The sequence below is a fragment of the Pseudomonas sp. SL4(2022) genome (genome assembly GCF_026625725.1).
GTDB lineage: Bacteria > Pseudomonadota > Gammaproteobacteria > Pseudomonadales > Pseudomonadaceae > Aquipseudomonas.
The window spans coordinates 2999567-3056087 of the sequence record NZ_CP113060.1 but is presented as its reverse complement, the minus strand read 5'-3'; the positions used below and the strand labels follow the sequence as shown (position 1 = coordinate 3056087).

The 56521-nt window shown below is 61.5% G+C and carries 52 protein-coding genes and 2 pseudogenes (2 of these 54 cut by a window edge); 24 read left to right on the top strand and 30 right to left on the bottom strand.

The features are described 5' to 3' along the window. A protein-coding gene (locus tag OU997_RS14405; protein WP_108489708.1) for a hypothetical protein crosses the window boundary here: on the top strand, window positions 1–40 show its final stretch. It extends 572 nt beyond the left edge of the window; the window shows 40 of its 612 coding nt (coding positions 573–612); the start codon falls outside the window, past its left edge; its stop codon occupies window positions 38–40. A 142-nt stretch (window positions 41–182) separates the two neighbouring features. Here the strand turns inward: OU997_RS14405 and OU997_RS14400 are convergent, their stop codons facing one another. Continuing rightward, window positions 183–1961: an acyl-CoA dehydrogenase C-terminal domain-containing protein gene (locus OU997_RS14400; RefSeq protein ID WP_267807212.1), complete on the bottom strand. Its 1779-nt coding sequence runs from the start codon at window positions 1959–1961 to the stop codon at window positions 183–185. A gap of 202 nt (window positions 1962–2163) precedes the next feature. Next, window positions 2164–3117 (bottom strand): MerR family transcriptional regulator, encoded by a 954-nt coding sequence (locus OU997_RS14395; protein ID WP_108489710.1) that lies wholly within the window; start codon window positions 3115–3117, stop codon window positions 2164–2166. Between the two features lie 91 nt (window positions 3118–3208). On the opposite strand from OU997_RS14395, the gene OU997_RS14390 reads away from it, so the two are divergent. Next, window positions 3209–3631 (top strand): thiol-disulfide oxidoreductase DCC family protein, encoded by a 423-nt coding sequence (locus tag OU997_RS14390; protein WP_108489711.1) that lies wholly within the window; start codon window positions 3209–3211, stop codon window positions 3629–3631. Between the two features lie 4 nt (window positions 3632–3635). On the opposite strand, the gene OU997_RS14385 is transcribed toward OU997_RS14390, so the two are convergent. Beyond that, window positions 3636–3932, bottom strand: coding sequence for a hypothetical protein (locus OU997_RS14385; RefSeq protein ID WP_146180653.1), 297 nt, complete (start codon window positions 3930–3932; stop codon window positions 3636–3638). A 262-nt stretch (window positions 3933–4194) separates the two neighbouring features. Between OU997_RS14385 and folM the strand changes: the two genes are divergently transcribed. The 6 genes and pseudogenes from folM to OU997_RS14355 all read left to right on the top strand — a co-directional run bounded on the left by folM (window position 4195) and on the right by OU997_RS14355 (window position 7414). Then, window positions 4195–4905: a dihydromonapterin reductase gene (folM, locus tag OU997_RS14380; protein WP_267807209.1), complete on the top strand. Its 711-nt coding sequence runs from the start codon at window positions 4195–4197 to the stop codon at window positions 4903–4905. 22 nt (window positions 4906–4927) lie between these two features. Continuing rightward, window positions 4928–5488, top strand: coding sequence for a GTP cyclohydrolase I FolE (folE, locus tag OU997_RS14375; protein WP_108489714.1), 561 nt, complete (start codon window positions 4928–4930; stop codon window positions 5486–5488). Beyond that, the gene (gene folX / locus OU997_RS14370; protein WP_108489715.1) at window positions 5488–5859 is read left to right on the top strand and encodes a dihydroneopterin triphosphate 2'-epimerase; all 372 of its coding nucleotides are present in this window, start codon (window positions 5488–5490) and stop codon (window positions 5857–5859) included. Before folE ends, folX begins: the two co-directional genes overlap by 1 nt. 101 nt (window positions 5860–5960) lie before the next feature. Beyond that, window positions 5961–6245 (top strand): annotated as a pseudogene (locus OU997_RS14365) (DUF1244 domain-containing protein); the annotation flags it as partial. 6 nt (window positions 6246–6251) lie between these two features. Continuing rightward, entirely contained in the window at window positions 6252–6596 is a 345-nt protein-coding gene (locus OU997_RS14360) for a HopJ type III effector protein (protein ID WP_108489717.1), read from the top strand. A 230-nt stretch (window positions 6597–6826) separates the two neighbouring features. Continuing rightward, window positions 6827–7414, top strand: a complete 588-nt coding sequence (locus tag OU997_RS14355; protein WP_108489718.1) for a putative glycolipid-binding domain-containing protein — start codon at window positions 6827–6829, stop codon at window positions 7412–7414. Between the two features lie 482 nt (window positions 7415–7896). On the opposite strand, the gene OU997_RS14350 is transcribed toward OU997_RS14355, so the two are convergent. The 3 genes from OU997_RS14350 to trxB all read right to left on the bottom strand — a co-directional run bounded on the left by OU997_RS14350 (window position 7897) and on the right by trxB (window position 10783). Next, window positions 7897–9162, bottom strand: a complete 1266-nt coding sequence (locus OU997_RS14350; RefSeq protein WP_267807208.1) for an OmpP1/FadL family transporter — start codon at window positions 9160–9162, stop codon at window positions 7897–7899. 165 nt (window positions 9163–9327) lie between these two features. Beyond that, window positions 9328–9627, bottom strand: a complete 300-nt coding sequence (locus OU997_RS14345) for an ArsR/SmtB family transcription factor (protein ID WP_108489719.1) — start codon at window positions 9625–9627, stop codon at window positions 9328–9330. Between the two features lie 208 nt (window positions 9628–9835). Further along, entirely contained in the window at window positions 9836–10783 is a 948-nt protein-coding gene (gene trxB / locus OU997_RS14340; RefSeq protein ID WP_267807207.1) for a thioredoxin-disulfide reductase, read from the bottom strand. Window positions 10784–11050: 267 nt separating this feature from the next. Here trxB and cysZ point away from each other — a divergent pair, with 267 nt between their 5' ends. Further along, complete coding sequence (gene cysZ, locus OU997_RS14335; protein ID WP_108489721.1) at window positions 11051–11803, top strand: sulfate transporter CysZ; 753 nt, start codon at window positions 11051–11053, stop codon at window positions 11801–11803. Between the two features lie 16 nt (window positions 11804–11819). On the opposite strand, the gene OU997_RS14330 is transcribed toward cysZ, so the two are convergent. Continuing rightward, window positions 11820–12929 (bottom strand): sterol desaturase/SRPBCC family protein, encoded by a 1110-nt coding sequence (locus OU997_RS14330; RefSeq protein WP_267807206.1) that lies wholly within the window; start codon window positions 12927–12929, stop codon window positions 11820–11822. Between the two features lie 82 nt (window positions 12930–13011). Here OU997_RS14330 and OU997_RS14325 point away from each other — a divergent pair, with 82 nt between their 5' ends. Both OU997_RS14325 and OU997_RS14320 read left to right on the top strand, forming a co-directional pair. Next, on the top strand, window positions 13012–13914 hold the full coding sequence (locus OU997_RS14325) for a LysR family transcriptional regulator (RefSeq protein WP_267807205.1): 903 nt from the start codon (window positions 13012–13014) through the stop codon (window positions 13912–13914). A gap of 58 nt (window positions 13915–13972) precedes the next feature. Next, window positions 13973–15151, top strand: a complete 1179-nt coding sequence (locus OU997_RS14320) for a glycosyltransferase family 4 protein (RefSeq protein ID WP_108489724.1) — start codon at window positions 13973–13975, stop codon at window positions 15149–15151. A gap of 23 nt (window positions 15152–15174) precedes the next feature. Here the strand turns inward: OU997_RS14320 and sfsA are convergent, their stop codons facing one another. Beyond that, entirely contained in the window at window positions 15175–15882 is a 708-nt protein-coding gene (sfsA, locus tag OU997_RS14315; protein WP_267807203.1) for a DNA/RNA nuclease SfsA, read from the bottom strand. Then, entirely contained in the window at window positions 15872–17053 is a 1182-nt protein-coding gene (locus OU997_RS14310; RefSeq protein ID WP_108489726.1) for a pyridoxal phosphate-dependent aminotransferase, read from the bottom strand. Before OU997_RS14310 ends, sfsA begins: the two co-directional genes overlap by 11 nt. 196 nt (window positions 17054–17249) lie before the next feature. On the opposite strand from OU997_RS14310, the gene dksA reads away from it, so the two are divergent. The 3 genes from dksA to OU997_RS14295 all read left to right on the top strand — a co-directional run bounded on the left by dksA (window position 17250) and on the right by OU997_RS14295 (window position 27649). After that, entirely contained in the window at window positions 17250–17693 is a 444-nt protein-coding gene (dksA, locus tag OU997_RS14305; protein WP_090251641.1) for an RNA polymerase-binding protein DksA, read from the top strand. Between the two features lie 222 nt (window positions 17694–17915). After that, entirely contained in the window at window positions 17916–18803 is an 888-nt protein-coding gene (gene gluQRS / locus OU997_RS14300; protein WP_267807199.1) for a tRNA glutamyl-Q(34) synthetase GluQRS, read from the top strand. Between the two features lie 341 nt (window positions 18804–19144). Further along, window positions 19145–27649: a GH36-type glycosyl hydrolase domain-containing protein gene (locus OU997_RS14295; RefSeq protein WP_267807197.1), complete on the top strand. Its 8505-nt coding sequence runs from the start codon at window positions 19145–19147 to the stop codon at window positions 27647–27649. Here the strand turns inward: OU997_RS14295 and OU997_RS14290 are convergent. The 3 genes from OU997_RS14290 to pgm form a co-directional block, all read right to left on the bottom strand. After that, complete coding sequence (locus tag OU997_RS14290) at window positions 27644–28009, bottom strand: winged helix-turn-helix domain-containing protein (protein ID WP_267807195.1); 366 nt, start codon at window positions 28007–28009, stop codon at window positions 27644–27646. The genes OU997_RS14295 and OU997_RS14290 overlap by 6 nt on opposite strands. 108 nt (window positions 28010–28117) lie before the next feature. Next, window positions 28118–28276, bottom strand: coding sequence for a DUF3309 family protein (locus OU997_RS14285; RefSeq protein ID WP_108489730.1), 159 nt, complete (start codon window positions 28274–28276; stop codon window positions 28118–28120). A 125-nt stretch (window positions 28277–28401) separates the two neighbouring features. Beyond that, window positions 28402–30054 (bottom strand): phosphoglucomutase (alpha-D-glucose-1,6-bisphosphate-dependent), encoded by a 1653-nt coding sequence (pgm, locus tag OU997_RS14280; protein WP_267807193.1) that lies wholly within the window; start codon window positions 30052–30054, stop codon window positions 28402–28404. Between the two features lie 253 nt (window positions 30055–30307). On the opposite strand from pgm, the gene OU997_RS14275 reads away from it, so the two are divergent. Further along, complete coding sequence (locus tag OU997_RS14275) at window positions 30308–30604, top strand: hypothetical protein (protein WP_108489732.1); 297 nt, start codon at window positions 30308–30310, stop codon at window positions 30602–30604. Between the two features lie 58 nt (window positions 30605–30662). Next, complete coding sequence (locus tag OU997_RS14270) at window positions 30663–32777, top strand: putative bifunctional diguanylate cyclase/phosphodiesterase (RefSeq protein WP_267807191.1); 2115 nt, start codon at window positions 30663–30665, stop codon at window positions 32775–32777. Here the strand turns inward: OU997_RS14270 and OU997_RS14265 are convergent. Together OU997_RS14265 and OU997_RS14260 are read right to left on the bottom strand one after the other, a co-directional pair. Continuing rightward, window positions 32774–33478, bottom strand: coding sequence for a Crp/Fnr family transcriptional regulator (locus OU997_RS14265; protein ID WP_267807190.1), 705 nt, complete (start codon window positions 33476–33478; stop codon window positions 32774–32776). The genes OU997_RS14270 and OU997_RS14265 overlap by 4 nt on opposite strands. A 150-nt stretch (window positions 33479–33628) precedes the next feature. Further along, window positions 33629–34357: a Crp/Fnr family transcriptional regulator gene (locus OU997_RS14260; protein WP_108489736.1), complete on the bottom strand. Its 729-nt coding sequence runs from the start codon at window positions 34355–34357 to the stop codon at window positions 33629–33631. Between the two features lie 237 nt (window positions 34358–34594). Between OU997_RS14260 and OU997_RS14255 the strand changes: the two genes are divergently transcribed. Next, a complete protein-coding gene (locus OU997_RS14255) occupies window positions 34595–35128 on the top strand; it encodes a hypothetical protein (protein ID WP_108487125.1) in 534 nt (177 codons plus the stop codon). Window positions 35129–35160: 32 nt separating this feature from the next. Here the strand turns inward: OU997_RS14255 and OU997_RS14250 are convergent, their stop codons facing one another. The 3 genes from OU997_RS14250 to OU997_RS14240 are packed head-to-tail and all read right to left on the bottom strand — an operon-like array spanning window position 35161 to window position 37120. Continuing rightward, window positions 35161–35394 carry an anti-sigma factor family protein gene (locus OU997_RS14250; protein WP_108487124.1) on the bottom strand — a complete coding sequence of 78 codons (234 nt, stop codon included), beginning with the start codon at window positions 35392–35394 and terminating at the stop codon, window positions 35161–35163. Next, a complete protein-coding gene (locus OU997_RS14245) occupies window positions 35388–35999 on the bottom strand; it encodes an RNA polymerase sigma factor (protein WP_108487123.1) in 612 nt (203 codons plus the stop codon). Before OU997_RS14245 ends, OU997_RS14250 begins: the two co-directional genes overlap by 7 nt. Further along, entirely contained in the window at window positions 35999–37120 is a 1122-nt protein-coding gene (locus OU997_RS14240; protein WP_108487134.1) for a beta-ketoacyl-ACP synthase III, read from the bottom strand. Before OU997_RS14240 ends, OU997_RS14245 begins: the two co-directional genes overlap by 1 nt. A 490-nt stretch (window positions 37121–37610) precedes the next feature. Between OU997_RS14240 and OU997_RS14235 the strand changes: the two genes are divergently transcribed. The 4 genes from OU997_RS14235 to OU997_RS14220 all read left to right on the top strand — a co-directional run bounded on the left by OU997_RS14235 (window position 37611) and on the right by OU997_RS14220 (window position 40866). Further along, on the top strand, window positions 37611–38222 hold the full coding sequence (locus OU997_RS14235; RefSeq protein ID WP_267807187.1) for a LysE family translocator: 612 nt from the start codon (window positions 37611–37613) through the stop codon (window positions 38220–38222). A 29-nt stretch (window positions 38223–38251) separates the two neighbouring features. Then, window positions 38252–38980 carry a substrate-binding periplasmic protein gene (locus tag OU997_RS14230; RefSeq protein ID WP_267807185.1) on the top strand — a complete coding sequence of 243 codons (729 nt, stop codon included), beginning with the start codon at window positions 38252–38254 and terminating at the stop codon, window positions 38978–38980. 91 nt (window positions 38981–39071) lie between these two features. Further along, window positions 39072–39497: a MarR family winged helix-turn-helix transcriptional regulator gene (locus OU997_RS14225; RefSeq protein ID WP_218276594.1), complete on the top strand. Its 426-nt coding sequence runs from the start codon at window positions 39072–39074 to the stop codon at window positions 39495–39497. Window positions 39498–39531: 34 nt separating this feature from the next. After that, the gene (locus OU997_RS14220) at window positions 39532–40866 is read left to right on the top strand and encodes an MATE family efflux transporter (RefSeq protein ID WP_267807183.1); all 1335 of its coding nucleotides are present in this window, start codon (window positions 39532–39534) and stop codon (window positions 40864–40866) included. Between the two features lie 129 nt (window positions 40867–40995). Here OU997_RS14220 and OU997_RS14215 read toward each other — a convergent pair whose 3' ends face one another. The 3 genes from OU997_RS14215 to OU997_RS14205 all read right to left on the bottom strand — a co-directional run bounded on the left by OU997_RS14215 (window position 40996) and on the right by OU997_RS14205 (window position 45591). Then, the gene (locus tag OU997_RS14215) at window positions 40996–43338 is read right to left on the bottom strand and encodes a M48 family metallopeptidase (RefSeq protein WP_267807181.1); all 2343 of its coding nucleotides are present in this window, start codon (window positions 43336–43338) and stop codon (window positions 40996–40998) included. Window positions 43339–43415: 77 nt separating this feature from the next. Further along, on the bottom strand, window positions 43416–44750 hold the full coding sequence (locus OU997_RS14210) for an FAD-dependent oxidoreductase (RefSeq protein WP_267807179.1): 1335 nt from the start codon (window positions 44748–44750) through the stop codon (window positions 43416–43418). Window positions 44751–44832: 82 nt separating this feature from the next. After that, window positions 44833–45591, bottom strand: coding sequence for an SDR family NAD(P)-dependent oxidoreductase (locus tag OU997_RS14205; RefSeq protein WP_267807177.1), 759 nt, complete (start codon window positions 45589–45591; stop codon window positions 44833–44835). A 141-nt stretch (window positions 45592–45732) separates the two neighbouring features. Between OU997_RS14205 and OU997_RS14200 the strand changes: the two genes are divergently transcribed. Further along, a complete protein-coding gene (locus OU997_RS14200; protein WP_267807175.1) occupies window positions 45733–46635 on the top strand; it encodes a LysR family transcriptional regulator in 903 nt (300 codons plus the stop codon). Between the two features lie 25 nt (window positions 46636–46660). Here the strand turns inward: OU997_RS14200 and OU997_RS14195 are convergent, their stop codons facing one another. Both OU997_RS14195 and OU997_RS14190 read right to left on the bottom strand, forming a co-directional pair. Then, window positions 46661–47086 carry a 3-isopropylmalate dehydratase gene (locus tag OU997_RS14195; RefSeq protein ID WP_108487116.1) on the bottom strand — a complete coding sequence of 142 codons (426 nt, stop codon included), beginning with the start codon at window positions 47084–47086 and terminating at the stop codon, window positions 46661–46663. A 93-nt stretch (window positions 47087–47179) separates the two neighbouring features. Continuing rightward, complete coding sequence (locus OU997_RS14190) at window positions 47180–47617, bottom strand: HIT family protein (protein ID WP_108487115.1); 438 nt, start codon at window positions 47615–47617, stop codon at window positions 47180–47182. Between the two features lie 135 nt (window positions 47618–47752). On the opposite strand from OU997_RS14190, the gene OU997_RS14185 reads away from it, so the two are divergent. Beyond that, a complete protein-coding gene (locus tag OU997_RS14185) occupies window positions 47753–48457 on the top strand; it encodes a glutathione S-transferase N-terminal domain-containing protein (protein WP_267807172.1) in 705 nt (234 codons plus the stop codon). Window positions 48458–48512: 55 nt separating this feature from the next. Here the strand turns inward: OU997_RS14185 and OU997_RS14180 are convergent, their stop codons facing one another. The 3 genes from OU997_RS14180 to OU997_RS14170 all read right to left on the bottom strand — a co-directional run bounded on the left by OU997_RS14180 (window position 48513) and on the right by OU997_RS14170 (window position 50304). Further along, complete coding sequence (locus OU997_RS14180) at window positions 48513–49004, bottom strand: hypothetical protein (RefSeq protein WP_267807170.1); 492 nt, start codon at window positions 49002–49004, stop codon at window positions 48513–48515. Between the two features lie 216 nt (window positions 49005–49220). Then, complete coding sequence (locus OU997_RS14175) at window positions 49221–49916, bottom strand: tRNA (adenine(22)-N(1))-methyltransferase (RefSeq protein ID WP_324288895.1); 696 nt, start codon at window positions 49914–49916, stop codon at window positions 49221–49223. Window positions 49917–50058: 142 nt separating this feature from the next. Then, window positions 50059–50304, bottom strand: coding sequence for a cyclophilin-like fold protein (locus tag OU997_RS14170; protein ID WP_267807169.1), 246 nt, complete (start codon window positions 50302–50304; stop codon window positions 50059–50061). Window positions 50305–50328: 24 nt separating this feature from the next. Here OU997_RS14170 and OU997_RS14165 point away from each other — a divergent pair. Beyond that, window positions 50329–50718: pseudogene (locus OU997_RS14165) on the top strand (phosphoadenosine phosphosulfate reductase family protein); the annotation flags it as partial. Between the two features lie 369 nt (window positions 50719–51087). On the opposite strand, the gene OU997_RS14160 reads toward OU997_RS14165, so the two are convergent. The 5 genes from OU997_RS14160 to dsbD form a co-directional block, all read right to left on the bottom strand. After that, window positions 51088–52518, bottom strand: a complete 1431-nt coding sequence (locus OU997_RS14160) for an IS1182 family transposase (protein ID WP_267807159.1) — start codon at window positions 52516–52518, stop codon at window positions 51088–51090. A 150-nt stretch (window positions 52519–52668) separates the two neighbouring features. Beyond that, on the bottom strand, window positions 52669–53418 hold the full coding sequence (locus OU997_RS14155) for a 3-oxoacyl-ACP reductase family protein (protein WP_267807167.1): 750 nt from the start codon (window positions 53416–53418) through the stop codon (window positions 52669–52671). Window positions 53419–53536: 118 nt separating this feature from the next. Continuing rightward, complete coding sequence (gene dsbG, locus OU997_RS14150) at window positions 53537–54280, bottom strand: thiol:disulfide interchange protein DsbG (RefSeq protein WP_267809914.1); 744 nt, start codon at window positions 54278–54280, stop codon at window positions 53537–53539. A gap of 29 nt (window positions 54281–54309) precedes the next feature. Next, a complete protein-coding gene (locus OU997_RS14145) occupies window positions 54310–55119 on the bottom strand; it encodes a TlpA disulfide reductase family protein (protein WP_267807166.1) in 810 nt (269 codons plus the stop codon). After that, a protein-coding gene (dsbD, locus tag OU997_RS14140) for a protein-disulfide reductase DsbD (RefSeq protein ID WP_267807165.1) crosses the window boundary here: on the bottom strand, window positions 55119–56521 show its 3' portion. The gene runs 358 nt beyond the window's last position; the window shows 1403 of its 1761 coding nt (coding positions 359–1761); its start codon lies beyond the right edge, outside the window; it ends in the stop codon at window positions 55119–55121. Before dsbD ends, OU997_RS14145 begins: the two co-directional genes overlap by 1 nt.

Genomic DNA, 56521 nt, shown 5'->3' with positions numbered 1-56521 from the left:
CCTGCAGCAGGAACAACGCCAGCAGGCCCGGAACGGCTAAACGCCCAAAGCAGAATGGCAGGCAAAAAAAGACCCGCAATCAGCGCGGGCCTAAGGTGCAGGCGAAGCGCCTGCAGCAGGGATAAAAAAATCCGATAACCGAAAATGGGCGGAACTGATGGCTACCGGATTGCGCAGTCGATTCAGGCAGCAAACTCCTCATCACTGAAGGCCATCAGGGTGGCTTTGCCGGCCTTGACCTCAGCCAACAGGCTGTCGGTTTCAGTCAGGATGCGGGCCATAAAGAAGTCAGCGGATTTAAGCTTGGCGCCGTAGAACAGGGTTTCAGTGCTGCCGGCCGCCAACCTGGCCTTGGCCACCGCAGCCATGCGCGCCCACATCCAGGCCAGGCTGGTCAGGGCAAACAGACGCAGATAAGGCGTGGCCGCTGCACCGGCCTGCTCGGGGTCTTTCATGCCTTCGCTGGCAATCCACAGCGTGGCTTGTTGCAATTGTTTAAGCGCTGCACCCACGGCAGACACATGCTCTGCCTCGGCATTGGCCTTGAGCCAGCCTTCAATCAGGGCAAAGTAATTACGCACGGCACGGCCGCCCCCTAGCCCCAGCTTGCGGCCAACCAGGTCAAGCGCCTGAATACCATTGGTGCCTTCATAGATGCGGGTAATCCGTGAATCGCGCACCAGTTGCTCAATGCCCCAGTCTTCAGTGAAGCCGGAACCACCCAGCACCTGCAGGCCTTCGTTGGCGCAGTTGAAGCCTTCGTCAGTCAGGAAGGCCTTGACCACCGGCGTCAGCAACTGCACCAGATCATCCGCCTGCTGGCGTACCGCAGGGTCTTCGTGATCATGGCCAACGTCTTCATGCAAGCCGGTGAAATAAGCCAGCGCGCGACAACCTTCGATCATCACTTTCTGGCGCAGCAGCATGCGCCGCACATCGGGGTGCACGATGATCGGATCGGCGGGTTTGTCCGCCGCTTTCGGGCCAGACAGTGAGCGACTCTGCAAGCGTTCCTTGGCGAAACCGAGACTGACCTGATAGGCAGTTTCAGCAATGCCGAGGCCCTGCATGCCAACCATCAGACGCGCCGAGTTCATCATGGTGAACATGCATTTGAGCCCCTTGTTCGGCTCGCCGATCAACCAGCCTTGAGCGCCCTCGAAGTTCATCACACACGTGGCCGAACCCTTGATGCCCATCTTATGTTCCAGGCCACCACAGAACGCCGGATTACGGCTGCCGTCTGCAAGGAACTTGGGCACCAGAAACAGCGAAATACCTTTCACGCTGTCCGGTGCATCAGGCAGTTTGGCCAGTACCAAGTGCAAGATGTTGTCGGCCAGATCATGTTCACCGCCAGTAATCCAGATTTTGGTGCCGCTGATGGCATAGCTGCCGTCCGCCTGCGGTACAGCACGGGTACGAATCAAGCCCAGATCGGTGCCGCACTGCGGCTCTGTCAGGCACATGGTGCCGGTCCACTCGCCACTGATCAGTTTCGGCAGATAGCGCTCCTGCAGGTCGCGCGCGCCGTGAGCGGTCAGCGCATTGATCGCACCGTGGGTCAGCCCTGGGTACATGCCCAGCGAGAGATTGGCCGAGCAGACCATCTCTTCAACCATCATGTTCAGCACGTGGGGCAAGCCCTGGCCGCCAAACTCCGGGGTACACGCCAGCGCGGTCCAGCCACCTTCGGCAAACTGCTGATAGGCCGCCCGAAAACCCTCTGGGGTTTTTACTGATTTACTCTGCGGATCATATGCGCAGCCTTGCTTGTCACCTGAGCCATTCAATGGGGCCAGCACGTTCTCCGCCAATTTGGCGGCTTCTTCCAGAATGGCGCCACCGAGGTCGTTTCCGAACTCGCGCTGACTAGGCAGCGACTGCAAGGTGGCATAAGCGTCGAGCACCTCGTCAAAAACGAAACGCATGTCACGAAGGGGTGCGCGGTATTGGGTCATGTCGCTGAGTCCTCAAGCTGTACAAGTGGATGCAAGCTATACACAAACAAACAATGTATAGCTTTTGTACAGACAAAAATCTCAAGCAGCAAGCTTTTCTTGTACAAGATGTACAAGTATAAAATTTCCGCGACCGGCAGTACGCACAGCGAGGCACAACCGTAAAGGCTGCGGCTGGGGTTTCAGAGCATTGACGAAGGGTTCAGGTATCCAGGTGACCCGCCAGGAATTGCTGCAGGCGCCGCTGCATCAGACGACCTTCATTGCCCAGACATGCAATCGGGGAACCCCTCAGGCTTTCCTCGGCCAGATCGGCGCCGTCACCCGCCATCACCAGTGGACAAGCCAGCGCCAGCGCCAGACGTGACAATACTTTGGGCAAGTCATCGCTGGGCGGTTGATTGGAGAACAGCACCAAGGCCTGGGGCTGCATTTTCTCGCAGATCAGGGTCAGCTCCTCCAGCGGCTGACCAAGACCCAGCACGCTGACGGCCGTATCAGCATTACTCAGCAGCAAGCCGGCGACCAGTAACTCCAGTTCACGACAGTGTCCGGGCAAGGCCGCGAGCAATACGCGATCTTCAACCTGGGTACGCAGTGCCTGCAAACGTTGCAGTGCACGTGCCCGAAGAAATGTGTCGAGAAACAGCCATTCGCTGGCCTGACCGTATTCATCCTGACGTAACAGCAACTCCTGCCAGAGCGGCATCAGGATGTCCTGAAACACCACTGGCAGCGGGTAACTGGAAAAAATCTGCCCGTACAGACGATCCAGGCGCAGCTCATCGAAGGCACTGATGGCTCGGCGCAACTGGGTCTGCCACTCCCCCCACTCGCCGGCGCTGACTTCTTCATAGATCGGCGAACTGGCAGCCTTGATAGGAGCGCTTTTGGCCAAAATCTTGCCAACTTTACTGACCGCCACACCGCGCTCAATCCACGCCAGAATATTGCGCACGGCTTCAATTTCAGCCTGGGAATAAAGACGATGACCGCTGTCAGTGCGGGTTGGCTGAATCAGACCATAGCGCCGCTCCCAGGCCCGCAGGGTCACCGGGTTGACGCCCGTAAGGCGCGCCACTTCGCGTATGGGAAAGAGCTCCTCCTGCTTGAGGGCACTCGAAACGAGAGACGACGCACCAACGAGATCGGACATGGGCGGAGGTTTCATAGGAAAAAGGGTGCGCGCATTGTAACTCAGCTATTTACGGCATACTTTGTACAAAACCTATACAAAGGCCTAGACAATGAACAAGCAACCGGTGTGGCCACTGACCCTTTACTACGACGGCGACTGTCCGCTCTGCGCACGTGAAATCCACATGCTGCGCCAACACGCCTGCGTAGAGCGCCTTTGCCTGGTCGACATCAGCCTGGCCGATTTCCACCCCGAAACCATCGGGCAAACTCGATCAGCCCTGCAAAACCGTCTGCACGCACGCTTCGCCGACGGCCACTGGGTCACAGGTCTGGATGCCACGCTATGGAGTTGGCGCGCCGCCGGCCTTGGCCGCTGGGCCACGCCCCTGACCTGGCCAGCATTACGCCCCCTTCTGGAACTGGCCTATCGACTGTTCTGCCAACTGCGCCCCCACCTCGGCTGGCTGCCACACCCCGACGGCAGCCAACGCTGCCGTAAGCAACAGTGCGACAGCACATCCACGCGCTGACGGGCTAGCGCAGGCGTAACCAAAGCCCAGGATCGGCCTCAAGCAATACAGGGCGACCGATGATTTCATCGTGACTTTCCGGCTGGAATAACAATACCTGACGCACCCCGCACCGCCGTAAACGCATCTTGAGTAGCGCCAGGTTGGGCCACAGCGACCGTCCAACGGCGTAATCCAGCATGCGTGCAGACCCGGCCCGACTGACGACACGCACCTGATAGCCACAGCAACGTAGCGTCAACACTTCAACATGCCGCACGCGTCCGCAGATCAGCGCCACACTCAGTTGCCAAGACTTCATCACCCACATACCTGTACAAGAAAACCAATCTTGTACACGATAAAAACAATTTTATTGAGCCTACCCCCGAAAAAAATATCGATACAACCCAATGAATTAGGGTGGAAAGCCATAAACAGCCAGTACCCTCACTCCCCACATGGTTGTACAAAGCCTATTGCTGGTATAACTTTACTCTTGGTTCAGTCGAGGCCGCGCCCTACTGGTCAGGTAACCCGGCGCAGCGTCGCTGGACCCACCCCTTATTTCCGTCGAGTCGATCATGAGCGCCAGCGCCGCCCCTATTCTGATAACCGGAGCCAGCCAGCGCATTGGTCTGTATTGCGCCGAACGCCTGCTGGATGACGGTCATGCAGTGATCATCACCTACCGCAACGAGCGCGACAGCCTCCAAGCACTAAGGCAGCGTGGCGCCTTGACCCTGCAGGCAGACTTTGCCAGCGAAGCCGGCATACTGGCATTTATCGAACGACTCAAGCGCCACACCGACAGCCTGCGCGCCATCGTGCACAACGCCTCCGACTGGCTGATTGAAACACCGGGAGAAGAAGCAGCCGCCTTCCAGCAGCTGTTCAGTGTGCACATGCTTGCGCCGTACCTGATCAACCTGCACTGCGCAACATTGCTGCACCACTCGACGCCCGCCGATATCGTGCATATCAGTGATGACGTGGCGCGCAAGGGCAGCGCCAACAGGCCGGCCTACTGCGCCAGCAAGGCCGGACTGGACAGTTTGACCCTATCGTTTGCTGCGCGTTTTGCCCCGCAGATCAAGGTCAACGGCATTGCCCCAGCACTGATCATGTTCAATCCGGACGATACCCCCGACTACCGCAGTAAAACCCTGAGCAAATCGGCATTGGGCATCGAACCCGGGCCACAGGTGATCTACCAAAGCTTGCGCTACCTGCTTGATAACCCCTACGTAACCGGCACAACTCTTACTGTCAACGGCGGCCGCCATCTCAAATGAACCCGGCCGCGAGGACCTTGCAATGACCCCTGAACTGCCCGATCACTACCGTGAAATTCTTCTTGGCGTCGGTGAAAACCCAGAACGCGAAGGCCTGCTGGACACGCCGAAACGTGCCGCTAAGGCCATGCAATACCTGTGCAACGGTTACCACAAGAGCCTGGACGAAGTGGTCAACGGCGCACTGTTCGAGTCCGATAACGATGAGATGGTGATCGTTCGCGATATCGAGCTGTACTCATTGTGCGAGCACCATATGCTGCCGTTTATCGGTAAGGCTCACGTCGCCTACATTCCTACCGGCAAGGTGCTCGGCCTGTCCAAAGTAGCGCGCATTGTCGACATGTACGCGCGGCGCCTGCAGATTCAGGAAAACCTCACCAAGCAGATCGCCGACGCGATCCAGCAGGTGACCAACGCTGCTGGCGTAGCCGTGGTGGTAGAAGCCAAGCACATGTGCATGATGATGCGCGGCGTGGAAAAGCAGAACTCGGTGATGACCTCCTCGGTGATGCTTGGAGCCTTCCGCGAATCCTGCAACACTCGCCACGAATTCCTGCAACTGATCGGACGGAGCAAGTAATGCCGAGACTGGAACCTGGGATGGCGCGCATCCGCGTCAAGGATCTGCGCCTGCGCACCTACATCGGCATCAAGGAAGAGGAAATCAACAACAAGCAGGACGTGTTGATCAACCTCACCATCCTCTACCCTGCCGCTGACGCCGTGCGTGACAACGATATCGACCACGCGCTGAACTATCGCACCATCACCAAGGCGGTGATTCGCCACGTTGAAGAAAACCGTTTCGCCCTGCTGGAGCGTATGACCCAGGAAATTCTCGACCTGGTCATGACCAATCCCGACGTGCGCTACGCCGAGGTGGAAGTGGACAAACTGCACGCCCTGCGCTTTGCCGAATCGGTGTCGATCACCCTCGCCGGCCACCGCTAGCCGATTCCCGGCGCGTCCTGCGCCGGGGCCGTTGCCGCCAGACGGGCATGCTTCTATCATCGCCGCCAACGTCTCCTCGCCTGCAATCAGAGAGCATCGCCATGACCGAGCAAGAACGTCTCGAACTTGAAGCCGCCGCCTTTCGCAGCCTGGTGCAACACCTGCGTTCCCGCCCCGATGTACAGAACATCGACATGATGAACCTTGCCGGCTTCTGCCGTAACTGCCTGTCCAAGTGGTTCAAAGCCGCAGCCGACGACATCGGCGTTGCCATCACCCCGGATGAAGCCCGTGAAGAGGTTTATGGCATGCCCTATGCCGAGTGGAAAGCCAAATACCAGAAGGAAGCCAGCGCCGAGCAGCAAGCCGCCTTCGATAAAGGAAAAACCCGCATGAGCCGTCTGATCGAGTTTCGCGCCAAGCTGCGCAATGAACACTTTACCTTCGCTGAAACCCTGGCATTTATTGCCGAGCACTACCAGTACCAACCAAGCGCATTCAGCAACGGTGATGTACACAACGCAGCCGGACAAAACGAAGGGTCATGCAAGACACTGGGGCTGGCGATCCTTGAAAACCTGAGCCTGGAAGAAGCCCTGCTGTGCTTCGGCGAGCATTACCGCAGCGTGCTGGCCACGCCAAGCGGCAACGACCATGGCAATATCCGCGCACTGATGAGCACAGGCCTGCCAGGCGTGCGTTTCGAACACGCCTCTCTGCGCCACAAGGCAGTATAAATATCTGCCCCATAGTAGCCAGAAGCCATCTTCTGCCGTCATACAGCATCTGCAAGCCATTGCCGGGTCATAAAACGTGCAATTGTCGGCAAAGGCTGACAGACACCACACGTGAATCACTCTAAGCTGCGCGCCATGAGACGAACGAGAACACCAGGGAAGGTGGTCCGTATAGTGTTATGGCCGCTCTTCCCAGGTTCACGCCCCTTACCTGGCTTGGAGTCGCTTTTATGCAGCAGACCCTGGTATGGAAACCCTGGTACAACCCTGGCGTGGAGAATCTGCGCCTGAACATTGATGAGCATGGCATCAACGCCACCAGCCATCTGATGCAAAGCCTGCGCGGCAATAGCATCGCCGCTACCTATGTCATCAACTGCGACCCGCGCTGGCGCTTTCGTCACCTGTGGCTGAAAGTGGACAACCATGGTCAACGCAGCCTCAATCTGAGGCGTGATATTCGAGGCAACTGGTTTCACAACGGCGAACCTCGCCCCGATCTCAGTGAATGTCAGCAAATCATGCTGTCCGACTCGCCCTTTACCCACACCCCAGCCCTGCAACGCTGCGCGCTGGAAACCGGCCAGAGTGAATCGTTACAGGTGGCCTATATCGACTTGCTGACCCTCAAGGTGGAAGCCCGCAGCCAGCGCTACCAGCGCCTGCGCGAAGAAGGCGGAAGAACCCTGTATCGTTGCGAAGCACAGGGCAGCAAGAGCCAGGAGCTGACCGTTGACGAGCACGCGCTATTGGTCAAAGCCAGCGATCAGTTTTTGCGGCTGAGTTCGCGGGACTTGAAGCTGAACACCTGGGTATAAGCCGAACGCAGAATGGAAAAGCCTCGAACCCATCGAGGCTTTGGATCGTGGACAATCACTATCCATACACTGAAAACACCATACCCAAGCACTCAGACCCTCACGTCAGCGCGCCAAGGGTCCTGGCTCCCGCCAGACTCCAATCCAGGCTGGCGTCCAACACTCACGCTGACTGATCAAAAAGACCCTCTGCCCTGTTCTGGCACGTCGCCCCCTCGGACGCGACCTGCATGAGACCCCGCGTATGGCTCCCGACTGCTCGGTAAATCCCGCTCATCATGCGTTCCTAGGGCTCAACCCGCACTGTCGGCGCTGACGCATACAGCAACACCAAGACGCAGCAATGCGCATCACCCAGATCCTGGACAATGGTATGCAGCAACGAGTGGTCGTCGTAGGCTTTCCAGGTGGCGTAATTCAACGGGTCAGATGCACCACCCGTACGTGCGTTGGCACGCTGGGCACGGGGGAGTGAATGGTGATCAGAGCTTCCAGGCGTAAGCGACACCCAGAATGTTCTGACTCATTTTCAGGTTGGCTTCACCGCCGCCAAAGGCTGCCGGAATGGAGCCATTGCCGTTGACCGCTTCCTCGAAACCGTGGGTGTAGGCCAGGCTCAGTTCTCCGTCCGCAGACGGCGCCCAGGTCAGGCCGACACTTAGGTGATCCTGAATGACGCCCGGAGCAAGAATGTTGAGGAACGTCTGATCTTTCTGCACTGGCTGACTGGCATGACTGATACCGCCGCGCAGGGTCAACTCGGGACTCAGGGCATAACTGGCTGCCAGTTTGTACACGGTGACGTCCTGCCAGCCAAAACCCGGACCATTCTTCGCGCCGAAGTTGTTACCGACAAATACCGACTGGATATCAAACTCGCTGGTCACGGAGCGCACGCTACCGTATTTGATTTCCTGCACGTCAGCGGCAAGCGTCAATGCCGGCGTGACCTTGTATGCCAACCCAACACCGTAGTTTTCCGGAATATCAAAACTGCCGCCATCGGCAAACAGCCCGGCATAGCGGTCGAACGCCTGGGCCTTGATCTTCGATGACCAGGCCAAGCCCAGTGTCAGGTCGTCGCTCAGTTGCCCTTGCCATCCCAGGCGCAACCCCCAGCCCGTGGACGTTTCATGATCACGTTCATTGAGGTTCCCGGCATCACTGGAGAAAAACGGATTGGCAAATGCACTCAGGCCCTTGGCGGCAAAGCGCTGATACACAAAGTTGACACCCACACCGATGGATTGATGCTCGGTGAACTTGTAAGCCAGCGATGGCGTGATGAACAACTGCGCAAGATCGACCCCGGCACTGCCAGTGCTGCCAAATGCACCATAAGGGTTCTTCTTGTAATCGGTGTTCATCCCGCCATTGCCGTATACCGCAACGCCAACACCCAATCGGTCATTCAGCTGTTTGCTATAGCCAGCCTCCGGCAAGAGGAAATACTTCTTCTCGTTACCGTCATATTTGCCGTTGGCACCAAAGCCGTTGCCTTCAATCTCGGCACTGCGGTCTGGCGAAAACAACGTTGCACCAAAATCCAGTCGATCCCCCACCCAAACTGTGCCAGCCGGGTTGTTGGCCGCCGCCAGCGCATCCTGCGGCTGTGCAATACTAACGCCCGCCTGCCCCTGCGCCTTGATGCCATAACCGTGCACAAAGTAACCGTTGGTCGCGCCTGCCTGAGTGCTGACTGCGCCACCCAACGCAACCAGTGAGGCGAGTAAAACCTTGTTTTTCATTATTCCTGCTCCCAATGCCAAGGCCGGGCTGGCCTGCCAGGAAGCAACTATTAAACAAAATACATATTGTTTAATAATAATAAAAACCAATATATTTATACGAACAAGGAATAACAACCTAGACGCAGTCAATCTGCAGCCTGGGCGTTGCGTGAAAAGCGTGGATCAGGGTTTTGGGCAGTAAAGCTCGTAAAGGGTGCCCAGTAGCTGCATAACTTTCATGTCTTTGACGGAGTAGAAGATCCGCTTGCCCTCGCGACGGGTATCAACCAACCCTTCGGAACGCAACACCCCCAGTTGCTGGGAGAGATTAGGCTGCTGAATCCCGAGCAGCTCTTCCAACTCACCAACTGAGCGCTCGCCTTGACTCAACTGACAGAGCAGCATTAATCGGTCCGGATGGCTCAGAGAGCGCAAAGTACTTGCAGCCTCAGTGGCTGCCGAGCGCATCAACTGAATATCCATTGGTACGTGAGCTTCTCGCTGATCAGGTTGGGGGACAGTATAAGAAAATTAACTTCTTTTCTAAAAAATCATCGTCACAACACGCAGGCGTGCACGGCGGTCACGAACCTGCGCGATTTTCCATGACTGGCCCCGTCGGGGCCAGCAGCAGAATGGCGTTCTCGTGCATTAATTGTATCCGGTCACAATCTGTTGCCTTACTCGTCATTTACTGACCGTCGAGATAACGCTCCACATCCAGCGCCGCCATGCAGCCGGCACCGGCCGAGGTGATGGCCTGGCGGTAAACGTGGTCAGCCACATCACCGGCAGCAAACACGCCGGGAATGCTGGTAGCAGTGGCATTGCCTTCGCGACCGCCGTTGACCACCAGATAGCCATCCTTGAGCGCCAGCTGCCCCTCGAACAACGAGGTGTTCGGCGTGTGGCCAATGGCGACGAACAGACCATCGACGCTCAGCTCATCGAAGCTGCCATCGTTGTTCTTCACCCGCACCCCCGTCACGCCCATGCTGTTGCCGAGCACTTCATCCACCTCGGCGTTGAGCTTGAGCACGATCTTGCCTTCGGCGACCCGCGCCAGCAGCTTGTCCTGCAAGATCTTCTCGGCGCGGAAGGTTTCGCGGCGGTGCACCAGGGTTACCTTGCTGGCGATATTGGCCAGGTACAGCGCCTCCTCCACCGCCGTATTGCCGCCACCGACCACCGCGACTTCACGGTTGCGGTAGAAGAAACCATCGCACGTGGCGCATGCGGAGACACCCTTGCCCATAAAACTTTCTTCGCAGGGCAAGCCCAGGTAACGGGCGCTGGCACCGGTAGCGATGATCAACGCATCACAGCTGTAGGTGCCGCTGTCGCCGACCAGGGTGAACGGCTTGCCGGCCAGGTCCACAGCATTGATATGGTCATAGACGATCTCCGTCTCGAAACGCTCGGCATGCTCCTGCATACGTTGCATCAGCGCAGGCCCGGTCAGGCCATGCACATCACCGGGCCAGTTATCCACCTCGGTGGTCGTGGTCAGTTGGCCGCCGGCCTGCAGGCCGGTAATCAGCAAGGGCTTGAGATTCGCACGCGCGGCATAAACCGCCGCACTGTAGCCGGCAGGGCCGGAGCCCAGAATGATTACGCGGGCATGACGATCAGCAGACATCAACAGCTCCTCCCGGCAATGCCGGCAGCAATAAAAAGGGACTTTCGCGAGGACCTAGGGGAAGGCAGTAAGGTCGAAAGCCCCACAAAGGGATGCCGCGCAGCCTATGCCTGCCCGACGCACGGCGGAAATATGCTTTGCCAATACCTTGTATAGGCAAGCGCTATGACACCGACAGACAATCGTTAGCGCCCGTTGCAGAGGCTTTCACCTGCCACACAAAGCCGGTAAGGTCGGCGCGACTTCAACCTCCTGGAGACGCCTCCCATGCACGCGCCCGTGCTGACCGGCCCGCAATACCTCAGCGAAGGCCTGAAACTGGTCCTTAGCCCCGGCCTGCGGCTGTTTGTGCTGCTGCCGCTGACGATCAACCTGATCCTGTTTACTGCGCTGATTGTGGTTTCCATGCAGCAGTTCAGTGGCTGGGTCGAGACCTTTATGCCCAGCCTGCCGAGTTGGCTGAGCTTTCTTGAATACGTGCTGTGGCCATTGTTTGTGGTGCTGGTACTGCTGATGGTGTTTTTCACCTTCACCCTGCTGGCCAATATCATTGCCGCGCCGTTTAACGGTTTTCTCGCTGAGAAGGTCGAAGTCGTAGTGCGCGGCCAGGATGATTTTCCGCCCTTCAGCCTGGCTGAACTGACCGCCATGGTGCCGCGCACCCTGAGCCGCGAGATGCGCAAGCTGGGCTACTTTCTGCCGCGCGCCATTGGCCTGCTAATCCTGAGTTTTATCCCGGTGGTCAACCTGATCGCCGCGCCACTGTGGCTGCTGTTTGGCGTGTGGATGATGGCGATTCAGTACATCGACTACCCGGCGGACAACAACAAGATGAGCTGGGACGACATGCTCGCCTGGCTGCGGGAGAAGCGCTGGCAGAGCCTGGGCTTTGGCGGCATCACCTACGCCGCCCTGCTGGTGCCGGGGCTGAATATCCTGATGATGCCGGCAGCCGTGGCCGGCGCCACGGTGTTCTGGGTGCGTGAGCGTCAGGAACAGGCGCTGACGCCCGCCCCCTGAGTCATCACCCCGCAGGTTAGCTGCGCTCCAGCACCACGCGCAGCGCCTGCATTGAGGCCTGGGATTCGCGCTCAATGCGCCGGCTTAGCAGCAGACGATTGGCCAAACGCATCAGCACACCGTCGAAGCCGTATTCCAGAGTGCGGACAAACTCGCAACCGCCCTCTACCTCCACACATTCATAAGTCAGCAGCAGCGCCAGACCGTGATCACCACGAGCGCTGGCCTGCCAGCGACGCGCCGGCTGGTAGTCGAGTACATCCCAGCGCAGATGCCCGGCGCGGCCACCGGCGTGAATGTCTTCCTCAAATACCTCACCGGCGAGCAATGCACCCTCTCGACCATAGATGCGCAGTGAGGATGGATGCCATTCGGGCCAATGCACCGGCGCAGCGGCATAACTCAGCACGTCATCCGCCGGGCGGGTGAGGCGAATGCGATGCTGCTGGCGGTTCTGCTGGTACGTCGGCTCTGGTTCCCAGTGCAGGGTGCCGTACAACCAGTCCATCAATGGATGGACGATGCCAAAGTTGCGCGCATGCATCAGCTCACGGCGATGGTGCAGCGCATGCAGGCGGCGCATCTGGCGAATCCACGGCAACCGCGCGACGGGGTGCTCGGCCGGTAGATGCTCGCAGGCGTGCACCACTTCATAGCTCATATACCCCAGCAGCATGCTGCCGGCGAACAGCGCCGCCAGGTTGCCGTCGAGGTGCGCCAGCACCCACCAGATACCCAGCAGCGGCAGGCTGTAGAGCACGATCAGCCAGGCCGGAAAGAGGATCACCCGCCAATCACGCGGTGTCTCGTAGCGCATCTGGCCTTCGACGAAAAAGCTGTGGTGATCACCCGTGTGACGCTTGTAGAACAGCTGGCCGAAGCGCGTCTTGTTGTGCCCCAGGCGCTTGTGCACCTGATACTCGCCCCAGCTGAAGAACACCAGAGTCAGCGGTACCAGCAGCCACTGCCAGGGCGCCACTGCGTCCAGCGTGCGCCACAGCAGGCCGATGCAGGTCAGGCCGTAGGCCAGCACAAAGGCGGCATGCAGCCAGGGGTTGTACAGCGGGTGGATGGCATCCCGATAACGTGTGCGGAAAGCCTGGGCATTGTCATTGTTATAGGCCACGGCATAACTCCTGTGCAGATTGACAGCAGTCTAGGCGCGGCCAGATCATTCCGATAATGGATATTCAGAAAGAGCATTATTCTTGATAACGAATTTGCGTCAGCTCGACCTCAATCTGCTGCTGGTTTTCGATGCCCTGATGCAGGAAGGCAACCTGACCCGCGCCGCCGAACGCCTGCACCTGAGCCAGTCGACGGTGAGCAACGCCCTCGCCCGCCTGCGCCAGCAACTCGGCGAAGAGCTGTTTCTGCGCACCGCCCGGGGCCTGACGCCCACCGCCCGCGCCCAGGCTTTGTATCTGCCGGTACGTCAGGCTTTGCGCCTGCTGCAGACCGGCCTGGGCCCGGCCGAGCCGTTTGATCCACAAACGCCACACGCCTTCAGCCTATCCCTGAATGACTACGCACAAGCTGCGCTGCTGCCCATGTTGCAGGCACACCTGGCACGTCACGCCGCGCAGGTCGAGCTTTTGGTGCAAGCCGATGATGCCGACAGCCTGGTACAACGTCTGGAAAGCGGTGCGCTGGACCTGGCTATCGATTACCTGCACTTCGACTCACCCGACCTGCATTACGCGCCGCTGCGCGAAGAACCGCTGGTGGCCATCGGCCGCGCCGGCCACCCGGCCTTTATCGGCGGGCTGAGCCTGGAGGATTACCAGCAGGCGCGACATATCACGGTAACGCCGCGCGCCGGACGTGGCTCGCCGCTGGAGATCGTCCTCGGCTCGGCCAGGGTGCGCCGGCAGGCGGCGCTGCATTTGCCCAACTACCTGCCGATCCCGGCCATCGTTGCCCAGACCGACCTGCTCGGCACCGTGCCCGCGCGTCTGGCCGAAGCCTTCGCTCCGGTGCATGCGCTGGAAATCGCGCCGCTGCCCTTCGATATGCCACCGGTGCAGGTCAGCCTGATCTGGCATCAGCAACAGCACCTCGACCCGGCGCACGCCTGGCTGCGCCAACAGCTGATCGAACTGCTCGACTGAAATACAAACGCAACCAAAGCGTCACAGTCATTACATAGCGGCAGCGGACACTGCTGCCATGAGCACAGCTTCCCTGCATATCGCGCTGATCAGCGAAACCTTCCCGCCGGAAATCAACGGCGTGGCCAACACCCTCGGGCGCCTGGTCGACGGCTTGCGTGGCCGTGGCCATCGCGTGCAACTGGTGCGTCCGCGGCAGAACGTCGACCCACGCGGCGCGGCCGATCAGGACCTGCTGCTGACCCGTGGCTGGCCGCTGCCCGGCTATCCCGGTTTGCAGTGGGGCCAGTCGTCGGTGCACAAGCTGCTGCGCAACTGGCAACGACAGCGCCCGGATGTGCTGTATATCGCCACCGAAGGGCCGCTGGGCCTGTCCGCCTTGCGCGCAGCGCGGCGCTTGCGGATCCCGGTAGTCAGCGGTTTTCACACCAACTTCCAGCAGTACACCGGGCATTACGGCTTTGGTCTGTTAACCCGCCTTTTGACCAATTACCTGCGCTGGTTCCACAACCGCTCGCAGATGACCCTGGTGCCCAGCGTCAGTCAGCAAATCGAGCTGCACCGCCGTGGTTTCGACAACCTGGAACTGCTTTCGCGGGGCGTCGACAGCCAGCTGTTCCACCCGGCCAAACGCTGCGCAACCCTGCGCGAGCGCTGGGGCCTGGCAGAACAGGACATCGCCATCCTGCATGTCGGCCGCCTGGCGGTGGAAAAGAACCTGGCCTTGCTCAGCAAGAGCTTTCAAGCGCTGCAACAGGCGCACCCGCAGCGGCGGCTGAAACTGATTGTGGTCGGCGATGGCCCACAACGCGCCAACCTGCAGCAACTGCTGCCGGATGCGGTGTTCTGCGGCCTGCAGCGCGGCGAAGCGCTGGCCGCGCATTACGCCTCGGGCGATCTGTTCGTGTTTCCCAGCCTCTCGGAAACCTTCGGCAATGTGGTGCTCGAAGCCCTGGCTTCAGGCCTTGGCGTGGTGGCGTTTGATCAAGCGGCGGCCGCACAGCATATCCGCCACGGGCATAACGGCGCGTTGGCGGTGGCCGAGGACGAACAAGGCTTTATCGACGCCGCCAGCTGGTTGCTGACCGACCACGAAGGCCTGCGCCGGGTGCGCCTGAATGCGCGACTGCATGCCTCTCGCCAGGGCTGGCCGGCGATTGTCGAGCTGTTCGAGCAGCAGCTGCGCAGCGCCATGCAACCTGTGCAAGCGTTACCAGCCGGCAGAACGCAACATTAAAAGAGGAACGGAAAGCCCCGATCCTACAACCGCACATCCAGACGCGTGATCAGCTGCACACCCTGCGCGCTGATCGCCGCGCCGTAAGCCAGTACTTCAACACCGGCGCTCACCGCCTCACGCAAAGCAGCGGCGTAGGCCGGGTCGATTTCCTCGGCCGGGCGCACCGCATCAATGTCCGTCAGGTTCACGCAATACAGCTGCACCGCGCGAATGCCCTCACGGGCCAGTGCCGCCAGCTCACGCAGGTGTTTGCTGCCACGCTCGGTGCGCGCATCAGGAAAGGCGGCGACGCGGCTGTCGGCGAACCCCAGGGTGACGCTCTTAACTTCGACGAACGCCGCACCTGCCGGGTAGTCCAAGCGAAAGTCGATACGGCTGCGTTCCTGACCGTAAGGCACTTCGCGCTTGAGGCTGGTAAAGCCGTTCAGCTCGGCGATCAGCCCGGCACGCAGCGCTTCTTCCACCAGGGCATTAGCGCGCCCGGTGTTGATCACCGCCAGACGACCGTGCGGCGTTTCACCGATCTCCCAGGTGCCCGGCAGTTTGCGCTTGGGGTCGTGACTGCGACTGAACCAGATGCGCGCGCCCTCGCTCATGCAGTTGAGCATCGAGCCCGTATTGGCGCAGTGGATGGTCAGCCGCTCGCCGCTGACGGTCTCGATATCGGCGAGAAAGCGCTTGTAGCGACGCAGCAGGCGCCCTTCTTCCAGTGGTGGCTCAAACAGCATGGGGCTTCCAGCTGTTCAAGCCACGTTTGATGCGATCCACCGCCTGCTGCAGACGCGGCAGGTCCTGGGTGTAGGCAAAACGCACATGCTGCGTCGCCTGGTAGCGGCCAAAATCCAGGCCGGGGGTAAAGGCCACATGCTCGGTTTCCAGAAAGTGCTGGCAGAAGGCAAAGGCATCACCGCCGAAGGCGCTGATGTCGGCATATAAATAGAAGGCGCCCTCCGGCTCCACAGCGATCTTGAAGCCCAGCTCACGCAGCGCCGGCAGGAGGAAATCGCGGCGGCGCTGAAATGCGTGACGGCGCTGTTCGAGGATCTCCAGGGTCTGCGGCTGAAAGCAGGCCAACGCGGCGTGCTGGGCCATGCTCGGCGCGCTGATATAGAGGTTCTGCGCCAATTTCTCCAGTTCCGGCACGGCGGCCGGTGGTGCCACCAGCCAGCCAAGGCGCCAGCCAGTCATGCCGAAATACTTGGAAAAACTGTTGAGCACAAAGGCTTCGTCGTCCACTTCCAGCACGCTGGCGGCGTCTACACCGTAGGTCAGGCCGTGGTAGATCTCATCCACCACCAGATGCCCGCCACGCGCCTTCAACGCCTGAGACAACCCGCCCAGCTCGTCGCGGCTGAGCAAAGTGCCGGTCGGATTGGCCGGGGAAGCCACCAGTGCGCCGACGCTGTGCTGATCCCAATGACGCTCGATCAGCTCAGGCGTCAGCTGATAACGCACCTCCGGGCCAACCGGCACCAGCTGCGCCGCACCTTCGACCAGGCGCAGAAAATGCCGGTTGCAGGGGTAACCGGGGTCAGCCAGCAGCCAGTGCTTGCCGGGGTCGACCAGCAGGCTGGTGGCCAGCAGCAAGGCACCCGAGCCGCCGGGGGTGATTAGAATGCGCTGCGGGTCGATATCCAGACCGTAACGTTGGCCATAGAAACTGGAAATCGCCTCGCGTAGGGCCGGCAGGCCGCGCGCGGCGGTGTAACGGGTGTGCCCATCGGCCAGCGCCGCCTGCCCGGCGGCGACAATCGGCGCGGCGGTGGTGAAGTCCGGCTCACCGATTTCCAGATGGATCACATCATGGCCGTCGGCCTGCAGCTGATTGGCACGGGCCAGCAGCGCCATCACGTGAAAAGGTTCTATGGCGCGGCTGCGCGCACTGTAGGACGGGACCATGGGACTGCCTGCCTGGGAGATAAGGCGCGGATTCTAAAGCATACCCGGCGCAGCTTCGACAACCGGGAGTGGCGCAGGCTGAGTTGTTCTGGTAAGTTCGCCCGCTTGCAGCCGCAGGGCCGGTTCTACGCGACGTGGAATCGGCAAGGGACACCGTCCTGCGCAGTGGATTAGAGAGAGTGAGAGGCGGTCATCCATGCCCACCAAAGCAAAAGCAAAAAGCAGCCAACTGACTCGCGGTTTCGAGCCCTATAAAGAAACAAAGGGCGAGGAATACATGGGTGAGCCGATGCGCGCCCACTTCACCGGCATCCTTAACAAGTGGAAGCTGGAGCTGATGCAGGAAGTTGATCGTACTGTGCACCACATGCAGGACGAAGCAGCCAACTTCCCCGATCCAGCGGACCGTGCCAGCCAGGAAGAAGAATTCAGCCTGGAACTGCGTGCCCGTGATCGCGAGCGCAAGCTGATCAAGAAGATCGACGAAACCCTGCAGCTGATCGAAGACAACGACTACGGCTGGTGCGATTCTTGCGGCGTAGAAATCGGCATCCGCCGTCTGGAAGCCCGCCCTACCGCCACCCTGTGCATCGATTGCAAGACGCTGGCGGAAATCAAGGAAAAGCAGATCGGTTCCTGATCTGACCCAGAGGGTGCTTCGGCACCCTCTGTTGTTTCTGTCTCTGCATATGTATGCGCAACAGGTTTTGAAACGTAGGCGAGGCAGGCGAGACAAGGCAGAAATGACCGAGAAAGCGGAGTTTACTGACGTAAATGAGCATTTCGAGACGCCGCGTCCCAGATCATTTCTAACGCAGTATCGACCACGCAGGTCGTTTTCAAAGCCTGTTGACCCGCACGTATGAACACAGCTGCTTATATCGGCCGCTTCGCCCCCACCCCAAGCGGCTACCTGCACTTCGGCTCACTGGTCGCAGCTCTTGCGTCCTACCTTGACGCGCGCGCGGTCAATGGCCGCTGGCTGCTGCGCATGGAAGACCTCGACCCGCCACGCGAAGTCGTCGGCGCTCAGGCCGCCATTCTCAGCACCCTGGAAAGCTACGGCTTCGAGTGGGACGGCGAACTGGTACGCCAGAGTGAGCGCCACGCCGAATACGCCGCACTGGTCGATCGCCTGCTCAGCCAGGGCCTGGCCTACGCCTGCACCTGCTCACGCAAACAACTGGAAGGTACTCAGGGCATCTACCCCGGCACCTGCCGTAATGCCGGCCACGGCTTTGTCGATGCGGCGATTCGTCTGCGCGTGCCGGAGCTGAACTACCACTTTGTCGACCGCGTACAGGGTGATTACCGCCAGCACCTGGGCCGCGAGGTCGGCGACTTCGTGATTCGCCGCCGCGATGGCCTGTATGCCTACCAGCTGGCGGTGGTGCTCGACGATGCCTGGCAGGGTGTGACCGATGTGGTGCGCGGCGCCGACCTGCTCGACTCCACCCCACGCCAGCTGTACCTGCAAGAGCTGCTCGGCCTGGCGCAGCCACGCTACCTGCATGTGCCGCTGATCATCCAACCGGATGGCCACAAACTGGGCAAATCCTACCGCTCGCCGCCGCTGCCGGCCGATCAGGCCACGCCACTGCTGATCCGTGCCCTGCGTGCGCTGGGCCAGCCGTTGCCGGACGCCGCCCACGACGGCCAGCCGGCCGAACTGCTGCGCTGGGCCAGCATGCATTGGGATGCCTCACGTATACCGCGCAGCCTGACCCTGGCTGAAGCGCAGCTGCGCTAGATTTTCGCGAAACCGGCACTCGCAGAGTCACCCCCGCACAACGCTCCATTGCCCGCTATGTCCGCTAGCGAACAGACCCTGGCAGCAGCGGTGCTGTAGGGTGACGACAATGCTGCGACAGCATTCTTCCCGATGGGGCAGGTTTACCTCGCCATCGCGGTACCCGGGTCTTGGGTGTTGACCGGACACGCCAGCGTCTGCGGCCAATATGCAAAATCAGCACGGCGAAGCAACAGGGGCACGGCAATCGTGACTTCGTAGGTCCGCTGTCGCGGTTTCTCAGATGGGCCTCGCACCTCGACGCCCATCGCGCATGCCGATGATGGCTGGAACCGCGCCCTATGACCTCCGTCTTTACTGCTCTATTCGGCCATGCCGCTGCACCCTCGCCATGGCTTGATCACGCGCCGGTACGCGAAGAACTGTTCGGCATCGAACGCCTCGAACAACATGCCTACACCCTGGCCGCTGCCCAACCGATCAGCAGTAAGCCGCCCGCCGTGCTGTCCTTGCATCGCCGGCTGAACGACAACGCCAAGGTATTGCTTGCGGCCTACCGCGCCAGTGCTGCGGAACTGGCCAACGGCCGTGGCGTGGTGCCGGCGGCCGAGTGGCTGCTGGACAACTATCACCTGGTCGAGGAGCAGATTCGCGAGATTCGCGATGACCTGCCGCCAGGCTATTACCGCCAGCTGCCGAAACTCGCCAGCGGTCCTTTTGCCGGGTATCCACGGGTGCTGGGCCTGGCCTGGGCATTTATTGCCCACACCGACAGCCACGTCGACCCGGACATCCTGCAGCGCTTTATCGTCGCCTATCAGCAAGTGCAACCGTTGACCATCGGCGAACTGTGGGCCGTGGCCATCACCCTGCGCATCGTGCTGATCGAAAACCTGCGCCGCCTGGCCGACCAGATGACCGCCGGGCGCAGCGCCCGGGCAGATGCCGATGCCCTGGCCAGCCGCCTGCTGGGTAAAAACGCCCCCTACACGGCGCTCGACAGGGAGTTGCACGAGCGCGCCCGCAGCGCGTTGAGCGAGCCATTTGCCGCACAACTGGCCAAGCGCTTGCGTGACCATGACCCGCTCACCACGCCGGCGCTGGGCTGGCTGGAAGAGCGCCTCGGCGCGCAGGGCAGCAGCAGCGATGAAGTGGTGCAGCACGCGCAGCAGCGCCAGGGCGCGTCCAACCTCACGGTGCGCAACATCATCAACAGCATGCGCCTGATTTCCTCCATCGACTGGGCACAGCTGTTCGAAAACGTCAGCCTGGTGGATGCCCGCCTGGGCGCCCGCAGCGACTTTGCCGCGATGGATTTTGCTACCCGCAACCAGTACCGCAGCGCCATCGAGCAACTCGCCCGTGGCAGCACCTGCAGCGAACTGGAGGTTGCCGAACAGGCCCTGCAGGCCAGCCAACTGGCCGGCACAACCGAGCATGCCGACCCACGCACCCGCGACCCCGGCTACCACCTGATCGCCGAAGGCCGGCTGGCGCTGGAGCAGCGCATCAATTTTCGCCCGCCGCTGCGTCTGCGCATCAGCCGTGGCCATATGCGCCTCGGCATGCCCGGCTATGTCGGCGCCATCATTGGCCTGGCCAGTCTGCTGCTGGGCCTGGCGCTGTTCAGCCTGGCCGGCCAGGGCGTGACGGCCGGCTGGCTGCTGGCGCTGGGGGTGCTGGGCTTTCTGCCGGCCAGCGAAGTGGCCACCGCGCTGGTCAACCGCGCCGTCAGTAACAGCTTCGGCGCCATGGGCCTGCCGGGCCTGGAGCTCAGCGAAGGGGTGCCCAGCAGTCTGCGCACGCTGATTGCCGTGCCGACCCTGCTTGGCAGCGAGGCTGATCTGCTGGAGCAGATCGAGCGTCTGGAAGTGCATCACCTGGCCGGGCATGGCGGCGATCTGACCTTCGCCCTGCTCACCGATGGCTTGGATGCTCAGCAGGAAGACCTGGCCAGCGATGCCGCATTACTGCAGCTGGCCAGCGCCGCCATCGACCAGCTCAACCAGCGTTACGGGCCAGGTATCGCCGGCAGCCGCTTTCTCCTGTTGCACCGCCGGCGACAGTTCAACCCTAGTGAAAACGTCTGGATGGGCTGGGAGCGCAAACGCGGCAAGCTGCATGAACTCAATCGCTTGCTGCGCGGTGCCGATGACACCAGCTTTACCCCGGTGCCAGGGCTTATCCAGCGCGTGCCGGACGCGGTGCGCTACGTCATCACCCTGGACGCCGACACCCGCCTGCCGCGCGATGCCGCGCTGCGCCTGGTCGGCAAAATGGCCCATCCGCTGAACCACCCGCGATTCAACAGCGCGCTGCAACGGGTGGTCGGCGGCTACGCGATTCTGCAGCCACGAGTGACCCCGTCACTGCCGTTGCAGCGCGAGGGCTCGCTGTACCAGAAGGTCTTCTCCAGCCCCGGCGGCATGGACCCTTACGCGGCGGCTGTGTCCGATGTGTACCAGGACCTGTTCGGCGAAGGCTCCTTTACCGGCAAGGGCATCTACGACATCGACGCCTTCGAGGCCGCGCTGGCCGGCCGAGTCAGGGAAAACAGCCTGCTCAGCCACGATCTGTTCGAAGGGGTTTTCGCCCGCGCAGGCCTGGCTTCGGATGTGGAAGTGGTTGAGGAATTCCCCTCACGCTACGACGTCGCCGGCAAGCGTCAGCACCGCTGGACGCGGGGCGACTGGCAGCTGCTGCCGTGGATTTTCGGGCCGCTACGCGGCAAACAGGCGCTGCCGAACATCGGCCGCTGGAAGATGCTCGACAACCTACGCCGCTCCCTGCTGGCCCCGGCCACCCTGGCGGCGCTGGGCCTGAGCTGGCTGCTGCCGTTGCCGGCAGCGCTCTGCGCCAGCGTGTTGCTGCTGGCCAGCCTGCTGATTCCAACCTTGCTGCCACTGTGCTTCGGCCTGCTGCCGGCACGTGCCGGTATTCGCTGGCGCAGCCACCTCGGCAAGCTGCGTGATGACCTGCTGCTGGCCCTGCTGCAAAGCGCGCTGAACCTGACATTCCTCGCAGACCAGAGCTGGCGCATGCTCGATGCGATCAGCCGTACCCTGACCCGCCTGCTGATCACCCGGCGCAACCTGCTGGAATGGACCACCGCCGCGCAGGCGGCGATCAGCCCACGCTTGAAACTGCTGGGTTTCTACCGCGGCATGGCCGGCGGCACCACGCTCGGCCTGCTGCTGTGCGCTCTAGCCCTGTTCTGGTCACCGACCAGCTGGCCGCTGGTACTGCCCTTCGCCTTGCTCTGGCTTAGCGCACCGGCCATTGCCCTGCTGGTCAGCCGTTCGCCACGCGTGGCCAAACGCTTGCTGATCGACCCGACGCAACGCAACGAGCTACGCCTGATCGCCCGGCGCACCTGGCGCTTCTTCGAAACCTTCGTCACCCCAGCCGACAACCAGCTGCCACCGGATAACTTTCAGGAAGATCCCAAGCCGGTTATCGCCCACCGCACCTCACCCACCAACATGGGCCTGTACCTGCTCTGCGCCATTGCCGCCCGCGATTTCGGCTGGGCCGGCACCCAGGGCACCCTCGCCCGCCTGCAGGCCACACTGGCAGTCATGGCGCAGTTGCAGCGCCATCGCGGGCACTTCTTCAACTGGTACGACACCGAGGATTTACGCCCGCTGGCGCCGGCCTATGTGTCATCAGTGGACAGCGGCAATCTGGCCGGCCATCTGCTGGTGGTGGCCAATGCCTGCGAGGAATGGCTGAACGCCCCCGTGAGTGCGGACGCCCGTCAGGGCATCGACGACAACCTGCAACTGGCCCGCGCCGCGCTGGCGGTAATGCCGGCTGCCGGCAGCGAACGCAGCCAACAACTGCACCAATTACTGCAACAGATCGACGCAGGCCTGAATGGCGCGCAGCCGCTGTTTAGCCTGCTGCCAACCTTGCTGCGCCTGAGTGACAAGGCCACACAACTGGCCGGCGGCATCGCCCCACTCGACACGGACAACCAGGCCGGCGACCTGCTGTTCTGGCTGCAGGCACTGGCCCAGGCCCTGAACGATCTGCAGCAGGATGCGGAGCTGACAGAGAGCCAACGCACAACCTTGCACGACGCGCTGCGCAGCGTCGCCGAGCAGGCACGCAACATGGCCCTGGGCATGGATTTCGCCTTCCTCCTGGAGCCGGAACGCAAGCTGCTGTCGATTGGTTTTTGTCTGGCTGACAACAGCCTGGACAGCAGCTGCTACGACCTACTCGCCTCGGAAGCGCGCCTGGCCAGCCTGTTCGCCATCGCCAAGGGCGATGTCAGCACCCGCCACTGGTTCCGCCTGGGCCGCACCGCCACGCCACTGGGCAGCGGCTCGGCGCTGATTTCCTGGTCCGGCTCGATGTTCGAATACCTGATGCCCTCGCTGGTCATGCGCGCCCCAGCCGGCAGCCTGCTGGAGCAGACCAACCGCCTGGTGGTCGCGCGCCAGGCCGCCTATGGCAATGATCTGGGCATCCCCTGGGGGATTTCCGAGTCGGCCTACAACGCCCGCGACATGGAGCAGACCTACCAGTATTCCAACTTCGGCGTACCGGGCCTGGGCCTCAAGCGCGGCTTGTCCGCCAACCGGGTGATTGCCCCCTACGCCACCGGTCTGGCGACCATGGTCGACCCGCAAGGCGCACTGGCCAACTACCGCCGCCTGAGTGAGATGGGCGCATTGGGCCGCTATGGTTTCTATGAAGCACTGGACTTCACCCACACGCGCCTGCCGGATGAGCAGCCCTTTGCCATCGTCCGCAATTTTATGGCCCACCATCAGGGCATGAGCATCGTCGCCATTGCCAACACCCTGCATGACGGCCAGATGCGTGCACGCTTCCACCGCGAACCCATGATCCAGGCCTGCGAACTGCTGTTGCAGGAGCGTATGCCACGCAATGTCGCAGTCGCCCATCCGCGTGCCGAAGAGGTCAGCGCCTGCGCCGCAGAAGCCGACTGCACGCTGCACAACGAACGCCGATTGAACCACTTCAACGGCAATCCGCCGGTTACCCACCTGCTCAGCAACGGCCGTTACAGCGTGATGCTCACCGCCAGCGGCGCGGGTTACAGCCGCTGGCGCGACATCGCCATCACCCGCTGGCAAGAAGACAGCACCCGCGACCCGCACGGTTCATTCATCTTTCTCTGGGACACTCGCAACGGCACGCACTGGTCACTGGGCGCACAGCCGAGCAGCGGCAACCCCTATGACGAAGTGGTGTTCGCCGAGGACTACGCCAGCTACAGCCGCCACGACGGCAACCTCAGCACCAACCTGGAAGTGCTGGTCTCCGGCGAAGACGATGGTGAAGTGCGCCGCGTCTCGCTGACCAACAGCGGCCGCGTGGCGCGGGAGATCGAACTGACCTCCTACGCCGAACTGGTGCTGGCCAGCGCCGCCAGCGACAACGCCCACCCGGCGTTCTCCAAGCTGTTTGTGGTCACCGAGTACCTGCCCGCCTTCGCTGCGTTGATTGCTACACGCCGTCCGCGCAGTGCCAGCGAACCGTCGCTGTGGGCCGCGCACTTTGCCGTGATTGAAGGTGACGTGAGTGCCGAGCCGCAGTACGAGTCCGACCGCGCGCAGTTTCTCGGACGCAGTTGTGCGCTGCATGCAGCCGCGGTAATCCGCCAGGGCCAGCGCCTATCGAATACCGTCGGCACGGTGCTGGACCCGATCTTCTCGCTGCGCCAGCGTCTGCTGATCGAACCCGGCAAGATTGCCCGTGTGGCGTTCTGGACGGTGGTGGCGCCTACCCGTGAGGCACTGCTCGACCTGATCGACAAGCACCACGACCGCAGCGCCTTCGAGCGCGCAAAAACCCTGGCCTGGACCCAGGCCCAGGTGCAATTGCGCCACCTCGACATGCTCGCCGCCGAAGCCGCCGACTTTCAGCGCCTGGCGGCACCGATCCTGTATGCCGACTCGCGTTTTCGCGCACCGCAAGCCAGTCTGCTGCGCGGCCTCGGTAGCCAGTCAGGGCTGTGGTCCCAAGGGATTTCCGGCGACCTGCCGATCGTTCTGCTGCGCATCAGTGACGCCGAAGACATTGCCCAGGTGCGGCAACTGCTGCGCGCCCACGAATACTGGCGGATGAAGCGCTTGGCCGTGGACCTGGTGATCGTCAACGAGCATGCCTCCTCCTACCTGCAGGACCTGCAGGTGGCCATTGAAACTGCCGTGCGCAGCAGCCAATCACGCCCCCGCTTTACCGCCGAACTGGCGCAGGGCGCGGTATTCGTGCTGCGCGCTGACCTGCTCAGCGGTGAATACCGCGAACGTCTGCAGGCCGTCGCCAGGGTGCTGCTGGTGGCGCATCGCGGACCCATTGCCGAACAACTGGCACGTATCCCGGCCTGCCCCAGCCCCGTGCCGGCAAGCGCCAGCAACCACAGCGCGCAACCCCTGCCGGTATTCCACGCAGCGCCGCCAAGCCCGCTGGAATGTGCCAATGGCCTGGGCGGCTTCGATCTGGATGGCCGCGAGTACGTGGTGCGCCTGGACGCCTGGAGCAACACCCCGGCACCGTGGATCAACGTGATCGCCAATCCGCAGTTCGGCTTTCAGGTCTCGGCCGAAGGCAGCGGCTACACCTGGGCCGACAACAGCCGGGAAAACCAGCTCACGCCCTGGTCCAACGACCCCGTCAGCGACCCGCCAGGCGAAGCCCTGTATATCCGTGACGAAGACAGCCTGGCGCTGTTCAGCCCCACCGCCCAACCGCTGCGCGACAGCGGCCACTATGAAGCGCGGCATGGCTTTGGTTACAGCCGCTTCAGCCATCAGGCCAGCGGCATTGCCATGGAGCTGCTGCAGTTCGTGCCGCTGGACGACCCGATCAAAATCTCCCGCCTGACCCTGCGTAACCTCTCCGGCCGCCCACGCCGCCTCAGCGTGACTGCCTATGCCGAATGGGTGCTGGGCAGCACGCGGGCCGCCAGCGCGCCGTTTATCGTCAGTCAGCAGGACAGCGCCACCGGCGCCGTTCTGGTCCGCAACCCGTGGAGCATCGCCTTTACCGGGCGCAGCGCATTCAGCGACCTGGGCGGCCGGCAAAGCAGCTGGACGGCGGATCGCAGCGAGTTTATCGGGCGTAACGGCAGCCTCACGCAACCCGCCGCCCTGGCCCGCCTGGCAACGCTGAGCGGCAGCCTGGGTGCGGGGCTCGATCCCTGCACGGCGCTGCAATGTCAGCTGGAACTGCAGCCAGGGGAAAGCGTGGAAGTGCTCTGGTTCCTCGGCCAATGCGCCAGCGAACAGCAGGCCAGCAGCTTGGTTACGCAGTACCGCGAGGCCGATCTGGACGCCGTGCTACTCAAGGTGCAGGCGCACTGGCAGCGCGTGCTCGGCGCGGTGCAGGTGCAGACGCCAAGCCGCGCCATGGACATCATGCTCAACGGCTGGCTGCTCTATCAGACCCTGGCCTGCCGCGTCTGGGCGCGCTCGGCGTTCTACCAGGCCAGCGGTGCCTACGGCTTTCGCGACCAGCTGCAGGACGGCATGGCGCTGACCTTTGCCAGCCCATCGATCACCCGCGGGCATATCCTGCGTGCAGCCAGCCGTCAGTTTGTCGAGGGTGATGTACAGCACTGGTGGCTGCCACATTCCGGCCAGGGCGTGCGCACGCGCATCTCCGATGACCGGGTGTGGCTGGCCTACGCCACTGCGCAGTACATCCAGTGCAGCGGCGATGCAGCAATTCTCGATGAGCAATTGGACTTTCTCGAAGGCCCGCTGCTGACCGCTGGCGAACATGACGCGTTCTTCCAGCCGATGCAGGCCGATGCGCCGGATTCGCTGTTCGAGCACTGCGCCCGCGGCCTCGACCAGTGCCTGCAACTGACCGGCGAACTGGGTCTGCCACTGATTGGCGGCGGCGACTGGAACGACGGCATGAACCGCGTCGGCGAGCACGGCAAGGGCGAAAGTGTGTGGCTCGGCTGGTTGCTGCTGCGCACCATCGCGCTGTTTGCGCCCTACGCTGAAACCCATGACAGCGCCCGCGCCGCACACTGGCGAACGCATGCTGCACAACTGCGCGCGGCGCTGGAAGCACACGCCTGGGATGGCCAGTGGTACCGCCGCGCGACCTTCGATGACGGCACCTGGCTCGGCTCGGTGCAAAGCAGCGAATGCCGGATCGACTCGATTGCCCAGTCCTGGGCGGTGCTGTCCGCCAGTGCCGATCCGCGGCGGGCAAACATGGCCATGGCTGCCATGCAGCGCCAGCTGATCCGCGAGGACGACGGCATCGCCCTGCTGTTCACCCCGCCGTTCGACAAAACCCCGCTGGAGCCCGGCTATATCAAGGGTTATCCGCCGGGCTTGCGGGAGAACGGCGGGCAATACAGCCATGCGGCGATGTGGGCGATTCTGGCGTACTGCCAGCTCGGCTCGGCCAAGCAGGCGTTCGACCTGTTTGATCTGGTCAACCCGATCAACCACGGCAACAGCCCTGAAGCCTGCCAACGCTACAAGGTCGAGCCTTATGTGCTGGCCGCCGATGTTTACGCGGTGGTACCGCACAATGGGCGCGGCGGTTGGACCTGGTACACCGGCGCGGCCGGCTGGATGCACCGCGCTGGTGTCGAAGGAATTCTCGGCATTCGCCGCGAGGGTGACTGGCTGTTGCTCAACCCCTGCATCCCTCCCGACTGGCCGGGCTTTAGCGCAGGTATCGCCCTGGCTGGCAGCCACTACCAGATTGAGCTGAGCAACCCGGCGCAACGCAGCCAGGGCATTCGCCAAGCCTGGCTGGACGACCAGCCCATCACTTGCCCGCCAGGGCCATTAAAAGTCGCCCTGGATGGCGCGGTCCATCGCTTGCGGATTGAGTTATAGGTCGCTGTTGGCGGGTGACTCGGCCAGCAGTTCGGCCAGCTCGTCGCAACCACTCTGCACCGCTGCCAGGGCGGCGGCGCAGAGGGCGCGGTAGCGCTGCAGAATCAGCTCGCCGGTGGCGGTGAGCTGGGTGCCACCGCCCTGCTTGCCGCCGGCCAGGGTGCTGACCAACGGCTGCTTGAAACTGCGGTTCATGGTTTCCACCAACAACCAGGCACGCCGATAGGACATGCCCATGGCGCGCGCGGCGGCGCTGATCGAACCGTGCTGGGCGATGGCTGCCAACAGCTCGGCCTTGCCGGGGCCGATGGCAATATCAGCGCCGTTGTGCAGACGGATTTTCAGATCAAGACGGTACATGCGGCGACCACAGCGGAGGATACGTTGCGCAGACTAACGCCTGAATCACTCAGGCGAAAGCGGCAAACCACTGGCTGCGCAGCGGCCGTGGAACAGGTCAGATAGCGGTTAAATTCGGCCCATTAACAGCAGCACCAACAGCACCACCACCACTACGCCCAAACCGCCGGTAGGCCCGTAACCCCAGCTTCTGCTGTGTGGCCAGGCCGGTATGGCACCGATCAATAACAGCACCAGCACGATCAATACAATGCTACCCAGGCTCATGGCGTTCTCCTTGATGAGTTGCAGCACGCCGGAACAACAGGTGCCGGCATGGCACCCAAGCGCTGCTTCATCCTGTACGCCACAGCGGCAGGTGTCGGTGCGCTATCGCACCGACGGCGGCCCTGCTATTCGGCAACCAGTGCCCCATCCACGATCTGCTGCGCCTCGCTGAAGATGCGCTGCAGGTGCGCCGCATCGCGGAAGCTCTCGGCGTAGATTTTGTAGATGTCTTCGGTACCGGATGGCCGCGCGGCGAACCAGCCGCCCTCGCTGATCACCTTGATGCCACCAATCGCCGCGCCATTGCCCGGCGCCTTGTCGAGCACCTGGGTAATGGCATCGCCCGCCAGTTCACGGCTGCTGATCTGCGCCGGCGAGAGTTTGCCCAGCGCTTTTTTCTGCGCCGGTGTAGCCGGCGCATCAACGCGGTCGGCATAGATCGCGCCGAACTCAGCGCTCAGGCCCTGGTACAGCTCGCCAGGGTCACGCCCAGTCACAGCGGTCATCTCGGCGGCCAGCAGGGCCAACGCGATGCCGTCCTTGTCGGTGGTCCAGACCCGACCATCACGGCGCAGGAAGGTCGCCCCGGCGCTCTCCTCGCCGCCAAAGCCCAGCGAGCCGTCGAACAGACCGCCGGCAAACCATTTGAAGCCCACCGGCACTTCCTGCAGCGGTCGGCCCAGGCGTGTGCTGACGCGGTCAATCATCGCGCTGCTGACCAGGGTCTTGCCCACCGCTGCTGTGGCGCTCCACTGCGGACGATGCTGAAACAGGAAATCGATGGCCACACTGAGGAAGTGGTTGGCCGGCAGCAGGCCGACGCTTGGCGCAACGATGCCGTGACGGTCATAGTCGGTGTCGCAGGCAAAGGCGATGTCGTAGCCATTTTTCAGGCCGATCAGGCGCTGCATGGCATGGCTGGAGGATGGGTCCATGCGGATCTGTCCGTCCCAGTCCAGGCTCATAAAGGCGAACTGCGGGTCGATAATCTCGCTCACCACGTCCAGATTGAGGCCGTACTGCTCGGCGATGCGGCCCCAGTAATGCACGCCGGCACCGCCCAACGGGTCGACACCCAGGCGCAGGCCCGCCGCGCGGATCGGCGCGAAGTCGATGACATTGCCCAGGTCACTTACATAGCTGCCGAGGTAATCGTATTCCTGCACATTGGCCGCCTGTCGCGCCTGCGCCAGGGGCATGCGTTTGACCTCGCGCAGGCCGCCTTCAAGCAACGCATTGGCGCGGTTCTGCACCCAGGTGGTGATATCGCTGTCGGCCGGGCCGCCGTTGGTGGGGTTGTACTTGAAGCCGCCGCTGTCCGGCGGGTTATGCGAGGGGGTGATGACGATGCCATCGGCCAGGCCCGAACTGCGGCCCTGGTTGTGCACCAGGATGGCCTGGCTGATCGCCGGCGTCGGGGTGAACTCGCCGCCGGCGGAGATCATGGTCTGCACACCATTGGCCGCCAGCACTTCAATCGCGCTGTCCAGCGCCGGTTGCGACAGCGCGTGGGTATCGGCACCGATAAACAGCGGGCCACTGATGCCCTGGGCCACCCGGTAATCGCAGATCGCCTGGCTGATCGCCAGCACATGGGCCTGATTGAAGCTGTACGCCAGGGAGCTGCCGCGATGCCCGGAGGTGCCGAATGCCACGCGCTGGCTGGCCACGCTCAGGTCCGGCTGCAGGTCGTAATAGGCCGCCAGCAGCGCAGTGATGTCGGTCAACAGGGACGCAGGTGCCGGCTGACCGGCCAAAGGGTGAATACGCGGGCTCACGGGGGCTCCAGATAATGACAGGACAGCGAAAGGTCGCCAGTTTAGCAGCCCTGCCCGGGAAACCCGACAGCCTTTCGCGGCCGCCGATCTGGGTGCGATAGCGCACCGACAATACCCCTACGATCACCGAATCTAGCGTTGCGCGATCAATACCCAGTGGCGATCGATCGCACAGCACTCACCCTGTCAGGTTACTGATGCAGTCGGGCCAGTTGCTGACACAAGGCCGATGTCCGCAGAGTGGAGAAATGGCATGCACAGGTTCGGTTTTATCCCTACAGCGGCCTGTTATAGCCTGATGGGGCTGTTGTTGCTGAATGCCAGTGTACGGGCCGAGGAACTGTTCGCAGCGGACGCTTTCACCCGCGACGCCGAGCGGCCTGCAGTCCAGCCTTTGCGTAGCCGCCACGAACTGCAACCGGCCGCTTGGCTGGACCGTGACAAGGCCAGCCCGCCCCCCGGGGCCTGGCGTGCCGATCAGTGGCTTGCCCCATTAGCGCCGGCTCTGCCCCCAAACATGCCAGCACAGCCACCCGGTCTGCGCTTCTGACGCCGGGCGGCCGTTCCGCCATCACTTGCGCAGAGCGCGAAAAGGAAGTCTCGGTCATATGGGCAATCGCATCCTGATCATCACCAGCAACAGCCATGACGCGGCCACCCTGGAAGAAGCCCTGCAACGCGCCCAGGACGGTCCTTTCAGCATTGAGTGGGTAACCCGATTGAGCATCGCCATGGAGCGTCTGCGCGCAGACAACGCCGTGACGATCGACGCCATCCTGGTCGATCTGCACTTACCGGACAGCCAGGGACTGGCCACTTTTACAGCCCTGTTTGCCCTGGTGCCGGGTATTCCGATCATGACCCTCAGCGAACTGGATGCCGATCAGCAAACCAGCGAAGCGATTCGCCAGGGTGCCCAGGGCTGCCTGTACAAGGACTATTTCAACAACGCCCTGGTGCCACAGGCGCTGCGCAATATCATTCTGCGCAAGGCGGTTGAAGAAGCGCTGTTTGTCGAGAAGACACGCCTGGCCATCACCCTTAACTCGATCAGCGATGCGGTGATTGGCACCGACCTGCACGGCCAGGTCGACTACCTGAATGCGGCGGCCGAGCGGATGACCGGCTGGCAACTTGCCGACGCACAGAAGCAACCGATCGAGCGCATCATGTGCCTGGTCCACAGCAAGACCCGCGAGCCAGTGGCCAACCCGGTCGTCAAGGTACTGCAGGACAACACCTGCAAGCTACTGGCGGCCGGCACCCTGCTGATCCGCCGCGACGGCAGCGAATCGACGATTGAGGATTCCGCCGCGCCGATCCATGACTCGGCCGGGCGCCTCAAGGGTGCCGTAATGGTGTTTCACGACATAACCGCCGCCCACGCCATGACCGAGAAAATGACCCACCTGGCACAGCACGACAGCCTGACCAACCTGCCCAATCGCGCCCTGCTCAACGACCGCATCGGCCAGGCGATTGCCCTGGCCGAACGGCATAACGGCCAACTGGCCCTGCTGTTCCTCGACCTGGACAACTTCAAACACATCAATGACTCGTTGGGCCACAGTGTTGGCGATCAGCTGCTACAGGCCGTGGCGCTGCGCCTGAGTGACTGCGTGCGCGGTTCCGATACCGTCAGCCGCCTGGGCGGCGACGAGTTCGTCGTCCTGTTGGGGGAAAGTCACTCGGCCGAGGATGCCGCGCGTACAGCCGAGAAAATCCTCGAGGCCCTGGCCAGTACCTATGTAATCGCAGACCAGCAGCTGCATATCAGCGCCAGCATCGGTATCAGCACCTACCCCAATGATGCCGAGAATGCGCCTGATCTGATCCGTACAGCCGACACCGCGATGTACCAGGCCAAGGAAGAAGGCCGTAACAACTACCAGTTCTTTCGCAGTGAAATGAATGTACGCGCAGTAGAACGACAAGTGGTTGAAGCACACCTGCGCAGCGCCCTGGAAAAAGATCAGTTCATCCTTCACTACCAGCCCAAGATCGACCTGCACAGCGGCCGTATTACCAGCGCCGAAGCACTGATCCGCTGGCAGCACCCCAGTTGGGGGATAATCCTGCCGGCTCGTTTCATCCCGGTTGCCGAGGCCTGCGGCCTGATCGTGCCGCTGGGTCGCTGGGTCTTGCAGCAGGCCTGCAAACAGGCCAAGCGCTGGGAAAACTGCGGCTATGTCCTGGATTCGGTGGCAGTGAACATCTCAGCCCTGGAGTTTCGCCGTCAGGACTTTGTCGACAGCGTGCGCGAGGCGTTGCAGAGCAGTGATCTGGACGCCCACAAACTGCAACTGGAAATCACCGAAAGCGTGCTGATGCGTGATGCCCAGGCCAGCGCGACGATCCTGCAGCAACTGAAGAACCTCGGCGTACAGCTGGCGGTGGATGATTTCGGCACAGGCTATTCCAGCCTCAGTTACCTCACCCAGTTCCCCATCGATGTGCTGAAGATTGATCGCACCTTTGTCCAGGCCATCGAGAACAGCAATGGCATCATCGTCAGTGCGGTCATTGCCATGGGCAACAGCCTAAAACAGCGGGTGATTGCCGAAGGCATCGAGGAACCGGCGCAGTTGGAGTTTCTGCGCCACCATCAGTGCGGTGAAGGCCAGGGCTATCTGTTCAGCCATCCAGTCAGCGTGGAGCAGTTCACCCACCTGCTGCGCAGCGGCATCCACTCGCCAATCAATACCCTGGCGAATACCTCCTAGAACTGTGCACGGTAATCAGCCCGCAGCACCGCATAGCACTCACACGCCACCTGCTCCAGGCCATGGCGGTTGAGGATATTGATCTCGCCACGGCTGTAGCTGATCAGGCCGCGCTCCTGCATGGCGGCGGCGGCAATCGACACCCCACTGCGGCGCACCCCGAGCATGTCGGCGAGAAATTCATGGGTCAGGTGAAAATGATCGGCATGCGCGCGGTCGTGGGTCATCAGCAGCCAACGAGCCAGGCGCGGCTCGATCTCGTGAAAATGCATGCAGGCGGCACTCTGCGACAACTGCGCCATCACCACATACAGATAGCGTTTGAGCATACGCAGCAAGGCCGGGCTGTTCAGCAGCTCCTGCTTGAACAGCGTACTGCTGAGACACAAGGCACTGCCGGCACCCTGTACCACGGCGCGCATCGGAGCCTGCGCCACCCCCAGGGCGAGGGTGGCACCGAGCATGCCTTCATTACCTATCAGCCCCATTTCCAGGGGTTGATGCCCCTCTAAGGTGGTGACCAGAGAAACAAACCCGCTCAAAGGGAAGTACACGTGGTGAATCGGTTGGTGGGCCTCGTGCAACACGCTGCCGAAAACCAGGTCCACCTGCTCGCAGCCGTCGAGCAGGTGTTTGCGTGACTTGCTCGGTAGGCTCTCGATCAGCTGGCTGAGGATATGCAGCGGTGCTTTAACAGACATTCACTTGTCCCGAGCACGGCTTGCCAAAGAATGGCGCGACAACGGTGCTTGACGCTCTCGCCGTTGCAGTCTGCCTGAGCATTGAGCACGGCTCTGTGCGCTGCGGCACTCAAGCCAGGCGATTAAATGGCTATCCGCGCGCGTAACCGGTTAGTGCGCCGGATGCGCCACTTTATATGGCAGCAGGCGGTCGGTTTCGCGTTTGACCACGGCATAGCACTCACAGCTCAGGCGCTCGAGCTTGTCCCGATCCAGCACGGTGATTAGCCCACGGCTGTAATCGATAACCCCCAGGCGATGCAGCTTGCCGGCGGCCTCAGTAACGCCTTCGCGGCGTACGCCAAGCATATTGGCAATCAGCTCCTGGGTCATGGCCAGCTGGCTGCCGGAAAGACGATCCAGCGACAGCAATAACCAACGGCACAGCTGCTGATCAATCGAGTGATGGCGGTTGCACACCGCCGTCTGCGCCATCTGGGTAATCAGCGCCTGGCTGTAGCGCAGCATCAGCTGCAGCATGTCGCCATGGCGGTTGAACTCTTCCTTGAAGCGTTTGCCGAGTACCCGGTAAGCGCTACCGGCACTTTGCACAATGGCGCGGCTGGTGGTGCTCTCGCCGCCCATGAACAGCGCCACACCGATGACCCCGTCATTACCCACCACGGAAATCTCCGCCGATGCGCCGCTCTCCATCACATACAGCAGGGAGACAATCGAGTCGGTGGGAAAGTACACATGGCGTAAGGTATCGCCCGATTCATACAGCACCATGCCCAACGGCATGGCCACCAGCTCAAGGTGCGGCAGCAGACGCTCCAGAACCTCATCAGGCAAGGTGGCAAGAAGGTGGTTCTGCTGCGGACTGGGGTTTACGGACATCACTGTCTCCGAATCGAGGATCTGCTGGCTATTCATGCATAAACACAACAGCGCCTGGACTGCACAGGCCAGCATAATCGAATCTGATTATTTATCTGTACGCTAGCGTACAGACAGGCTCGCCGCACTGCGGCGACAAGAACCCACACGGGCCATGCTGCACGCCCACAGGTGCAGCTTCTCCGGTCATTTCCGGCTATCCTTGCCAGCCTCTTTTTATACCCCAGGATGACCGCAATGAAAGCCCAGCTCGAAGAACTGATCAGCAAGATAAGCTCGGGCTGCATGCTGGCCGAAGACGTCGCGCGTATCGCCGATGAAGCCGCCCAGGCTTACGCCGACCCACAGGCATTTCTCGCCGCGAACCCGGACATCAACTACGACGACAGCTTCCCTATCCCTCTGGGTGAATGGGTGGTGGTTGGTAGCCTGCCGGAAACCGTGCTGTTCCAGGCCGATAGCTATGACGCACTGTTCCAGCAGATCACTGAGTCGTTCGGCCCGGAAGTGAGCTTTGTGCTCAAGCCCAAACAACTGGTGAAGGTTGAGCCGCTGAAAGCGCTGAACCGCATTCAGGTGCAACTGGCCAGCCTGTCGCCGGAAACCAAGGGGTATGTCTTGCTGGACTTCAGCGAACCGCTGGATGACGCGCTGCAAGCCGTACTGGTGTACAGCACAGACCTGACGCGGGTGATGGCGCTTGCAGTGGAAGTCGGCATCTACGCCGCACCGGCCTATGAGGCGCTAAAGGCCGCTCAGGAAGCCGAGTAAACGAGAAGTGAGCCAGGCCAACGGCCTGGCGATCAGGAATGCTGGCGGCGTAACTCAGCCAGCTTGGCGGCCAACGCGTCCAGCTCGGCGCTTTGCTCGGGCGGCAGCTGGCGCAGCACCGTCTGGCTCAGGCGCATCTGTTTGATAAACCGCCGACAGTGCTGACACATGGCCAGGTGCAAACGTACCGACATGCGCTGACGCAGGCCTAACTGCCCATCGAGAAACTCGCTGGAGTGGGCCACCAGCTGCTTGCAACTCAACATTGGCCGGTCTCCTCAAAATGCTCCAGGGTGGCGAATACCTTGAGCCGTGCGCGGTGCAACAGCACCCGCACATTGGAGAGCGAAACCTGCAAAAGATTACAGATCTCCTCCAACTCCAACCCTTCACGCTCACGCAGGTGCAACACGCTGCCCTGCAACTCGGACAGGCTGGCCAGGGTTTTCTCCAGGCATTCGCGCAATTCCTCCTCGGTCAGCAGGGCTTCCGGCGAGTCGTGATGCCAGGCATGCGGCGCCAGCAGCCAATGGCCGTCCGCACTGAAACGTTCATCACCAATACTGCCGTGAGGCGCGGGAATATCGTCGAGCAGCACTTCGCGGCGATTGCCCTTCAGGCGGGTTTTCGCGGTGTTGGCGGTGATGGTCAGCAGCCAGGTCTTCAGGCTGGAACGCGCCTGAAAACCGTCGAGGCTGCGCACCACGGCCAGCCAGGCGTCCTGTACCACTTCATCGGCATTGCGGCGGCCAACAATGGCAAAGGCCACCGCGCGCATCGCCCCCTGATAGGTGGCAACCAGCTCGCGGTAGGCCTTCTGTTCGCCTGCACGCAGACGCGTGAGCAGCGCCTGATCGGCCGGGTAATCCATTAGTGCTTACGCAGGATCACGCTACCAATCGAATAACCGGCGCCGAACGAGCTGAGCACGCCCAGGGCACCGCTCGGCAGGTCTTCCTGGTATGTGTGCAGGGCGATCACCGAACCGGCCGAACTGGTGTTGGCGTAGGTGTCGAGAATCACCGGTGCCTCGCCTGGTTCAGCATCGCGACCGAGCAGCTTGCGCGCGATCAGCAGGTTCATGTTGAGGTTGGCTTGGTGCAGCCAGAAGCGCTTCACATCGCCGACGTTCAGCTTGTTCTCGGCCAGGTGCGCGGCAATCAGCTCGGCGACCATCGGGCAGACATCCTTGAACACCTTGCGACCTTCCTGCACAAACAGCTTGTCGCGGGCACCAACGCCCTCTTCCCCACAGCGGTTGAGGAAGCCGAAGTTGTTGCGGATGTTGTTGCTGAACTGGGTGATCAGCTTGGTGCCGACGATATCGAACTGGTAGTTCGACGTGGCCTGGTCGGCACGTTCAATGATCACGGCGGTGGCCGCGTCGCCGAAGATAAAGTGGCTGTCGCGATCACGGAAGTTCAGGTGGCCGGTGCAGATTTCCGGGTTGACCATCAGAATCGCGCGGGCCTGCCCCAGTTGCACACTGTTGGCCGCCGCCTGAATGCCGAAGGTGGCCGAAGAGCAGGCCACGTTCATGTCGTAGCCGAAGCCCTGAATACCCAGCGCAGCCTGCACCTCAATCGCCACCGCCGGATAGGCGCGCTGCAGGTTGGAACACGCGACGATCACCCCGTCGATATCGGCAGCGGTCTTGCCGGCACGGGCCATGGCGTCCTTGGCGGCGCCTACGGCCATTTCGCAGAGGATGCCCCAGTCTTCATTGCTACGCTCCGGGATGCGTGGTGCCATGCGTTTAGGGTCGAGGATGCCGGCCTTGTCCATGACAAAGCGGCTCTTGATGCCGGACGCTTTTTCGATAAAACCGCTGCTCGACTCACTCAGCGCTTCGATTTCACCACTGGCGATGGCCGCCGCGTTGTCGGCATTGAACTGCTGCACGTAGGTGTTGAACGACTCGACCAACTCATCGTTGGAAATACTGTTAGCCGGGGTATAGAGGCCGGTACCACTGATCACGACGTTATACACAGTCATTCCTCTTGTTCTTTGCCGCAGGCAGCGGCCAGTTATGCAATGCGCCCGAGGCTATGCGCCATGGGCAAAAATGGGCTGACAGGCTCAGCAAACTCGATCCATGAAACGTCCTGTTACGAGCCTCGGAGTTTGCCACAGCCGGGGGGCGTTCGTCCGCTCAGCACGTCAGGCCGACTGCAACAAGCTGTCGGCTATTGAGGCAAAGATGCTCATAACGTGGTCCAAGACACATCCCGCCCAGTCTCTTCGGACGGCTGCCAGGCAGCGAGCAAGCGGTATTTCCACCTTTACCGACAAAGCGCTGCGCTCCGCGCCAGCAGATTTTTTGCAGGCCAATCGCTGCCCCTCCTTGCACCGCCCAGGCTTATCATCATGACGACCGTGCGGCTTAAGCCGGCTTGACTATCCACACGCAGCATGAAAAAACAGGGACTCGCAGGGACGTACAAGGCCCTGCACTTCCCTGCGTCTGGATACCTGTCTTATGGCTCTGCATACCTGGCTGCTTTTTGTCACAGCGGTATTTGGCCTGGCGCTGACGCCTGGCCCCAACGGCCTGCTCGCGCTCAGCCATGGCGCCTTGTACGGCCATCGCAAAACCCTGTTTACGGTTAGCGGCGGCGTACTCGGTTTCACCCTGCTGATGGCTTTGTCGATGCTCGGTATCGGCACCTTGCTACAAACCTCGGCGCAGGCCCTGACCCTTCTCAAATGGCTCGGCGGTGCCTACCTGATCTGGCTGGGCATTCAACTCTGGCGCGCACCGCCCCTGCACCTCGCGATGGCAGAGAAGGCCCGCGAGAGCAGCGGCGTCAAGCTGTTTCGCCAGGGCCTGCTATCGGCATTGTCCAACCCCAAGGTGATCCTGTTTTTCGGCGCCTTTCTGCCGCAGTTTCTCGACCCACGCGGTGACCTCTTACTGCAGTTCGCCATCATGGCGCTGACCTTCGCCGTGGTCGAAGGCAGCGTCGAATACCTGCTGGCGCGTATGGCTCATCGTGTGCGGCCCTGGCTGCAACGCAGTGGCAAAGGCTTCAACCGTTGCTGCGGCGGGCTGTTTGCGCTGATGGGCGCAGCCCTGCCGATGACGCGCTGAACCGCCTCGACCAGAAAGGATCCGCCCTGGTGCTCAAGCTGTTGCCCGCACTGCTGTTGCTCACCCTTAGCCACAACGCATACGCCGAAGCGCGGGCGCTGCGTTTCTCGATCAACGACAGCTGGGCCATGCCCATGGTGCGTATCGAAGACGGCAAGGCAGTGGAAGGCATCCTGGTCGACTTGCATCAGCGTCTGGCCGCCAAGGTTGGGCGCAAGGCTGAGATGGTGGTGATGCCGCGTATGCGTGTGCAGCACGCGCTGGATACCGGCGAGATTGATGTGCGCTGCTACGTGAGCCCGAACTGGGTCAATAGTGGCCACCATCGCTATATCTGGAGCCTGCCCTTTATGACCCAGCGTGATGTGCTGGCAGGCGTTACGCCCGAGAAACTGGAGCCCGAGCAACTGCTCAATGAGCGCCTGGGCACCGTCCTCGGCTTCACTTACCCACGCCTGGAGCCGCTGTTCGCCAGCGGCCAGATCCAGCGTGAAGACGCCCGCACCCAGGATCAGGTGCTGCTCAAACTCAGCGCTCGGCGAAACCGCTATGCCATCAGCAATGAACTATCCCTGCACTGGTTTAACCGCCAGCAACCCGCAGAACGTAAACTGCACATCATCAATGAAATAGCCTCCGACCCGATCGCGTGCATCGTCCGCGACGCCCCCGACGTTCCCACCATGGCACTGCTGCGCGCCATGGTGCAGATGAAACAGGCTGGCGAGTTCGACGAATTACTCGCGCGTTACCGCTGACACCAACCCCCACTCACCCGCCACCGATCGTCCACAGCTTGCCACACCCCATTTAGTTAGTTAGCCTAACAAAACATAAAGGGGAGCAAGCATGCCGATCACCGACAGCCTTAAACGCCTGCAATGGCACATGTGGCACCACTGGCGGCATTACGCCCAGCACAGCGGCAGCATGGAGCTGAGCAATAGCGAACTGGACTACCTGTATGCCCTGATGTCCGCCGAAAACGGCCTGCGCCTGACCGAACTGGCCGAGCGCATGAACGTCAGCAAGGCCAGCGCCAGTGCCATGGCCAGCAAGCTGGAAGCACGTGGTTACCTGCAGCGCCTGCCCTGCAGTGAAGACGGCCGCGCCATGCGCCTGCTGGCCACAGCCAAATCCAACGCGCTGGAACAGGAAGAGCGTGATGTCTACCTGCAAACCGCCGCCAGCCTTGAGCAAAACCTCAGCCGGGAAGAAATGCAGCAGCTCAGCCATTTACTGGCCAAAGCCTGCCAGACCTTCGAAATCGGCTGAGACAGCCGCGTAACCCTTTACCCGTGACCCTTTTATGAACAGCCACAGCCTCACCCGTACCTTCTGGCACTACACCATCCCGGCCGTCGCCGCCCTGATGATCAGCGGCCTGTACATGGTCGTCGATGGCATCTTTATCGGCCACGCCATGGGCGCCACCGGGTTGTCGGCGATCAACATGGCCTGGCCGCTGTCCGGAGTGATGCTGGCCATCGGCATGATGATTGGCATGGGCGCCGGCGCTCAATGCTCCCTGGCCCAGGGCGCCGCGCAATGGCCACAAGCACGCAGCTACCTGGCACAGGCTCTCTGGCTGCTGGTTCTCTTGGGTATACCCACAGGCGTGCTGGTGGTGCTTGCCGGCCCGACTTTTATGGCCATGCAAGGCGCCGAGGACAACCTGGCGCAACAGGGTAACGACTACCTGCGGGTGATTGGCTGGGCCGCGCCCTTGGTATTCGGCTCCATCGCCCTGCCCCTGCTGGTCCGCAACCTCGGTGCACCGCGCCTGGCGACTCTGGCCATGCTGGTGGGCGCGCTCGCCAACGTGGCGCTCGACTACCTATTTATCATTGAACTGAAGTGGGGCTTGCACGGCGCAGCCCTGGGCACGGTCATAGGCGAAAGCCTGTCGGTGCTGATCTGCCTGGGTTTTATCTGCAGCCGGCACAACCCGCTGCAAATGCCCCTGACCGCCTGCACACTGAACCTGCGCAGCAGTTTGGACATTCTCACCACCGGTTTCTCCAGCATGCTGATGTACCTCTACATGAGCCTGGTGGTGGTGCTGCACAACCTGTTGTTCATGCACTATGGCAGCCCGGTGCAAGTCGCCGCCTACGCCATCGCCAGCTACCTGATGGCCTTCTACTACATGTTTGCCGAGGGTGTGTGCGGCGGTATGCAGCCGCTGGTCAGTTACTTCTACGGTGCCCGCGAGCCGGACAAAGTGCGCAGGGTGCTACGCCTGGGGCTGCTCACGGCAGTGGGCAGCGGTGTGTTGATGACTGCAGCGCTGTTGATCCTGCCCAGGCTGTTTGCCGGAATTTTCAGCGGCAACGACGAAGCCCTGCTGGACGCCAGCGTGCTGGGCCTGCGCCTGCACCTGTTCGCCATGTTCCTTGAAGGTTTTATCGTCCTGGCTGCCAGCTTCTTCCAGGCCATGGGCCAGGCCCGCAACGCCACCCTGGTGACGGTGGGCAATATGCTGATCCAGCTGCCCTTCCTCGCGGTGATGCCACTGCTGCTGGGGCTTAACGGTGTATGGCTGGCCCTGCCACTGTCCAACGTCTGCCTAAGCCTGGTGGTGATCTGGATGCTGCGGCGCCAGTTGCAGCAGCTAAGAACGCTCGACAGAGCCAGCCTCTGAGCGCAAACCGGCGCAGCCGCTGTAAGTGAGGCACAAGCAAGGGCGTCACTTACAACCTTCAAACCTTGCAGATAACAACCCAACTACAGCGCACGAGAGCGAATGCAGTTGTTATCAAGCACCGCTCGCTCAACCTGGATCGCCAACCTTGAGCACCAGCCGAATGCCACGCAGCCCCTGCTCGCGCTCACGCTGCAAGGCATAGCTGGCCAGGTCGGCCATGGCACGACGGTGCGCATACGCCAGGCTATCAATCAGCGTGGCGCTATTGCGCAAAAAATCGACCGGTTCCCCGGCCTGAGCATTCAAGCGCGGGCAGCGCAGGCGCAGGTAACCGCCCAGAGAGCTGCCATCGAGCAAGGTCTGGGGAATCTGATCGGCCGTCTTGAGCAAGCGCAGGGCCAGATCCTGATAACGCACCAGGGCATCCTGGCTCAAGCGTTCAGTAAGGCTGTCCGGGTTCTGCTGATACCCGTCCAGAAAACGCTCGGCCAGCTCACGGGCCTCCAGCAGGCGCGCGTAATCGACATAGAGTTTGCTTAATTGCAGCGCCAGGCGGGCTGTTTCACGCAGCGCCGTGGTTGCGCCGGCCAGGCTCAATTCCAGACGACGCCGGTATAACGAAGCGGCCTGGAGTAACTGCAGCTGCGCCGGTGTCTTGCATTCATCAATCTGCCGATACAACGGCAAGTGCTTAGCCGGATCAAACGCCTCGCTGTCACTGAGTCGCGAGGTCACCCCGTTGCGCTGCAATTCGCCACACCAGGCCAGCGCCACCCGTTGCTCTTCATGCGCTTCAGCCTGAGTCCAGGCGTGGGTAATCTCGGGAGACAGACGACGTAACTCATCGATCACCGCTTGCCCAGGCAGCTCGGCATGGGCCGCCTGAACCGGCTGGTGCAAGGCCAGCCAGGGTAGATTACGCCACTGCCGGCCGGTCCACTCCCAGAGTTGGTCCAGCGCGTCTTCGCGCTGGGCACTGATCTGGAAAATCTGTTGGCTGTCCTGCAACTGCTGCTCGTCATAGTCCAGCCCCAGCTCCGCGTAATACGCCTGGGTGACACGCTGACAATGCTCGGCGAAGTGCTCGAACAGAACGGCTGCCGGGCGGGCATCAAGCAAATAGCCGGGTGCCTGCAGGGCTTCACTGTGCTGGATACGCGCCAAATCGGCAGGGTGCGTGTGCCAGTAGCGGGTACTGCCCTCATCAAGGCTCTGCTCCATCTGCTGCCGAGTGGCCTGGCTCATGCTGGAGGTCTTCTCAGCAGTGGCGTGCGGCATATCACGCAGCAGACGACGCTCGCGCCAGGTACGGGCATTCTGCTGATCCACTTCACGCCAGGCCCAGGACAGCGCACGCAGCTGCAAGGCACTGCCACGAAATGCCGCACTACCAGCCAGCAAACTCTCGTAGCGGTCGGCGTCGAACTCCATCTGCCGCGAAAGCGAGCGGGACAGGCGAAAGCTCAGCCAGAAACAGCCACGCATCAACAGCCGCGACAACTCGATACCCTGCTGCGCCACCCAGATTGCCAGCTGCAGAATCCACCAGGGATCGTTCTCCTGCCATTCCTGCAGGCGATCATCCCAAGGGTCGCGGCTATTGCTGCGAACTTCCAGCCAGGCATTGACCGAGTTGACCAGGAAGTTACAGCGCATGCCCAGCCGCTGAGCAAAGTGGCCAAACTCGTGCCCCAGTACGCCGACAAACTGCTGCACGCTCATCCCGGCAACCAGTGGCATGCCAATGGTCAGCACCTTGCGGCCAGAGAAGAATCCGCTCCAGCCATTCTCGAAATGCACGCTGGCATTCACTTCATTGGACAACTGCACTGCCACCGGTGGGCGCAGGCCAATCGCCTGACACAACTGGCTGATCACCAACTGCAAACGAGGCTCGCGAGCCAGATCCAGTACCAGCGCTTCATCACCACGCGGACTAGGAAGAAAGAATGGCCGCGCCATAAAGAGCAGCAGAATGCCGCCACTGATCGCGGGTATGCCATAGACGCAAAGCAGCACCCAGATATTACGCAAGCCACCCAGGTACTCGTGGATATGCATCAGATACCAGGTAAGCCCCACGCCCAAGCCAATCACCAACCCCGCATAAAGCGTCGGCACCAGCAGGCAGCAGAGCGTGACCAGAAACAGCTGCAGGGCATAGGCCGGGCTGGGACGGGCACGCTTAAGGCCCTTCTGGGCTAGTTCCTGCAAAACCGTCAGAGGGTCGACCGCCGCAGGCGCAGCAACTTCCTCGACCGCAACAGCCAGGCCCGCCTGCTGCAAACGACTGCACCAGCGCTCAGCACTGGGCTTATCCAGACCACTTTTGACCACCCGCCGTGCTGGCGGCAAAAGGGCCTTTACCTGGGACTCGGAGAACTTCAGCTGCGTCTGTAGATGCTGAGCAATCTGCTCAGGCGTAACCCCGGGCAATGCCCGGCCACTCAGCACAACACGGAACGACACGGCGGTCCCTCGCGACAAATTAAAATGAGCCAGTAGATTAACAAAGCGTGCAGCACTCGCGGCCGGTCACATACGGCTCAGGTCACCGACATCTGCGCAGTATTTGGGGAGGTCGCACGTTCATCTAAACCCCATGCCTCAGGCTGGCCATTCCAGACCTGCAACGGCCGCTCGGCACCCTTCAGTAACCAACCACTGCGCCCACCTACCAGGGTACTGACCGCATGCGCGCGGCCTAGCGGGTTGTGCCGCGCCAGCAACAACACACTGTCGCGCAGCCAGGCCAGGCTGCGGCTGTGGGATTGGAACAGCGGGGTGAGCAAACGGCTGGCTTGGCGGTAATAACGCAGGTGATCACGCCGGCTGCTGGCGTAGGCGGCGAACACCGCTGACCAGTCGCAGTCGTTTGGGGGGCGTTGTGTGGTGATTGCGGCGGACAAGGCGGCCGCATCCACCAGCGCCATATTCGCGCCCTGGCCCAGTTGTGGACTCATGGCGTGAGCGCAGTCGCCGATGGCGATCACCCGCCCGTCGTGCCACTGCTGCATGCGCACATCGGCATACACCGCCTGGCTCAGCTGCTCGGGACATTCGATCAGTTCAACAAAGGGTTCGGCAGCGTTGCCCGCTAGTTGCAGCACCTGGGCTTTCCAAGCCGCTAAACCGGCTTCACGCCAGGCACCGAACTGCGCCACCGGCAGGCTCCAGAACAGACTGCTCAGCGCCTGCTCACGATTCAGGTGGGTACGCCCAGTGGGCATGATACCGAACATCTGCGCGCAGTCGCGGTACCACTGGCGCAGGTCCGTGGCATCCGGTGCATCTGGCGATGCAGCAGGGGTCGGCACAATGCTCCACAACGCGCCCCAGGGGTAAGGCTGCAGCCATTGCTTGACCTGCATCTGGCCGCGCAGGGCCGAGCGCACGCCATCGGCCAGCACCAGGGCGGCGAAATCGCCGAATGGCTGCTCGACGCCCTGTTCGTCCTGGCGATACAGCTGCACATAACGGCCATGCTGGCTGAAGCGGCTGATATGCACGCCGGTTTCAATCTGCACGCCAGCTTGCCGCGCCGCATTAAGCAACGCCGTGAGCAATACGCTGCGATGGATGCCCATGCCGAAACTGCCGGGCTGCCAATGCGCGTAACGGGTATCGAGAATCACCCGGCCATTGGCCGAGGTGCCGTACAAGCGGCTGACCGCAGCGCCCAGGCCGCTGCACTCGGCAAACAACCCCAGTTGCTGCAACACCGCCAACCCGGAGGGCTGCAACAACACCCCGGCACCCACTGGCTGCAGCTCCGCTACACGCTCCAGCAGACGCACGCTAAAACCCTGGCGGGCGAGGAACAGCGCCGTGGCCAACCCCGCCGTACCGGCCCCGACAATGGCAATCGGCAATCCCTTCACGACCCGTCTCCGTTATTAAACCGAGCGGATTCTACGCCTCTGCCAGATAAACGCAGCCAGCCCTATCACAGGACGAACAGTGTCAAAGGAACATACCGCCCGAGGCCTCTATCCGCTGCCCGGTAATCCAGCGGCCGCCATCACTGAGTAGCATGGCAATCGCGCCGCCGATATCGTCCGGCAGGCCGACCCGGCCCAAGGCTGTATTGGCGGCGATAAAGGCGTTGACCTGACTGTTGTCGCGCACCACGCCGCCACCGAAGTCGGTCTCGATCGCACCAGGTGCCAGCACGTTGACGCTGATACCGCGCGGCCCCAGTTCCTTGGCCAGGTAACGTGTCCACACTTCGATACCGCCTTTCATCGCCGCATAGGCGGCGTAACCCGGCAGGCTGAAACGTGCCAGACCGGTGGAGATATTGACGATGCGGCCCTGCTCGGCGATCAGCGGCAGCAGTTGCTGAGTGAGGAAGAACGGTCCCTTGAGCTGGATTTTCACCAGCTGATCGAACTGCGCCTCAGTCGTTTCGGCAAAGCTGGCGTGGATGCCGATACCGGCGTTATTGATCAGAAAATCGAAATCACTGCGGCCAAAGGTGCTCTGCAGCCCCGCCGCCACTGCGCCGGCAAATCCGGCAAAGCTGCTGCTCTGACTGACATCCAGTTGCAGCATCAGCGCACGCGCGCCGAGTTGTTCGATCTCGCTCGCCAGGCTCTGCGCATCCGCCGCCTGACTGTGATAAGTGCCGAGGATGTCGATGCCCTGCGCCGCCAGATGCAGGGCCGTGTTGCGCCCCAGGCCGCGGCTTGCGCCAGTGATCAGTGCGATTTTACGGGTCATGTGCGTGCTCCCTTTGGTTGACTAGCAGTGCCGTGGTTGAAATCCGTGAGCACAGGTTATTGCTCGATTTAAACTGGATAAACTCAGCAAAACTGAAAACACTGATCATCAATCGCGAACAATCCAGTGGAGCTGCTGCCGATGAATACCCTGGAACTGCTGCGCACCTTTGTCCGCGTCAGCGAGCTGGCCAGCTTTACCCAGGCCGCCGACAGCCTTGGCATGCCCAGGTCGAGCGTGTCGCAGCAGGTGCAAAGCCTGGAAGCCTTGCTCGGCACCCGTCTGCTGCACCGCACCACACGCAAGGTGCAACCGACTCAGGACGGCCTGGTGCTGTATGAGCGCAGCAAAGACATGCTGGCCAATATGGATGAGCTGGAAGGTCTGTTCCGTCAGAACGGCACGCAGCTCAGCGGTCGTCTGCGCATCGATATGCCCACTGGCCTGGCGCGGCGCTTGGTAGCACCACGGCTGGGGGAATTTATCGCGCAGCACCCTGGCATCGAACTGGAGATCAGCAGCAGTGATCGGCGCGTCGATTTGGTACGCGAAGGCTTCGACTGCGTGCTACGCATCGGCGTGGTCAACGAGCCCAGCCTGATCGTACGACCGCTCGGCCAATTGCCTATGGTCAACTGCGCCAGTGGCGCCTACCTGGCGCGCCACGGCACGCCGCAGAGCCTTGATGACCTGGCTGAGCATCGGCTGATCCATTACGTGCCGGTGCTCGGCAGCCGCTCATGCGGATTCGAATACCTGGCCGGCGGCGTACTGCAGCAGCTGCCGATGGCGGGGAATGTCACGGTGAATAACGTCGATGCCTATGAAGGCGCGTGCCTGGGCGGCCTGGGGATTATTCAGGCGCCACTGCTTGGCGTCAGCGAGCTGCTGGCCAGTGGGCATCTGCACAGTGTGTTGCCGGATTATCTGCCGCCGCCCATGCCGATCAGCCTGCTCTTCGCCCAGCGCCGTCACCAGTCGCAGCGGGTGCGGGTATTTATGCAGTGGCTGGAAGCGTTGCTGGCCGAGCACACCGGCACCTGACGGGCAGGCACCGGTTTCTTGCGCGTTACTGAGTAACTGGGAGGATGTCGAAACCCTTGCGGTTATCGCTGACGATGCGGAAATTCTGCTGCGAGCCCGGCTCAACCTTCACCGCCAGCTCCCGACGCAGACGGCCCATGCCACACAGGGTGTCGTCCATCTCGTCGATACCAATGCTCAGCACTCGCGTGCCGACTGGCACCTGAAAACGCACCTGCTCACCCACGCCGATGCGGGCAGCCACCTTGCGGTCAACCAGCACCGCCACATAGCAGCCGCCGCCCATGCCACCGAAGTCGCGCTTGACCTGCAACTGGCCGCCCTGCCCCAGCGGCTGCTGATAGCCCAACAATCGATCAGCCGGCACGGGTTTGACATCCTCGGGAGCCGCTTGCCAGGACGAGCAACCGACCAACAGCAACAACGGTAAAACGGCACCAATCATTCGCATGAGAGCCCTCCATGGGCGCAGGGAACAGCAAAGAACACAGGCGTGAGTATTGCCCTAGCCGTAGTCGGCCTCAAGTAATGCGTTACTGCGTGTTTAGCCGGCAATGCGTTTGAGCAGTCGCGCCTGCAAGGCCGCCAGTGCTTGCGGCTCGGCCTTGCCACCGGCATGCACGCTCAGCGCTTCGCCCGTATAGCGCGGCACGATATGCACATGCAGGTGAAACACCGTCTGTCCGGCGGGCGCACCATTGAACTGTGCCACCTGCACCCCGGCAGGCTCCAGCTCGGCCACCAGTACCCCGGTGAGGCGCTGAACCACCGCCATCACCTTGCCCAGGCTGTCGGCATCGATCTCCAGAATATTGCGCGCGGCTGCACGTTTGGGGATGACCAGCGTATGGCCGTAGGACTGCGGGAAGACATCGAGGAAGGCCAGCACATCCTCATCCTCGTAGAGCCTGTAGCAAGGGGCATCGCCGCGGATAATCTGGGCAAAGATATTCTGGCTGTCGTATTCGCCGTGCAGGCTCATCAGTGTTCTCCAGTGGATGGGTGTTGAGATAGCCCCAACCATACCGATTTCTGCGCGCGGGGAAAAACCTGCAACCTGACCAAATGGCCAATCACCGTTATCCTGCGCCTTTCGCCACTTTAACCCGGAGCGTCCATGTCAGATCTTTCCGCTTACCCCATTACGCAAAAATGGCCGGCCCAGCACCCAGAACGCCTGCAGCTCTATTCCCTGCCCACGCCCAACGGCGTGAAAGCCTCGATCATGCTGGAGGAAATCGGCCTGCCCTATGAGCCGCACCTGGTCAGCTTCGACACGAACGATCAGCTCAGCGAAGCATTTCTCTCGCTCAACCCCAACAACAAGATCCCGGCGATCCTCGACCCCAACGGCCCAGGTGGCAAACCGCTGGCGCTGTTCGAGTCCGGAGCGATTCTGATCTACCTGGCAGAGAAAAGCGGCCTGCTATTGGCCCAGGACCCCGCCACACGCTATGAAACCCTGCAGTGGCTGATGTGGCAGATGGGCGGCGTCGGCCCGATGTTCGGCCAGCTGGGTTTCTTCCATAAATTCGCCGGCAAGGACTACCCGGACAAACGCCCGCGCGACCGCTATGTCGCCGAATCCCAGCGCCTGCTCGGCGTGCTCGAACAACGCCTGCAAGGCCGCAGCTGGATCATGGGCGAGGACTACAGCATCGCCGATATCGCCGTGTTCCCCTGGGTACGTAATCTGGTGGGCTTCTACGAGGCCGGCGAACTGGTGGAATTCGAGCGCTTCAGCAATGTGCAGCGGGTGCTGCATGCCTTTGTAGCCCGCCCAGCGGTGATCAAAGGCCTGGCCCTGCCGGCACGCGGCTGACTCAGACGGCACAGGCCGTTAGCCTGAAACCATATGACCTGCAGCAATGCGCCTGCTACAGGCGGGCGTTGCTGCGAGCGTTCTTCTTCTGCAGGATCAGCGAGGCTTCGTTGTAGGCGCTCTGGAACGCATCACTGCCGATCCAGAGCACGGCTGCGTCCTCGTCTTCATCATGGAACATGCCGCGATAGACGATCAGCAGGCCCATCATAAAGTCGGTCGCCGCATCCTCCGCCTCTTCTGCAACCACCAGCTCCAACACCGGGTATTGCAGAAACACCAGGCACATCGCCAACAGGCTGATGCCTTCACCTACCCTCATCGCCTGGAACAGGTCATCGAAATGCGCGGGGTCGAAGCCGTTTTCCTCGATGTCTTTGAAGTCAAAGGTACTCAGGTCGAGTTCAACATCATCGAATGGTTCATTGATCAACGGATTAGCCAGCAGCGGGTGCACCACATTGGCCTTGGGCTTGCCCATGCGGTTCTGCTTGGCCTTGGTTTTGGCACGTTGGGCGCGTTTTTGCTGTTTATCTGGGGAAGCCATGATGCTGAGTTCCTTGTCCGGCGCAGCCACTTTCATGGCCCATAAGGTATTCGGGAGCACATTGTATTCACTCCGCCAGGCTTAGTCGGCAACGCGTTGCAAATCCACAGAGTCACCTGATTAAAGCCCTCGTCAGCAGAGGCCGAGCAACGCCACAAGCGAGGCAATATGCGCTGCAACGACCGGCGCACTCGCCCAACAGCACCAGCATCAAGCTTAGGCCAACAACTCGATAATCCACTGCGTCTGCTGGGTAACCTGCTGAACTTTCGCCTCAGGCCCCCCCTGCCGTGCCCGAGCAAAATCAGCCAGGGTCTGCTGCTTCAAGCGCAGCAGGCGTTGCCACTTGGCCAGGAATGCGGGGCTGCGCGCCTGCATCTGCAGCGGGCCAAAGTACAGCTCCTCGGCGCTGTACAGCACCGGGCCGGAGCGTTCGGCCACGATGATTTCGTAGGCAAAGCGGTTTTCCCGCAGCACCTCCTCGCAGAGGATGCGGTAGCCATTGTCCATCAGCCATTGGCGCAGCGGCTGTTCGCCGCCGTTGGGCTGCAGAATCAAACGCTCCTGGCCTGTCAGGCGTGTCTTGCCGCTGTCGAGAATGTCGCGAATCCGCTCGCCGCCCATCCCGCAGATGCTGATTGCCGTGATGGCATCGCCCGCCTCAATCGCCGCCAAACCATCGGCCAGACGCACACTGATCTGTTGGCTCAGGTCATGCTCGCGCACGCTGCGCTCGGCCGCCTGAAACGGCGTCAGGGCCACCTCCCCCGCCACCGCAGCCTCAATGGCACCACGGCGCATCAAGGCTACCGGCAGATAGGCGTGATCCGAGCCAATATCAGCCAGCCGCGCCCCAGCCGGCACATGCGCCGCCACACGCTCCAGGCGCATCGACAATGTCTGCTCGTTCAACTCCAGCCCCTTTTCAGCGTCGCCCCCGGCCCTTTGACCGAAGCGGAGCGCGATTCTGTCGAGCAACGCCATGCATGGCAAATCCCGGCGACCAACGCTCTGTGCCAGAGGCTAATGCGCGCAAAACCGACGATGGGTTCGTCTAATGCGCAGAGAAATGGACAGTCACATCGTCGCGACCCAGCGCTTCGGCGAGCGTATCGGGTTTATCGACGCGCCCACGTCGGGTGTAGGGATAACTCGATTTGAACGTTCGGTAAAAGATCACCAGCGTATCGGCCCCATACACCATCAGAGCGCCGTTGTAGAGTACTCCGGGCCTCGCTGCGCGGGTTGGTAAGGCCTGTGCGAGCAGGCCGTACGTCTCGTTGGCATTGAGTTCGGTCATGTCCAAGGTCAGCGGTAACCGCTGGGCGAAAGCCAGCGCGTGCTCCCCCTGTCGAACTGGACCGAGCTGGACATCTGGCAGTACATCCACCGGAAAAACATCGACATCGTCGACCTCTACCGCGCCGCACCAAGGCCGGTGGCGGAACTGCACGGCACGCGGATCTGCATCGACGACGAACGCATCCTGCCGCACCTGAGCGCCGAACAGCGCGCCAGCATCGAAACGCGCTGGGTACGCTTCCGCACGCTGGGCTGCTACCCACTGACTGGCGCCGTGGAATCCACCGCCACCGACCTGCCGCAAATCATTCAAGAAATGCTGATGACCCGCACCTCAGAACGCCAAGGCCGAATCATCGACCACGACCAGGACGGCTCCATGGAGAAGAAGAAAATCGAGGGGTATTTCTAGCAAGTGGTTGAAACATCAACTGCGTGGCTATTGCTGGGTTAACGACAGGCTGGGACGTGGAGTCTCAGCCTGCTTGTTTGCAGCGTGTCACCGTGCGGGTGGCGCGATCTGCGAAGTTGCGCGGATTTAACTTGCGAAGTGCGTTCAAGCTGGACGGGGATATTCAGGGGTATCGAGCCAGAAACGGCGTAATGACGAGGGCCAGGTTTCGGTCCAGAGTGTGTAAAAACACTTTCGTAGCTTGGGTGCCGCAGCCCAGCGCTCCTGGACAGGCGATTGCCCAAGTATTTGCCACGATCACCACCGGTAACGTTCCAGAGCGTTTATAAAGCGCGTTAGCGCCTCCTAGCGCAACGAAAGCCGGGGTTTTTACGCCGCCATTGCCTCCAATAAGCCTGCGATGCCGATGATTTTCATCACCCGCTTCAAGTTGTAGGCGAGCACATTCAGGCTCATCTCCGCGCTCACTCCAACCAGCTTGCGAGTCAGAAAATGCGTCGAGCCCATCCATTGTTTGAGCGTCCCGAAGGGATGCTCAACAGTCCGTTTTCGAACTTTCATCATCTCTGGTGCTTGGTTCAACCGGCGCTGCATTTCGTCCAGTACCGCCTCATGCTCCCAGCGTCGCACTCGCCGTTGCTTACTCGGCGTGCACTGCGTTTTCAGCGCGCAGCTCTGGCAATTCGAACTCCAGTAGCAGTGCATGTTTAGGCCTTTCTCTACGCTGGAAAACCGCCAAATAAGCGCCTCGCCAGCCGGGCAGGTGTATTCGTTTTTAACGGCGTCATAAATGAAGGCGTCCTTATTGAAACGCCCATCAGCCTTAGCACCTGAGGTCATCGGCTTGGGTACATAGGTGGTGATGCTGGCGTCGTGACAGGCCAAGATTTCTTCGCTTTTGAAATAGCCTCGATCAGCCACCACAGACAGCGTTTCTGAGGCCATAGCTTCCCGAGCTTGCTTCGCCATCGAGCTGAGCTGGTCACGGTCGGAACCGCTGTTGGTAACCTCGTGAGCAATGATCAAATGGTGCTGCGTGTCGACTGCCGTCTGTACGTTGTAGCCGACGATGCCGTTACCGCGCGTCATCATAGAGCGGGCATCCGGGTCGGTCAGTGAAACCTGTTTGTCTGACGATTTGTTGAGCTGAGATTCGATCCCCTGAAGCTCTTTCATCTGCGCTTTGAGCTTGGCTATTTTCTCTTCCAGGCTCGCAGCGTCTGACTCAGAAGCGCTAGGAACTTGCCGATCAGCAGCATCTAAAGTGGCCAAATAACGATTGATGCTCGACTCAATTTCTTCCATGCGCCGCTTCAGTTTGGCGCTAGTAAAATTACGGTCGCGGTTGTTCACCGCCTTGAATTTGCTGCCGTCGATGGCGACCAGGCTTTCACCGAACAACCCCAACTGCTGGCATAGCAAAACGAACTGGCGGCAAACGCCGCGAATGGCTTTGCTGTTGTCTTTCCGAAAGTTGGCGATGGTCTTGAAATCGGGCATCAAGCGCCCGGTCAGCCACATCAGTTCAACGTTGCGCTGAGCTTCTCGCTCAAGACGGCGACTCGATTGGATGCGGTTCAGGTAACCGTAGATATAGATCTTTAGCAGGACAGCGGGATGGTAAGCAGGTCTGCCGGTTTCGGCTGGAATGACGCCATCAAAACCCAGCGTGGCTAAGTCAAGCTCGTCGACGAAGACATCGACCACGCGCACCGGATTGGTATCGCTGACGTAATCGTCGAGGCTTTCGGGAAGTAAGGTGCTTTGACCTCGGTGTTCACCCTGGATAAACCGTTTCATGGGCGTCCCTTGCGCTGAGATTCTCGGAAATCATAGCAAGAGTTTACCGGTGCGTTTTTACACACTCTGGGCCAAAAGCGGACATTCCAGGCAGCAGAAAAATAGAATCAACAAGGGGCTAGCGGCTAGCTGGCCCCAAGTCGAAACCAGTTAGGCCGAGAAGCCGCCATCAATCATCAAGCTGGCCCCGGTGATGTAACCCGCTTCCGGGCCGGCCAGGTAGGCGACAAAGCCGGCAATTTCTTCTGCCTTACCGAAACGATCCAGCGCCATCAGGCCTTTCAGGAACTCGGCCCCCTCGCCATCGGCTGGGTTCATCTCAGTGTCTACCGGGCCTGGCTGCACATTGTTCACGGTGATGTTGCGTGGGCCCAGGTCGCGGGCCATGCCTTTGGCCAGGCCGACTAGCGCCGATTTGCTCATGGCGTATACCGCGCCGCCGGCCACCGGGATGCGCTCGGCGTTGGTGCTACCGATGTTGATGATGCGTCCGCCATCGGTCATGTGTTTGGCGGCTTCCTGGCTGGCGACGAACACGCTGCGCACGTTGACCGCCAGAGTGTGATCCAGCTGTTCCAGAGTCAGTTCTTCGGTGCTGCCCCAGGCCAGCACGCCGGAGTTGTTGACCAGAATATTCAGGCCGCCGAAGTGCTCGACCGCAGTGCGGATAGCATGTTGCACGGCAGCTGCATCGGCACTGTCAGCTTTGAGGGCGAGTGCCTTGCCACCAGCGGCAGTCACTTCGCTGGCCAGGGCATTGGCCCGCTCGGCGGAGGACACATAGGTGAAGGCCACTGCCGCGCCTTCAGCGGCCAGGCGCTTGACGATGGCTGCGCCGATACCGCGCGAACCGCCCTGGATGAAAGCCACTTTGCCTTGCAGCGTTTGGGTAGTTGTCATGGTGTATCTCCTTTACAAAAAATTAAGTCAGTCGGTCTGACTAAGGTGTGAGCAATCTATTGCCACGCGCCTGGGGCTCGGATTATCGACCGAAGCCGCTCAGCGCGCGATGTTGCGATCAGGAGCGCGGCCCCATGATCTGTTTGAGGACATCGGGACTTGGCGCCCCTCGCTGCTGGCGCAGCTGGCCGCTTTCGTCCGGGTAGAAAATCGCCGGCGTAGCCGCTACGCCCATCTCCGCCATCAGGCCAAGGTTGTTATCGAGCTGCTGCTGGATCGTCACTGGAATCTTCTTCAAACCTTTCAGCTTGCTGGCTTTGCCGGCGGACTCATGCTCATGCAGCGCCGCCTGCTGATCTTTGGCATTGAGCAGGGCTGCGGCCTTCTCGACGCTGTCCTGGCGCAACATGCCGACCATCACGTGGCGGATCTGCACATCACCAGCTTCGACCCAGGGCCGCGCCTGCTTCCAGAACATGTTGCAGTAAGGGCAGTTGGGGTCGGAGAACATATAGATGATGCGCGGTGCCTTGGCGCTGCCGTCGACGATCCAGGTGCTGTTCTCCAGCCTGCTGAGCATTTCCTTGCCCAGCGGCTCGTACACCAGCTTGTCCAACGGCTGGCGCGAGAGGTCTTCACCTTTAGCATTGAGCAGGCTGCCGACCAGCACATGTTGGCCATCCTCCGTCAGGTACAGAGCGACGCCCTGGCCGTTGTAGCGGGCGGCATAGCCTTGCAAGCCGCTCGGAGCATCGAAGCGATCAATGATTTCGGCGCCGCGTGCTTCGACGGCTTTGATCGGCTCGGGCCAATCCTCTGCATGCAACAAGGGCACGGTCAGCATTGTTAATGCTGAAATCATTACGGGGAGATTGATCAGTTTTTTCACGGTTACTGTTCCTTGTTAAATACTTCAAGCGCACGAGCCAGGCTGGCGCGGGAGAGTTCGCCCAGATGGCTGCTAACCTGGCGACCTTCGGCGTCATAGAACAGCGTGCTGGGCAGGGCCATGGAGCCGACGTGCTGGCCCAGGCGGCCGCCGCTGTCGAGCAGTACGTTGTCCAACCCCAGAGCTTCTGCCGCCAGGTACTGGTTAACTACACCCTGGCCTTCGCCCTGGTTGACGAACAGGATGGTCAGCTCCGGGTTATCGCGTTGCGCCTCTGCCAGTACCGGCATTTCGCGGCGGCAAGGCGGGCACCAGGTGGCCCAGAGGTTGACCACCAGTGGTTTGCCGACATAGTCCTCAAGCGCCAAAGTGGCACCGTTACTGTCCCTGAACGAAAGCTCTGGCAAACGCGTGCCTTGCTCCAGGCCGTGTAGGGTCAGACTGCCCAGGCCCCAGCTCACTACGCCGACAGCTAGTGCGCTGGCCAGCGAGGTTCTGATAGTTGGCGTGCGCCAGGCCTGCCAGGCGCCCAGTAGCAGGGCAGCCAACAAACCAGGCCAGGCGATAAAGCCGCCGTCACGGATATCCAACACCTGCCAGGGTTGCTCGCGGTAGTGCCCGAAATACACCGCCACGAACGCCATTCGGGCGACCAGCATGGCCACCAGCAGCAAGCGAAACAGCTGTTTCTCGGGGTTTACCGCGCTGCGCCGGCCGACGTACCAGCCGGTAAACGTCGCCAGCAGCAGGCTGAGCAGCAACAGCACATGGGCGGTGCTGAGTGCCAGCGGCCCGATATTGATCGTTAACATCAACCACGCTCCTGGGTAGTCGTCCATATCTGCAGAAACTGCTCGGCATCCACCGCGCCGGTGATGCGCTGCGAGCGGCGCTCCTCACCATTCGGGCCGATCCACAGCAGAGTGGGCGGGCCCAGCACTTCAAAGCGGCTGAGCAGGGCGCGGCTTGCCGCGTTGCTCTCGGTTACGTCTGGGCGCAGTACGCGAACGCCCTGCAGGCTGGCCTGCACCTCGGGGTTACCGAACACGGTTTTCTCCATGACTTTGCACGACACACACCAGTCCGCGTAGTAATCCACCAGTACCCACTGGCCCTCGGCCTTGGCGGCGGCCAGCTCGCGCTCCAGCGCGGCCGGCTCGTTCAGGTCGATAAAGTGCTGTTCGCTCGGCGCTGCAGCAACGCCCGTGCCGGCATAAACCTTGAGCGGCTGCATAGGGTCGCTGGCACCGCCGGCTGCACCCAACAGCATCGCCATGCCCCAGAGGCCCAGCAGTGCCCCAGCCGCCTTGCTCAGGCTGGTGTGCTGCTGCACCTGACGCGCCAGTTGCAGCAGGGCACTGGCCAGCAGAATCAACAGTGCACCCCATAGGCCCAGCCAGACCGACTCGTCCAGCAGCGGGCGGATCACCAGCAACGCGGTCACCAGGAACAGGAAACCAAACACCACCTTGACCCGATCCATCCAAGCGCCTGGCTTTGGCAAGAAGCGATTACCCAGGGTGACCAGCAACACCAGCGGCGTACCGATACCCAGGCCCAAGGCAAACAACACCAGACCGCCGTGCAGCGCGTCGCCACTCTGCGCGATATACAGTAGGGCGGCAGCCAGCGGTGCGGTCATGCACGGGCCTACCAACAGACCGGAGAACAAGCCGAGCATGCTGGCACCCATCAGGCTGCCACCTTGCTGCTTGCGGCCGGCGTTTTCCAGACGGTCACGCAGGGCCGCCGGCAGCTGCAACTCGAACAGGCCGAACATCGGCAAGGCCAGCAGTACAAACAGCGCGGCAAAGCTGGCCAGCAACCAAGGTTGCTGCAGCAGGCCTTGCAGGTTGGCGCCCATCAGTGCTGCGACCACGCCCAGCGCGGCATACACCAGCGCCATGCTCACCACATAGGCCGAAGCCAGTGCCAAGCCACGTCGCGGCGAGGCACCGCTGCCCACCACAATGCCGGCGAGAATCGGCAGCATCGGCAACGAGCAGGGAGCAAACGCCAGCAGCAGGCCCAGACCGAAGAACACCAGCAGGCTCAGGGCCAGCGTCTGGTTCTGTAGACCGCCAGCCAGTGCCTGGTCTTCAGCAAGGGTGGAGTCCGGTTGGCTTGTCGCACCACTACCAGACAGGTCTATCTGTTGGGTCTGCGGTGGGTAACAAAGCCCTGCATCGGCGCAGCCTTGCCAGCCAATCTGGA

What these genes read in the sequence shown, in the direction of transcription:
- folM (WP_267807209.1), top strand. Translation starts at nt 4,195, where the DNA reads ATGAGCGCCAGCGCCGCCCCTATTCTGATAACCGGAGCCAGCCAGCGC.
- OU997_RS14320 (WP_108489724.1), top strand. Translation starts at nt 13,973, where the DNA reads ATGAGCACAGCTTCCCTGCATATCGCGCTGATCAGCGAAACCTTCCCG.
- gluQRS (WP_267807199.1), top strand. Translation starts at nt 17,916, where the DNA reads ATGAACACAGCTGCTTATATCGGCCGCTTCGCCCCCACCCCAAGCGGC.
- OU997_RS14385 (WP_146180653.1), bottom strand. Translation starts at nt 3,932, where the DNA reads ATGAAGTCTTGGCAACTGAGTGTGGCGCTGATCTGCGGACGCGTGCGG.
- dksA (WP_090251641.1), top strand. Translation starts at nt 17,250, where the DNA reads ATGCCCACCAAAGCAAAAGCAAAAAGCAGCCAACTGACTCGCGGTTTC.
- trxB (WP_267807207.1), bottom strand. Translation starts at nt 10,783, where the DNA reads ATGTCTGCTGATCGTCATGCCCGCGTAATCATTCTGGGCTCCGGCCCT.
- OU997_RS14185 (WP_267807172.1), top strand. Translation starts at nt 47,753, where the DNA reads ATGTCAGATCTTTCCGCTTACCCCATTACGCAAAAATGGCCGGCCCAG.
- OU997_RS14235 (WP_267807187.1), top strand. Translation starts at nt 37,611, where the DNA reads ATGGCTCTGCATACCTGGCTGCTTTTTGTCACAGCGGTATTTGGCCTG.
- OU997_RS14145 (WP_267807166.1), bottom strand. Translation starts at nt 55,119, where the DNA reads ATGTTAACGATCAATATCGGGCCGCTGGCACTCAGCACCGCCCATGTG.
- OU997_RS14220 (WP_267807183.1), top strand. Translation starts at nt 39,532, where the DNA reads ATGAACAGCCACAGCCTCACCCGTACCTTCTGGCACTACACCATCCCG.
- OU997_RS14275 (WP_108489732.1), top strand. Translation starts at nt 30,308, where the DNA reads ATGCACAGGTTCGGTTTTATCCCTACAGCGGCCTGTTATAGCCTGATG.
- OU997_RS14195 (WP_108487116.1), bottom strand. Translation starts at nt 47,086, where the DNA reads ATGCGAATGATTGGTGCCGTTTTACCGTTGTTGCTGTTGGTCGGTTGC.
- OU997_RS14285 (WP_108489730.1), bottom strand. Translation starts at nt 28,276, where the DNA reads ATGAGCCTGGGTAGCATTGTATTGATCGTGCTGGTGCTGTTATTGATC.
- OU997_RS14200 (WP_267807175.1), top strand. Translation starts at nt 45,733, where the DNA reads ATGAATACCCTGGAACTGCTGCGCACCTTTGTCCGCGTCAGCGAGCTG.
- OU997_RS14350 (WP_267807208.1), bottom strand. Translation starts at nt 9,162, where the DNA reads ATGAAAAACAAGGTTTTACTCGCCTCACTGGTTGCGTTGGGTGGCGCA.
- OU997_RS14355 (WP_108489718.1), top strand. Translation starts at nt 6,827, where the DNA reads ATGCAGCAGACCCTGGTATGGAAACCCTGGTACAACCCTGGCGTGGAG.
- OU997_RS14205 (WP_267807177.1), bottom strand. Translation starts at nt 45,591, where the DNA reads ATGACCCGTAAAATCGCACTGATCACTGGCGCAAGCCGCGGCCTGGGG.
- OU997_RS14290 (WP_267807195.1), bottom strand. Translation starts at nt 28,009, where the DNA reads ATGTACCGTCTTGATCTGAAAATCCGTCTGCACAACGGCGCTGATATT.
- OU997_RS14265 (WP_267807190.1), bottom strand. Translation starts at nt 33,478, where the DNA reads ATGTCTGTTAAAGCACCGCTGCATATCCTCAGCCAGCTGATCGAGAGC.
- folX (WP_108489715.1), top strand. Translation starts at nt 5,488, where the DNA reads ATGCCGAGACTGGAACCTGGGATGGCGCGCATCCGCGTCAAGGATCTG.
- OU997_RS14400 (WP_267807212.1), bottom strand. Translation starts at nt 1,961, where the DNA reads ATGACCCAATACCGCGCACCCCTTCGTGACATGCGTTTCGTTTTTGAC.
- OU997_RS14225 (WP_218276594.1), top strand. Translation starts at nt 39,072, where the DNA reads ATGCCGATCACCGACAGCCTTAAACGCCTGCAATGGCACATGTGGCAC.
- OU997_RS14270 (WP_267807191.1), top strand. Translation starts at nt 30,663, where the DNA reads ATGGGCAATCGCATCCTGATCATCACCAGCAACAGCCATGACGCGGCC.
- OU997_RS14390 (WP_108489711.1), top strand. Translation starts at nt 3,209, where the DNA reads ATGAACAAGCAACCGGTGTGGCCACTGACCCTTTACTACGACGGCGAC.
- OU997_RS14310 (WP_108489726.1), bottom strand. Translation starts at nt 17,053, where the DNA reads ATGGTCCCGTCCTACAGTGCGCGCAGCCGCGCCATAGAACCTTTTCAC.
- folE (WP_108489714.1), top strand. Translation starts at nt 4,928, where the DNA reads ATGACCCCTGAACTGCCCGATCACTACCGTGAAATTCTTCTTGGCGTC.
- OU997_RS14360 (WP_108489717.1), top strand. Translation starts at nt 6,252, where the DNA reads ATGAGCCGTCTGATCGAGTTTCGCGCCAAGCTGCGCAATGAACACTTT.
- OU997_RS14345 (WP_108489719.1), bottom strand. Translation starts at nt 9,627, where the DNA reads ATGGATATTCAGTTGATGCGCTCGGCAGCCACTGAGGCTGCAAGTACT.
- OU997_RS14160 (WP_267807159.1), bottom strand. Translation starts at nt 52,518, where the DNA reads ATGAAACGGTTTATCCAGGGTGAACACCGAGGTCAAAGCACCTTACTT.
- sfsA (WP_267807203.1), bottom strand. Translation starts at nt 15,882, where the DNA reads ATGCTGTTTGAGCCACCACTGGAAGAAGGGCGCCTGCTGCGTCGCTAC.
- OU997_RS14190 (WP_108487115.1), bottom strand. Translation starts at nt 47,617, where the DNA reads ATGAGCCTGCACGGCGAATACGACAGCCAGAATATCTTTGCCCAGATT.
- OU997_RS14180 (WP_267807170.1), bottom strand. Translation starts at nt 49,004, where the DNA reads ATGGCTTCCCCAGATAAACAGCAAAAACGCGCCCAACGTGCCAAAACC.
- OU997_RS14255 (WP_108487125.1), top strand. Translation starts at nt 34,595, where the DNA reads ATGAAAGCCCAGCTCGAAGAACTGATCAGCAAGATAAGCTCGGGCTGC.
- OU997_RS14155 (WP_267807167.1), bottom strand. Translation starts at nt 53,418, where the DNA reads ATGACAACTACCCAAACGCTGCAAGGCAAAGTGGCTTTCATCCAGGGC.
- OU997_RS14170 (WP_267807169.1), bottom strand. Translation starts at nt 50,304, where the DNA reads ATGACCGAACTCAATGCCAACGAGACGTACGGCCTGCTCGCACAGGCC.
- dsbG (WP_267809914.1), bottom strand. Translation starts at nt 54,280, where the DNA reads ATGATTTCAGCATTAACAATGCTGACCGTGCCCTTGTTGCATGCAGAG.
- OU997_RS14245 (WP_108487123.1), bottom strand. Translation starts at nt 35,999, where the DNA reads ATGGATTACCCGGCCGATCAGGCGCTGCTCACGCGTCTGCGTGCAGGC.
- OU997_RS14295 (WP_267807197.1), top strand. Translation starts at nt 19,145, where the DNA reads ATGACCTCCGTCTTTACTGCTCTATTCGGCCATGCCGCTGCACCCTCG.
- OU997_RS14260 (WP_108489736.1), bottom strand. Translation starts at nt 34,357, where the DNA reads ATGTCCGTAAACCCCAGTCCGCAGCAGAACCACCTTCTTGCCACCTTG.
- OU997_RS14250 (WP_108487124.1), bottom strand. Translation starts at nt 35,394, where the DNA reads ATGTTGAGTTGCAAGCAGCTGGTGGCCCACTCCAGCGAGTTTCTCGAT.
- cysZ (WP_108489721.1), top strand. Translation starts at nt 11,051, where the DNA reads ATGCACGCGCCCGTGCTGACCGGCCCGCAATACCTCAGCGAAGGCCTG.
- OU997_RS14395 (WP_108489710.1), bottom strand. Translation starts at nt 3,117, where the DNA reads ATGTCCGATCTCGTTGGTGCGTCGTCTCTCGTTTCGAGTGCCCTCAAG.